The following is a 57,671-nucleotide window of genomic DNA, read 5'->3' on the forward strand; positions in this document are numbered from 1 at the left end:
ATCTAAACCTTGGTGTAAAGGGATTTGAGTTTAACTGTGGAGATAATATTGAAGAACAGGATTTTGCGAACTTTAATTATGTGATTAAAAAAAATATATACGATGAAATTGTGGATAAAGTAATTGACTATTGTATGCAGGATGTGTTGGCAACAGAAAAGATGTATAACTTGATAATTTCAAATAAAAGTAACTGGGATGAAAAGGAAAATCTTCTAAATATAATCACAGAAGGAAAATACAGTAATGGTATGAAGCTGAAAAAAAAAATAAAGTATTTAAATTATAATAATGATAAATTAGTAACATTGCTCTTAAATAATGAAATCCCAGTTTCAAGTCAATCTAAATCTAGCTATTCTAATGGCAGTATAGAATTAGGTGATTACAATAATCAGCTTCAAAGTAAAGTATATAAATTGTCAATAAAAAAGGATTATCTGTATGACTGGCTAATAAATAGCAGAGCCTTTTGGGGAAAAGACAAAAAAATAATAGAAGAAATACCAAAGGAACTCCTTTTGAAATCTACATTTGCAAAAGAATTTTTAAATCGATACCGTATAAATATAGTAAGATATTTAAAAAAAGTTTTTGCCAGAGAAAATATAGAAATAGTTGCAGTCGCAGGAAATGATATTTTTATAACTAACGTAAATGATAGAATTTTAAATAAAATAAGAAAAAAAATAAATGAACAATATAAAAATATTTTTAACTTAAAAGATATAAATAATTTTTTAAAAAATAAAAATTCAATTTTATATAAAACAAATGATGAAACTGTGGGAACAAATGAATATTACTACAATGACCTTGTTATGCCAAAAAATCCTGCTTGGATAGCCGAAGTGCTAAAAATGTATTTTTGGGAAAAAAAGGATGTGGAGACTTCCGTTAAGGAAATTTTTGATGAAAATCCGAATATATTCTTTATGTATGCTTCTGTTTATGAAGATATTTATGCTTGTGATGAAAATGGGAAAATACTTTTTGAAAGTAAGGATGTATTAGATAAATTTAGAAAATATAGATTATATTTTTCAAAAACAGGCTTGCACAAAGTAGTTATTCAGAAGCAGGAAAAATATTATGAAAAATTTGGTTTTGGAGATATTAACAGCAATTTGTACAAAGTTAAGAAAGTTGAAACAAACGTGGAAAAATTTAAAGATTATGAGGATATTGATTTAGAAAGCTATATAGATTTTGCTAAAAGCTATATAGAAAAAAATTTAATATGACTTATGGAAAAAAGACAGTAGGTGTGATATAATAAAAAACACAGATAAAATAAATGAAGTAAAATAAATTTTATTATAATTTTAAAGGAGTTTAAGTACGTAAGGAGAAATATGAGAATTTTGGGAATAGATCCTGGTACGGCAATCGTAGGGTATGCTGTTGTAGATTATGAAAATGGGAAATATAAGCCGCTTGATTATGGTTGTATTTTTACGGATAAAGATGAAGATATGCCAGTTAGGCTTGAAAAAATTTATGATGGCATAGAAAATATCATACAACTTTGGAAACCAGTGGATATGGCGATTGAAGATCTATTTTTCTTCAAAAATCAGAAAACAGTAATAAAAGTTGGACAGGCTCGTGGAGTAATAACTTTGGCAGGTCAAAAAAACAAGCTAAATTTATATAGCTATACTCCACTTCAAGTAAAAATGGGAATTGCAAGTTATGGAAGAGCTGATAAGAAGCAAATTCAGGAAATGGTAAAATTAATGCTGAAATTAGATGAAATTCCGAAGCCTGATGATGCTGCAGATGCCCTTGCCATCGCAATTACTCATATTAATTCCAAAATAGGATTTGGTGGATTTGAGAGGGGAGACAATATTACGAAAAAATTAAGTAAAATTACTTCCAACAGAATAAAATTGGAAGATTATAAAAAATTAATGAAATAAATTTTGTATGAAAAATTTTTAGAAAATCGGGAAATTTAAAAGTTTAAAAAATTGAAAATTAGAAATAGAAAGAATGGTAAATAAGATGAACATAGTTTTATTAAATCCAGAAATTCACGTAAACACAGGAAATATCGGAAGAACCTGTGTTTTAACAAACACAAAGTTACATTTAATAAAACCTCTCGGATTTGAGCTGGATGACAAAAAAATCAGACGTGCAGGATTGGACTACTGGAAAGATGTAAAACTTTTTGTATGGGAAAACTGGGAACACTTCTGGCGAGAAAACATTGAAAACGGTAATGCAAAAATCTATTTTGCAACAACAAAAACAAAACAAAGGTACACAGATGTGAAATTTAATGATAACGATTATATAATGTTTGGGCCTGAATCACGTGGAATACCTGAAGAAATATTAAATAGATACAAGGAAAGCAACATCACGATTCCAATGCTTCCACTTGGACGTTCGCTAAATTTGTCCAACGCTGTGGCGATTGTGCTGTTTGAGGCTTTGAGGCAGAATAATTTTGAATATTAATTTAAATAAATTTAGGAGAGAAAATGAAACAATATCTGGATATGGTTAAGTATGTACTTGACAATGGAGTAAAAAAAGAAAATAGGACAGGAGTTGATACAATTTCTACTTTTGCTTATTCGTATAAAGTTGACTTGAGTGAAGGTTATCCGCTTTTGACAACGAAAAAAATGTATTTTAATTCGATGCTGCACGAGCTGTTTTGGTATTTGTCAGGAGAAGAGCATATTAAAAATTTAAGAAAAAAAACAAAAATATGGGATGCTTGGGCAGATGAGGAAGGAAGGCTCCAAACGGCTTATGGAAGATTTTGGAGAAGATATCCTGTACCTGAAATTTCGTTAGATGGAGAAGTTTTTGCTGATGAAGACAATCCTTGGGTGACTAGAGAAGAAAATGGACAGCTTGTATTTGACCAGATTCAGTATATTATTGATACTTTGAAAGAGATGAAAACAAATCCTAATCACAAAAACGGAAGAAGAATGATAGTTTTGGCTTGGAATCCTGGAAATGCAACAATCAGTAAATTGCCGCCATGCCATTATACTTTTGCATTTAATGTGCTTGGAAATAAACTTAACTGTCATTTGACTCAAAGAAGCGGAGATATTGCACTTGGAATACCGTTTAATCTGGCTTGCTATTCATTGCTTACAATGATGATTGCAAAAGAATGTGGATATGAAGTCGGAGAGTTTGCTCACACAATAATTGATGCTCATATTTATGAAAATCATATTGAAGGGTTAAAGGAGCAATTGACAAGAGAGCCATTAAAACTTGCAAAAATTAAGATTGTAGACAAGCCGTTTAATGAACTTACATTTGAAGATATTATGCTGGAGGATTATGAAAGTCATCCGGTTATTAAATTTGAAGTTGCGGTTTAAAAATTAAAAAAGTAAGGAGCTTTGATGTTTAGTTTAATAGTTGCCGTTGGGGAAAATAATGAAATTGGAAAAAATAATCAACTTCTTTGGCATATTCCTGAGGATTTGAAAAATTTTAAGAAGATAACTATGGGAAAGACAGTCATAATGGGGAAAAATACCTATAAAAGCATAGGAAAACCTTTGCCAAACAGAAAAAATATTGTGCTTTCAAGGAATCCGTTAGAAATAGAAGAAAAAATAAAAGAAGATAGAAAAAAATATGAAAATGAAAATACAAAATTAGAACTTTGTGATAATTTGCAAAAAATTATTGATAAATATAAAAATTCTGAAGAAGAAATTTTTATTATTGGTGGAGGAGAGATTTATAAAAAAGCTTTTGAAATGAAAATTGTAAAAAGAATTTATATGAGCCACGTTAATTTTTCTGATAAAAATGCAGATACTTATTTTCCAAAAATTGATTTAAAAAAATGGGTAGTTATAACAAAAGAAAATTATGATGGCTGGAGATTTTGTATTTATGAAAAAATTAGTGGATAAAACAGATGAAAATCTGAAAAGGAGAAAAAGATGCCTAAGCTTAAGTTTACAAAAGAAGTGGTGGTTGAAGCTGGATATGAGTTAATGAAAAAAGAAGGTTTTCAAAATGTAAGTGTCAGGAAAATAGCCAATTATCTGAAATGTTCTACAGCGCCAATTTATTTTAATTTTAAAACAGTAGATGAATTAAAGGAAGAAATCATAAATATGTGCAAAGAAAAATTAAAAAAATACTTGTATGGAAATTATTCTGAACGAAAAATATTAAGTGGCGCAATTGGTTTTGTAATATTTGCACGTGAAGAAAAAGAACTTTTCCGGACGATTTTTCTGGATACAACAGAAAGATTTGAAAAACTTTATGAAGAAACTCTTAATGCACTTTTGACAAAGGAAAATTTATTGGAAAGTTTTCCAGCATTAGAAGAAGAAGAAGCTAAAAAAGCTGTAAATAAAATATGGTATTTTCTATTTGGATATGCAACTATGCTTTGTACAAGGATTGACGGTAATTATAGAAAAAATGAAACAAATGAAGTAATAGAACATAAAATAACAGAAATAGTGAATTATTTTAAAATATAAATTTTAAAATATTGGAAAAATAATGGGAGAAAAGATGAATAAATATAAATTTTTAGGTGGAATTTTGCATTTTATATATAGATTTCTCAGTTTTCTGACACGAAAAGAATATTTTTATGCAGATGGAGTCCAAATGAATAATCCAAATATCATAGTTTTCTGGCATAGAAAAATTTTTACAGTTTGTAATGCTACAAGAATTGTTAAAAAAAAGGCTTCTATGGTAAGTGCTTCAAAAGATGGAGAAATATTATCTGAAGTACTTAGAAGAGAAGGAAATGAACTTATTAGAGGTTCATCCAACAAAGATAATATAAAAAGTTTGAAAGAAGCTATGAAATATGCAAAAAAAAAATATGGTCTAGGAATCGCAATAGATGGTCCAAACGGCCCCATTTTTGAGCCAAAGTCAGGTGCAATTTTTATAGCACAAAGAACAGGAATGCCAATTGTTCCAGTTAGTTCTTATTGTAGTAGAAAATGGATTTTTAAAAAAATGTGGGATAAACTCGAAATACCAATGCCGTTTGCCAAATGTGTTCATTATGTTGCAGAGCCATTTTATTTATCAAAGGAAACTTCTTTGGAAGAATCGACAGAACTAGTAAAAAAAAGAATACATGATGCAGGATACAAAGCATTTGAAATTTATAATAAAAAATATAATAAAGGAAAAAATATCGAATTTAATGAAGAAAATTTTAAATAAATAATAATTTATGAAATCGAGATACGAGTATAAATAAATTATAAAATCAGAAGGAGGAAATAAAATATGTCAAAACCATTTTACATAACAACACCAATTTATTATCCCAACGCGGCACCACACGTCGGAACAGCCTACACAACTATAATCTGTGATGTTGTAGCTAGATACAAAAGATTAGCTGGGGAAGAAGTTGGCTTTATGACTGGAGTCGATGAACATGGACAGAAAATTCAGGAAGCAGCTGAAAAAAATGGATTCACACCACAGCAATGGGTAGATAAAATGTCTCTTAATTTTACAACTTTATGGGGGAAATTAAATATTTCAAATACAGATTTTTTAAGAACGACGCAGGAAAGACATTTGAAAACTGTAAGGGAAATAATAAAAAAAGTGCATGACAAGGGAGATATTTACAGAGGAGAGTATGTTGGTAAATACAGCGTTTCTGAAGAAACTTTTGTTCCTGAAAATCAGCTTGTTGATGGAAAATATATGGGAAAAGAAGTCATTGATGTAAAAGAAACTTCGTATTTTTTTAAATTATCCAAATATGAAAATGCGTTATTGGAACATATTGAAAAAAATCCTGATTTTATAAAGCCTGAAGGAAAGAAAAATGAAGTAATTGCCTTTATAAAGCAAGGACTTCAAGATTTATCAATTTCAAGAACTACATTTGACTGGGGAATACCATTAGAACTTGAAGAAGGACACATAATTTATGTGTGGTTTGATGCTTTGAATATTTATTTAACTGGAGCAGGATTTTCAACTGATACAGAGAAATTTGATAAATTCTGGACAAATGGAACAGTGAATCACGTTGTTGGAAAAGATATTTTGAGATTTCATGCGATTATCTGGCCTGCGATGTTAATGTCGGCTGGAATAAAATTGCCTGACACGATTGCAGCACACGGATGGTGGACTGTGGAAGGTGAAAAAATGTCAAAATCTCTTGGAAATGTTGTTAATCCAGAGGAAGAAGTTGAAAAATACGGTCTTGATGCTTTTAGATATTATCTGATGAGAGAGGCGACTTTTGGGCAGGATGCCGATTATTCTAAAAAAGCAATGGTTCAGAGAATAAATGCCGATTTGGCAAACGATTTGGGAAATCTTTTAAACAGAACGATTGGAATGCAAAAGAAATATTTTAATTCAGAAGTTGTGTTAAATGAAGTTGAAGAAAGTTTTGATATTGAAGTTAAGGAATTATGGAAAATTACGTTGACTGATTTGGATAAACATATAAATAATTATCAATTTTCTGAAGCACTAAAAGACATTTGGAAATTTATTTCAAGAATGAATAAATATATTGATGAATGTGAGCCTTGGAAACTTTCAAAGGATGAGAGCCAGAAGGATAGATTATCGACTGTTATGTACAATTTAGTTGATTCTCTTTATAAAATTGCAGTGCTGATTTCACCGTTTATGCCTGAAACTGCACAAAAAATGATAAATCAATTAGGACTTGACAAAGATGTTGCAAAATTACATATAAGTGATATAAAGGACTGGAAAAGTTATCCTGTTGGAAATAAATTAAATGAGGCAGTTCCGTTGTTCCCAAGAATTGAGCTGGAAGAAGAGCCTAAAAAAGAATACAACGAGAACTTGAAAATCGAAAATCCGATTACGATAGATGATTTTAATAAAATTGAAATAAAAGTCGTTCAAATTGAAAAGGTAGAGAAAATTGAAAATGCGGATAAATTGTTAAAATTCATTGTAAATACAGGGAAAGAGAAGAGACAGATTATTTCTGGGATTGCAAAATGGTATCCAAATGAACAGGAATTAGTTGGGAAAAAAGTACAGGCTGTGCTAAATTTAAATCCAGTTGAGTTAAAAGGTGAACTGTCACAAGGAATGCTTTTAACAACAGTAGAAAAGAAAAAAACAAAATTAGTAGTTGTAAATGATGAAGTAAAAATTGGAGCTACTGTAAAATAAAATTATAAAAAATATTTGAGTAAAAAGACAAAAGTGGGGAGAATTTTTAAAAGATAGGAAATGTGATAAAAGTATGAAAAAATCTATATATATATTATTTGTATTATTACTTTTAGTATCTTGCTCAAAAAATAACAATGGTTATGATGCACTTGAAAAAAGTCTTATTGGGATTTTAGAAAAAAAAGATTACGGATATATAATGAAAAATTTGAATGAATCAGCAAAGGCAGGAAATGAAGATGTTTACGGGCTTGCCTACACTTATTTAGCTGAAAATGGAACAGCGTTTTTTAATGAATATATGAAAAAAAGTAAAGGAATTGCTGAATATTATGAAGCACTTCGATTACAGGAGACAAATGGAGATGAAACTCGAATTTTAGATTTGCTGGAAAGTGCGGCAAAGCAGGGAAACATAAAAGCTTACTATATGATTGGAAATATTTATGAAAATAAATTAGAATTTACAAAAGCTCAGGAATATTTAAAAAAAGGTAGAGATGCTGGAGAGATTTACTCACTTTATTCTTATGAGTACAATAAAAATTTAACGAATTTCTATAAGAAAATTGAAGAATTAAATAAAAAATTAAATGATGGAAATATTTCGACGGAAGAAAAAAAGGAATTGGGGACACTAGTTTTAGAAAAAGTTTCTAATTATGAAAAAGCGTACGATATCTTAAAAGACTTTTTATCAGAAAATTATTCACCAGCACTTTATGCAAAAGCAAAATTGCTAGAAAAGGATGATAAAGAGGAAGAAGCAGTTCAAATTTATAATCAGATATTTTTACAAAATAAGTATTATCTGGCAGCATTCGAGCTGGCTTCAAGACTTGTAAAAAATGAAAAAAACTATGATTTAGCACTAAAAGTGCTGGATGATACAAAATCAGATGAAGTTCTTATTTTAGGATACAAAGGATTTATTTTTGAAAATCTAAAAGATTTTACTAAAGCTGAAGATTTTTATCAAAAAGCCGCAAGTAAAAACGATATTGACTCAATGAATTATTTGGGACGTTTATACGAAACTAAAAAAGAAATGAAAAAGGCTAAGGATATTTATAATAGAGCATATTTGTTAGGGTCAATTTCAGCTGGCTACAAACTTGCCTATATTTTGGAAGATGAAGAAAAGGAAAAAAATCCAGAAAAAACAGAAGACGGCGTAAAACAAAGTAAAGAAGCCAAAAAAATATTAGAAAGATTATCAAATAGTGGCGATGATTATTCAATGGTTGATTTAAGCCTCTATTATCCTGAAACTGACAAAATGGTAAGAATTCTAAATTTAGCAGCAGCAGCAAAATTAAATACAACAGCTTTTTACAATTTAGGAGTTTACTATTATAATCAAAAAAATAAAGATAAATCAAAATTCTATTTTAGAGTTGCAAAAGAAAACGGATATGATATTGGTGAAGTTTTTAATGCATATATTACAGAATAAAAAAATATTAAAATATTTTATTTGTTTTAATATGAAATTCTAATAATAGTAATGTATAATTGTACAGTAAATTATTTAAAAATTAAGTTTTATTCTTTTAATTACGAATTTGATTTAAACAATAAAAATTTAGAAAAGGAGAGAAAATGAAAAAAATAATTTTAATAATGTCATTACTCTTACTATTTGTAGTATCTTGTGGAGCATCCAAAGTATTTAGCGTTGATGTGGAAGGAAAAGGAGAAATTCCAAATTTTGAATTGAAGGATTTGAATGGGAAAAAAACTGAAAGTAAGAAAATATTTCAAAATGGTAAAAAAACATTATTTATCATAGCTGCAGAATGGTGTCCACATTGCAAACAAGAAATGCCTGAAGTGCAAAAATTCTATGATGCAAATAAGGATAAAGTAAATGTTGTTGTAGTATATTCAAATGCTCAGTCTAATTTGGGAAAAGTACAGAGGTATGTAAAGGATAATGGTTATACATTTCCTATATACTATGATGAAGAAGGATATATTACCAGTGGATTTGGTCTTGATGCATTTCCATTTAACTTAAAGATAAATAATAATAAAATTGAAGAAAAACTTGAATTACCAATTGATTTAGAATCATTAACAGCTGCATTTGCAAAATAAAATCTTTACAAATAAAAAAATATGTGTTAGAATAACACTTGAATTTATACTATGAACATAAGTTTGCCGTTATGTTCTTGGTTTAAATAATAAATATCAGGAGGAAATAAAATGGCATTAAAACCAAAAAAAGAAATTGTTGAAGCATTCGGAAAAAATGCTCAAGATACAGGGTCTGCTGAAGTTCAAGTAGCATTACTTACAGACAGAATCAGTCATTTAACAGCTCACTTGAAAGTACATCCTAAAGATGTTCACTCAAGAGTGGGATTATTAAAAATGGTTGGTAAAAGAAGAAGATTATTAAACTATATTAAAAATAGAAATGTTGATGATTACAGATCATTAATTGAAAAATTAGGAATCAGAAAATAGTAAGTAAAAAGAAAAGAGCGTATTTATGTATGCTCTTTTTTTAAAAATTTTAAGGAGTTAGAATAAATAAAATGGGATATAAGACAAGCGAGAAAATATCAGGATTTTTTGTAATTTTATTAAAAAAATTTTTGTCAATTTTTTCTCTTAAAGTTAGATATAAAATTTTTGAAAATCTTGGAGTAATTGTCTATCATCTTATAAAAAAAAGACGGTTGCTTGCGATAGATAATATAAAAAATGCTTTTCCTGAAAAAAATAAAAAGGAAGTTGAGAGAATTGCAAAAGAATCCTATAAAACTATGGGAAAAATGATTATGACTTCGATTTTTCTGGAGGAAATTACAAAGGATGGAAATACTATTGTGGAAAATGAGGAACTTATGAGACAGGCTTGTGAAAATAATGAAAAGGCTGTTTTAATTGTATCACTTCATCTTGGTGGATTTGAAGCTGGAAGTAAAATGAGAGATATTAGAAAATTTTATGCTGTTTTCAGAAATCAGAAAAATAAAAAAATAAATGATTTAATGACAAAATGGCGTGAAAAAGGTGGACTTAATTCATTGCCGCTACATGATAGCGATGCACTGCGAGAAGCAATAAATGAAGAGTCAATTATTGCATTAGCTTCGGATCATTATGGAAAAGATGTAAATGTAACGTTTTTTGGACGTGAAACAACAGGAGTGGCAGGTCCTGTACTGCTTTCAATAAAACATAAAATTCCGATAGTATTGGCCTATGCGGTGTTTGACGGGGATGTAATTCGTGTAAAAAATAAGAAAATTATCGAAATTGAGAAACAGGAAAAATTAAAGGAAACAATGAGATTTAATATGCAAAAAATTTATCATGAATTTGAAGAAATTATTAGAGAATATCCAGAGCAGTATATGTGGCAGCATAAAAGATGGAGAAATAAGAAAAAATAGAGTAGAAAAAGTAAAAATTTATTTTTTCTAACTTGAATATGTGAAAAATTTATGATAAAATTAAATGACGAAGTTTTTGGAGGAAAATATGAAAAAATATTTATGTCTATTTATTTTGTTAATTCTTATGAGCTGTACCAGTTTAACAGCTTCTACTAACAAACCGTCTTATACTGAGACAAATATTATCAGTACCGAGATAATGAAAGTTACAGAAGATTTGAAAAAAGCTGCCAGTTCAAATGAATATGATAAATTAAAAGAAATTTTTTTACCTACATTTAAAAATAATATTATTGTAAAAAAAATGCAAGAATACGATCTTTCAGGATTGACATTTGTTTTTTCTGATGTGAATGTCGTATCGAGAAATAAGGCAAATAGTGTAATGGTAATTAATTTTGCCACGGCAAGTAACTATTATAAAATAACTTGGAAAAAAACGGATGACAATAAATGGAAGATTTCAAATGTAGCTGAAAAAAAATAAGAAGGGAGAAAAATGAGCATATCAATAGCGATTTTGTTGATTGTTATTTTTTCTTTTTTAACTTTTTTTATAGCTTATTTTTTTGGGAGTTCAATTTTTAAGAAAAAATACGGAGACTTGAACGAACTGGAATTAAAAATCGTTGATGCTAAAAGAAGACTTGAAACATCAAAAAAAGAAGTTGAAAGAGAAATTGAATCGTTTAGAAAAGAAGAAACATTAAAAGTAAAAGAAGAATTGTTAAATGAGAAAAAAATAGCAGATGACGAAATAAAGAAAATGAAATCAGAACTTGCTACAAAAGAAGAAAGAATTGCCAAAAAAGAAGAAACATTAGAAACAAAAATGGAACGTTTGGAAGAAAGAGAAGCTAAAAATGAGAAATACCGTGAAAAATTGTTCCGAAGAGAAAAAGAACTGGAAGAAATGATTGCAAATGAAGAAAAAGAGCTAGAAAGAATTTCAGAACTGACACAGGAAGATGCAAGAAAAATCATTTTAACCAAGCTGGAAAATGAACTGGATCATGATAAAGCTGTATTGATAAGAGACTATGAACATAATTTGGACAGGGAGAAAGATAGGATTTCCAAAAGAATTATTTCAACTGCAATTGGAAAAGCAGCTTCAGATTATGTTGTAGATTCTACAATTTCAGTTATTCAGCTGCCAAGTGAAGAAATGAAAGGTAGAATTATTGGACGTGAAGGAAGAAATATAAGAGCCATTGAAGCTGCAACAGGAGTTGATTTAATAATTGACGATACACCTGAAGCGGTTGTACTGTCTTCATTTGATGGTGTAAGAAGAGAAGTAGCCAAAATCGCTCTTGAAAAATTAATTTCAGATGGACGTATTCACCCAACAAAAATAGAAGAAGTCGTAGCAAAGGCACAGCATGAAGTAGATGAAAGTATATTGGATGCAGCAGAACAGGCTATTTTGGAAGTAGGCATTCCGACATTGCCACGTGAAGTTTTAAAAGTATTTGGACGTTTGAAATTTAGAACATCTTTTGGACAAAATATTTTACAGCACTCAATAGAAGTTGCACATATAGCTTCAGCTTTGGCTGCAGAAATTGGTGCAAATGTGGATATAGCCAAAAGAGCGGCATTATTACACGATATAGGAAAAGCTTTTTCACATGAACAGGAAGGTTCTCATGCTTTAAACGGTGGGGAATTTTTAAGAAAATTTTCAAAAGAAAGTGAAATAGTAATAAATGCAGTGGAAGCTCATCATAATGAAGTTGAGCAGTTAAGTATAGAAGCTGTACTAGTACAAGCGGCAGACTCTATTTCAGCATCAAGACCAGGAGCAAGACGTGAAACATTGTCAAATTACTTGAAACGTCTTGAACAATTGGAAGAAATCGCTAATAGCCATGAAGGAATTGAAAGTTCATATGCAATTCAGGCTGGTAGAGAATTAAGATTAATTGTTCATCCAGATAATATTGATGATGACAGAGCTACAATACTAGCTAGAGAAGTAGCAAAAGAAATCGAAGAAAAAATGCAATATCCAGGACAGATAAAAGTTACTGTTATTAGAGAAACTAGAGCTGTGGAATATGCAAAATAATTTTATAAAATAAAAATAAGAGTTTATTTGGATTAAATGTTTTTTCAAAAAGAAAATTTTTTAATCAGTAAACTCTTTTTTCTTTGTTTTATTTCAAAATAATTTTATTATCAAAAAATAAATTAAGAAAAACTATAAAAAAACAATAATATGTAGTATAATAAATATCATAAATAAAAATACAGTAAAATCATTTTAAAACTGAATTCGAAAATTCTATAGTTGTTTTATCCAAATTTTAGATTTATATAGTTTTTGTCAGTTCAAATTTAAAAAGGTTTGCGTATATTAGATAAAATAAAATGTAAAGGGATGATTTTAAATGAAATTTTTGATAATTGGTGATATTGTCGGTAGGCCGGGTAGAAATACGTTATTTAAATATTTGGAAAAACGAAAACAGAATTATGATTTTATTATTGTAAATGGCGAAAATTCTGCTGGTGGATTTGGAATAAATGTGAAAATTGCAAAGGAAATGTTTGAGCGAGGAGCAGATGTTATTACTCTTGGAAATCATAGCTGGGATAAAAGGGAAATTTACACTTATATTAATGAACAGAAAAATTTAATTAGACCAATAAATTTTACAAAAGAAGCACCGGGAAACGGATATACAATTGTAGAAAAAAATGGAGTAAAAGTGGCAGTTATAAATGCCCAATGTAAAGTATTTATGCCACCAATCGCATGTCCATTTTTGGCAATAGAGGAAGTTTTGCCTAAAATAAAAGAGGAAACTGATATTATTATTCTTGATTTTCATGGGGAAGCGACTTCTGAAAAGCAGGCTATGGGATGGAATTTGACTGGGAAAGTATCGGCTGTTTATGGAACACATACACATACACAGACTGCAGATGAGAGAATTTTGCCAGGAGGTACAGCGTATATTTCAGATATAGGAATGACTGGAGGACATGACGGTATTTTAGGAATGAACAGAAGGGAAAGCATCCAAAGGTTTAAGGACGGAATGCCAACAAGATATTCTGTATGTGAAGAAAATCTGAGAATTAATGGTATTGAACTGGAAGTAAATGAAAAAACTGGAAAAGCTGTTTCTATAAAACGTGTAAATATGGGATATGATGAAATATAAAAAATAGGGGAAAATTTTAAAAATGAACTGGATAAAAGTAAAAGTAGATTATGTTTCAGATAATTTAGAGGAAACTAAAGTAAAATTGATAAATATGTTTGATGAAATTGGGATTAAACAAATCGAAGTAATTGATTATTTTTCTGAAAATGAACTTGATTACAATGCAAATTTTTCTATTAAAAACGATGTTTGGAGCATAATTGGATACATTGTTGACAATAGATTTGCAAATACAAAATTAAATATTATTTTTAATAACTTGAAAGAATTTCAAAATGAAAATACAGAATTTATGTACGAAATTTATACAGCTAAATGCAATGACGAGGACTGGCAAGATGAATGGAAAAAATATTTTCATACTGTGAATATAACTGACAACATTGTAATAAAACCGAGCTGGGATGAATACGAGCCAGAAAGCAATGAAATTGTGATAGAAATTGATCCAGGACTTGCTTTTGGGACAGGAACACATGAAACGACTTCGCTTTGTGTAGAGTTTTTAGAAAAGTATGTGAAAGGCAAGGAAAAATTGCTGGATATAGGATGTGGCTCGGGTATTTTGATGTTAATTGGGAAAAAATTAGGGGTAAAAAAAGTTGTTGGAATTGACATTGATGAAAAAGTTCGAGATGTAGTTTTGGAAAACTTTTCTAAAAATGGTATAAATGATGATTTTGAAGTAATAATCGGGAATCTTGTGGACGATGTGAATGGGAAATATGACTTGGTTGTGTCAAATATTCTGGTGGATGTTCTGGAAAAATTGCTTGAAGATATAGAAAAGATTTTGGAAAAAGGTGCAACAGTTATTTTTTCTGGAATTTTGAATGAAAAGGAAGAGGCATTTGTGAAAAAGGCTGAAAATTATAATTTGAAGCAAATTGACAGGAGAGAGAAAAATAACTGGGTGTCACTTGTTTTTAAATATGAAAATTACTTGATTTAAAGTAAAAAAATGTTGTTATTTTTATGTAAAATAATTTAAGTGGTATAATTAAACTTTTTAGTCTTAAATTTTAAAATATACTCGAACCCTTTTAAAATCAAACTATTGAAAATTATATAAATTTAGGGTTTGAGTAAAATAGTCATAGCTTTTGAGTTCGGCTTTAAAGCAGTTTTACTATAATTTAACTGTGAAAAAGAAAAAAGAATAAAATTAATAAAATAGAAAGTAGGGGAAAATGATAATTGCTATTGATGGTCCTGCTGGAAGTGGGAAAAGTACCATCGCAAAATTGATTGCAGAGGATTTGGGGCTTGTTTATCTTGATACAGGGGCAATGTATAGGCTTGTTACATTAAAGGCTTTAAATGAAGGGATTTTAGGTGATTTTGAAAAAATTAAGAAAATGCTGGATAATTTAAATATTGATATTAAAGAAAACGGATTTTATTTGGATAATGTTGATGTTAGTGATGAAATTAGAAAACCAATTGTTTCAGAAAATGTTTCTGATATTGCGGCAATACGTGAGGTTCGAGAAAAAATGGTGGATTTACAGAGAAAGTTTTCAGAATCGAAAAATGTTATTCTGGATGGACGTGATATTGGAACAGTTGTTTTTCCAAATGCAAATGTAAAAATATTTTTGGTTGCAGATGCGAAGGAAAGAGCAAATAGACGGTATAAGGAACTTGTTAAAAAAGGGGAAAATGTAAAAATTGAGGAAATTTATGAAAATATTTTGAAAAGGGATGAAATTGATTCCACAAGAAAGGAAAGTCCCCTGAAAAAAGCCGAAGATGCAATTGAAGTGGATACAACTTCTAAAAATATTGAAGAAGTAAAAAATGAAATTTTGAATATATATTCAAAATATTTTATTTGTGTTTGAACTTATTTTATACGTATATGAATTTTAAAAATATCGTAATTTATATTATTTTTTTATTAGAAAATATATAGTTATACGAAAAATTACGAAAAAAAACAGGAAATTTGAAAAAAATACTGGACAAATATTGAAAATAGTGTATAATAGTCTAGTAAATTTAAATTATGAAATTAAATCGGAGGTTTTGATAAAATGTCAAAAAAAGAATTTGTAGATGCTTATGCAAAAGCTACAGGAGAAACTAAAAAGAGAGCTGAAGAATTGGTAAACCAATTTTTAGATACAGTTGAAGAATCATTATTGAAAGGAGATTCAGTTCAATTTGTTGGATGGGGAACATTTGAAGTAAAAGAAAGAGCAGCAAGAACTGGAATTAATCCACAAACTAAAGAAGAAATTCAAATACCTGAAAAAAAAGTTGTTAAATTTAAAGTAGGTAAAAAATTAGCTGATAATGTAGCAGAAGGTAAATAATTTTACTACAAAATTATTAAAAGGCTATTTCTAAATGGAAAATCATTGAGAGATAGTCTTTTTACTTAAAAAAATAAAATTAAGAAGATAAAGAAAAGACAGGTAAAATATGATTTTGTATAATTTATTAAGAATATTGCTTTATTTTGTAATAATGATTCTGGCAATATTCAATGGGAAATTATTAAAATTTTTTAAATCACGTTTATTTCAGAAAATAGGAAACGATAATTTTCTAAATGAAGAAGAAGAGGCAACACTTATTCATTTTTCGTCAGTTGGAGAATTTAATTTGTCGCAGGAATTAATTGAAAAAATATTGAAAAGTGGAGAAAATAGAAAAAAAGAAAAAGTAATTCTTTCGGTTATGACGGACACAGGATTTTCAGCAGTAAATAAAAAATATTCTGAAAATGACAATGTAAAAGTTTTTTATTTTCCGCTCGATGATTTTTTTGTACTTCGTAAAATTTATAAAAAATATAAAATAAAAAAAACTATAATAATAGAAACAGAAATTTGGCCAAATTTGTATTATTTTGCCGCTAAAAATGGAAAATTGTTTATTGTAAATGGAAGATTGACTGAAAGAAAACTAAAATCCTATTTAAAATTTAACTGGTTTATAAAAAATACGATAAATCGCGCAGAAAAAATAATGGTGCAAAGCGATTTTGACAAAAAAAGATACGAAAAATTGGGAATTAGTGAAAATAAGATAAAAGTGTATAAAAATCTGAAATATTCAATAAAATATAATGAAATATCTGACGAAAAGAAAAAATATTATTTTGACACAGTTTTGGATAAAAATAAAAAAATAATTGTATGTGGAAGTACACGTCCTGATGAAGAAAAAATTTGGCTGGAAGTTTTGAAAAAAATAAATCAGAATAATGAATATCAATTAGTTCTTGTTCCAAGACATTTGGAAAGAATTGGTGAAATTGAAAAAATAATTTTGGAAAAATTTTCTAAAAAAGATTATTTATTATTGACTGCGATTGAAAAAAATAAAATAAATTTGGAAGCAGAAAATAAAAAAGAAATCGTGATAATTGATAAAATGGGGATTTTAACTGATTTTTATCAACTGGCTGATTTTGTTTTTGTAGGCGGGACACTTGTAAATATTGGGGGACATTCAATTTTGGAGCCGTTGTTTTATGGAAAAAAGCCGATTATTGGGAAATATTTTCAAAATATTGAAGAAATTGTGAGGGATGCGCAGGAACTTGGGTTTATTGAAGTTGTGGAAAATGAAAATGAAATTATCGAATATTTGAAAAAATCTGAAAATGTTAATACGAAAAGATTTTTTGAAAAAAATAATGAAATTGATAAAATCTTAAACGAAATTTGTTAAATAAAATTGGAAAAATAAAGATTAAGGAAAATAATAAAAAATGGAAAATAAAATTGAAAGTATTGGAAAAAATGGTCAGAAGATAGAAATTACTGAAGCTGAAAAAGAAAAAAGGGAAAAAATTAAAAAAGTAAATGATGAATTTAAAAAAATAAATGCGGAAAAAAGTAAAATTATAAATGAGCAGGAAATTTGGAAATATTTTTTTGAAAAACCTAAAAAAAATTATAATAAATATATGTACGAAATGCTTGAATTTCCTGAGTATTTGATGTATAATAATAAAAGTGTTGATAAATATCGTGAAAAATGGAATGAATTTTTCAGAAATGACAATGATATTTATTTAGAAATTGGCTGTGGAAGCGGTAATTTTACTGTCGGAAATGCCGAAAAATTTAAAGATCGAAATTATATTGCTCTAGAATTAAGATTTAAAAGGCTTGTTTTAGGAGCAAGAAAGTCCAAAAAAAGAAATTTACATAATATTTTGTTTGTGAGAAAAAGAGGAGAGACAATATTAGATTTTTTAGGTGTAAATGAAATTTCAGGAGTATATATTAATTTTCCAGATCCTTGGGAAGGAGAAGAAAGGAAAAGAGTTATAACAGAAAGTTTATTTTCAAAATTAGATATTGTATTAAAAACTGATGGAAAATTATTTTTCAAGACAGATCACGAACAATACTATAAAGATGTTTTAGAATTAGTAGATAAACTTGATAACTATAAAATTATTTACCATACAAGCGATTTGCACAATTCAGAAAAAGCAAGTGAAAATATTGAAACTGAATTTGAACAAATGTTTTTAAGTAAACATAATATGAATATCAAGTATATCGAAATTAAAAAAATTAAGTAAATTTTAAATCAATAAAAATATTGAAAGGAGAAAATATAAGAATAAATTTTGAAGATACAATTAGATTTAATGTTTAGTAAAAAATTGTTTATCAAAATTTCTTATAAAAAATTATGGAAAATAAAAATACATACAATGAGTTACTTTATAAATCTAATCCATTTACTTATACAGTTCCAGCTTTATTAGAAGCTCAAGGAAAATTATTTGGATTAACACCGAAAGATTCAAGAAAAGCTAGAATATTAGAATTAGGATCATCATTTGGAGGAAATATAATAACACAGGCGCTTTATAATCCTGAAGCTGAATTTGTTGGTGTAGATTTGACGGCAGAACAAGTAAAAAAAGGAAATGAAGTTATTGAAAAAATAGGTTTAAAAAATATAAAATTAATTGAAAAGAATATTTTGGATATAAATGAAGATTTTGGGAAATTTGATTATATTATTGTTCATGGTGTATTTTCTTGGGTTCCTGATATTGTAAAGGAAAAAATCATTAAAATTTGTAATGAAAATTTGACAGAAGAAGGAATTGCCTATATTTCATACAATACATATCCAGGATGGAAAGAAGCTGATAAAATACGTGAAATGATGCTTTATGCAAATAAATATTTTCCGGAAGTTTCACAAGGAGACAAAGTTCAACGTGGAAAAGCATTTATTTCAATTGTAGCAGAACAAATGAAAATTTATACTGATGTTGCTGAGAAAAAAGGAGATTTCATTAAACAAATCGAAGGGATTTTAAATATGCAGGATTATTATGTTGGACATGAACAACTTGAAAATATTAATGATCCGATGTATTTACATGAATTTGTAGATATGTTAAGAAAAGAAAATTTACAATATATATCTGATGTTGGTTTAAGATTATCAATTGCAAGTGTATATAACGATAGTACAATAGAAAAATTACAGCAATTATCGCAAGGAGATCCTGTAATAAAAGAACAATGTCTTGATTACATACTAGACACTAAATTTAGAAGATCCTTGATTTGTAAAAGTAGTCAAGCTGAAAAACTTAATTTCAGTGAAACTTTCCCTAATGATGTATTAGATTCATTCTTATTAACATTGAAATATACAAAAGAAGAATTAGAAACTTTGAATGAAGAAAATGTAAAAAGAATTATGCTTCATTTATTCGAAACTCCACATAAGAGTTTTACTATTCCAGATGCTTTTAAATATTGGGAAGAAAATGCTAAAGATGAAGATAAGAACGAAGAAAAAAATAATGAAGTTCTTGCAAATTTAAGAAAATTTGTTTTAAATAGCATGATCAATGCTAAAATTAAATTCTATTGTTCTGAAAATGAAATGGTTCCTTATGAAGAAAATCAAGTTTATATTCCAGAAATATTTAGAAATTATATAAGAACTCTGATTGTTGGGGAAGGTGCCGGAATAATTGGAATAGGAAATTCCAGAAATGAAATTATCAATGATATGAATAATGTAGATGTAATTGTGGCAGATATTTTGTCGGAACCAAAAACAGAAGAAGAAGCCATAAAAGAACTTTCTAAAACAAATATATATAGAACAATGCAAGATGGAGAAGGCGTTCAAATAACAGCTAATGAATATTTTCCTGAAAGTATAAAAAAATTAGAATTTTTGGGATATTTTGCTAAAAAGTAAGATATTTGCATAAGTTTGATTTAAAAATAATAAAAAGGTCTATTTTCTAAACTTAAATTTAGAGTATAAAAAATGTGATAGGTAATTACTTAGCACATTTTTTTTCGACCAAAATAAGTTTTGAGTTTAATTCTAAAATGTTATGGATATAGTTTGTTATACATTATAAATATTACTAATTTCATTTTTGCACTAAAAACATTTCAATAGACATAATAAAAAAAACATGTTATAATGAAAATCGCCAAAAATCAGAGAATATATTTAAGTTTTTAAGTAATTCTACTGTTTAATCAAAGTATTTTAAAAAATAGATAGGTTAAAATGAAATAACATTTGAAAAGATTTAGAGATTTTGATTTTCTAAATAAAAAGGAGAAAAAAGTGAAAACATTACAAAAATTTTTAGAACTTTTAGAACTTGATAATATAATCAAATTTCTGAAAACAAATATTTTTAAATTATTTATAATTTACCTTATTATTAAATTAGGAAAAGTACTTAAAACAAGAATAGAAAAAATATTAAAAATTATACTGGAAAAATCAAATGTTGATAAAAGCGTGTCTTCTTTTTTACTTTCAATATATTCTATTTTATATTATTGTATTTTAGTTTATATTTCGATTGAGATACTTGGAATAAATACCACTTCGATTACAACATTTTTAGGAGCAACGGGGATTGTTTTAGGGATCGCATTTAAAGAGACATTGGGGAATTTTTGCGGTGGGCTCATAATTCTTACTTTTAAGCCGTTTCGAGTTGGAGATACGATAGAGTACAATAATTATATTGGAACTGTTAAAAAAATAGAGCTATTTTATACAAAAATGTTAAATCCACAAAATGAGCTTGTAATTATACCAAATGGAATTGTTACTAATACTGAAATTCGTAATATTAAAGAAAATGGTGAACGTAGGCTCGACCTAACAATAGGAGTTTCATACAAAAGTGATATTCAGAAAGTAAAAAATATTTTGAATAAAATTGTTCAGGAAGAAACAATGAATGAAGTTGAAGAAACGGAAATTAAAAATAATTTACTGATTAAACTTCAAAATACTATTCTTGAAAATAAAAATAAAAGTAAAATTAATATTTTTTCGATGATTTTTTCAGGAAAAAAAATGAGGGAAATGGAAGAAGAAGCTAATAAAAATAGTCATAATATTAATGATGAAGAGCTGGAAGAAAATAAAACTGAGATAGCTGAAAAAAAAGCTGCTGATGAGAACAAAAAGTTGATTTTAGCTTCAAAAGCTCCTGTTATTGGGGTAGGAGAACTATCTGATTCTGCAATAATGTTTTATGTTTATGTTTATACACGTTCAGAAAACTATTTAACTCTTAAACTAAAGTTAAATGAAAAAATAAAAATCGAATTTGATAAGGAAGGTATTGAAATACCTTATCCACAAATGGATGTGCATATGATAAATAAAACGGATATATGTTAAAAAAATTTAAATTAGATATATAAATTTAATAGACAAAAAGGAGAAAAAAATGAAAATAAAGAGATTTTTGAATGACAATGCAGCACAAAGCAATTGTTATGTGATTTCTTATGAAAATGACTGTTATGTTATAGATCCTGGTCAGGAAGAAATGGATGAAGTTATTGCCTATATTAGAGAAAATAATTTGAATTTATTAGCAATTTTATTGACTCATGGACATTGGGATCATATTTTGGGGATTCCATCTATATTAGAATATAAAGAAGTGCCGATTTATATAAGTGAAAAAGGATATGATTTTTTATTTAATCCTGAATTGTCGCTTTTTGCCTGGCGAGAAGGAAAATTTGAATTAAGCAGTAATGCTCAGATTATAACTTTGAAAGAAAATGATAAATTGGGGAAAAATGGGAAACTAAGCGAAGATACTAGCACTAATGAGATTTTTAATTTTGAGATAATTGAAACGCCGGGGCACAGCAGAGGAGATATTTGTTATTATGACAAAGCTAATAAAATGTTAATTTCAGGAGATACGTTATTTGCTGGAAGTTATGGAAGAGTGGATTTACCGACGAGTGATCCGATTCAAATGGGAAAATCTTTGAAAAAATTGATGGCATTGGATGCCGATGTAAAGGTTTATCCTGGACATAGTTTTGATACGACTATTGGTCAGGAAAAAAGATATTATTAAAAAAGGTAAAAAAATATGAAAATTATAATTCAAAAAGTAAATTTTGCAAAAATATTTGTGAATGAAAAATTTAAAGGAGAAATTGGTACAGGAATAGTTGCATATGTTGGGATTTCTAATGAAGATACTGAAAAAGATATTAATTTTTGTATTGATAAATTGATTAATTTACGAATTTTTAATGATGAAAATAACAAAATGAATTTGTCGTTGAAAGATGTAAATGGAGAATTGCTTGTTGTCAGCAATTTTACTATTTATGGAAATACAAAAAAAGGAAGACGTCCAAGTTATACTGATTCAGCACCTGCAGAAAAAGCATACAAAATTTATGATTTATTCCTAAAAAAATTGGAAGAAGTGGATACTAGGGTAGAAACGGGAGAATTTGGAGAATACATGAAAATTGTTTCAGAAAACGATGGACCTGTAAATTTAATAATTGATTCACAGTAAAAATAGAAAGGAGAAAAAATAAAATGATGAGAAAATCAACTTTTACAATGGCTTGCATGTTATTGACTGTAGGTTGTACAGGATTACAGACAAATGGAAATAAAAATGAGAGTAAAAAAAAGGATAATTTTTCAAATAATAATAATGGAAATGAAAATATTACTATTGAAATAGTGGGAAATAATGGGAAAGAAGAAAAAGTAATTAATACTCAAATAGAAAATTCTACTAACGAAAGAGGAGATACAGAAAATATTGAAATTTCGGCAACAGAGGATTTAGAAAACAGTAATAATGAATTAAATCAAAAAATAGATAATTTAAAAGTTACAAAATTATTTGATGAAAATATGATGGTTGATCGTTCAATGCCAAATTCTCAATTAGTATTACAGAAGTTATCTGGACTAAAAAGAAAACATCAAGAAATATTAAAAAATGGAACGGAAAGTCAAAAGAAAACTGTAGCATTACAAAATCAGTTATTAAAGTCGTATAGTCACTGGAAAGGAACAAAATATGCACTTGGAGGAGATTCTGCAACTGGAATTGATTGTTCAGCATTAACACGTAGAGTTTATCGTGAAGTATATGGATATGAATTGCCAAGAAAAACTGATCAGCAAATAAAAATTGGTTCACATGTTTCAAAAGAAAATTTGAAACCTGGAGATATTGTGTTTTTTAGACCAGATGAAAAAAATAATCATACAGCAGTTTATTTAGGAGATACACTTTTTATTAATGCATCAACATCTAAAGGAGTTGTAATTTCTACATTAGAAAATACATATTGGAATAAATATTTTAAATATGGAGTAAGAGTTAGAACAGTTTAGTAAAAAATTTAAGAATATGTATTAAGTTTTAGTTTGATACATATTTTTTTATTTATTAATTTTATTTAGTCAAAAAGATTAGGTCTAAATCAAAAAAACATTTTTATATTGAAAAAGAATTGAGAATAGTGTATTATATATACATTAGATTTAGGGTAATTAATAATAAAAATAACAAAATCTTAGGTAAGAAACCTTAATCAAAAAAAGTTTTTAGGAGGAAAAATAATGAAAAATTACAAAGTGGCAATCATTGGAGCGACTGGACTTGTTGGAAGAATGTTTTTAAAAGTATTAAAAGAAAGAAACTTTCCTGTGGAGAAATTATATCTTTATGCTTCACCAAGTTCGGCAGGAAAAAAAATTGAGTTTAATGGAACAGAATACACTGTTATGGAATTAAAAGATGAAACAATAGCAGATGATATTGATGTGGCTTTATTTTCGGCTGGTGGAGGAGTATCACTTGAATATGCTCCAAAATTTAAGGCAAAAGGTGCAGTTGTTATAGATAACAGCAGTGCTTGGAGAATGGATGAAAATATTCCGTTAATAGTTCCTGAAGCAAATCCTGAGGCACTGGAAAATCATCCAGGAATTATTGCGAATCCAAACTGTTCTACAATTCAGGTAATGCCTGTATTAAAAGTTTTACAAGAAAAATATGGATTGAAAAGAGTAATTTATTCAACTTATCAGGCTGTGGCAGGTTCTGGACAAAAAGGAATTGAGGATTTGGAAGCTAACTTGAAGGGAGAGCCATCAAAAGGGTATCCACATCAAATTGCATTTAATGCATTGCCGCACATTGACGTTTTCTTGGATAATGGATATACAAAAGAAGAAGAAAAAATGATTAATGAAACTAGAAAAATATTAAACTTACCAGACTTAAAAGTAACTGCGACTTGTGTAAGAGTGCCAGTTAGATATGGGCATGCAGTGTCAGTAAATGTGGAATTGGAAAAACCGTTTGAATTAGAAGATGTAATTCGTGCATTTGAGGAAAAAGAAGGAATTATAGTGCAGAATGACGGTAAGAACAATGTTTATCCAATGCCAATAAATGCTCAAGGTACTGATGAAGTTTATGTCGGAAGAATTAGAAAAGACTTTTCGGCAGATAATGCTTTAAATTTATGGGTTGTAGCAGATAACATAAGAAAAGGTGCAGCTACAAATACAGTTCAAATTGCTGAAACTTTAATAAAAAAAGGAGCATTATAATAAAATATGAAATTTAGTACAATAAAAAATAAAATATTAACATTATTAGTTTTTATTGCAACTTTCGTAACAGGTTATAGTGATGACATAAAAGTTGGAATGGAGTGTGGATATGCTCCTTTCAACTGGTTTCAAAATGATGCTAAACGTGGTGCTGTGAAAGTGGATGGAGGTTATTGTGGCGGATATGACGTTGAAATAGCCAAAGTTATTGCGAAAAAGCTAAATAAAAATCTAGTAATTGTAAAAACGGAATGGGATGCTTTGCTTGGACCTGCAATTAATTCGGGAAAAGTTGACTTGGTTATAGCGGGAATGTCTGCAACACCAGAAAGACGTCAAAGCCTAGCTTTTTCAAAATCGTATTATGAATCAGATTTGGTAGTAGTTGTGAAAAAAAATGGAAAATATGCAAACGCTAAGTCGATTAATGATTTTGCGGGAGCGAAAATCACAGGACAGTTAAATACTCTTCATTATGATGTTATTGATCAGATGAAGGGGGTACAAAAGCAAACTGCAATGGAAAATTTTCCAGCGATGATAGTTGCCTTAAATTCCGGGAAAATTGATGGATATATATCGGAAAGACCAGGAGCAATGGCAGCGCAATTTTCAAATCCAGATTTAAAATTTATTTCATTTGATAAAAATACAGGATTTAAGTACGATACAGCAGAAGTAAATGTTGCAGTCGGAATGAAATTGGGAAATACAGAGCTAGAAGAGAAAGTTAATAAAATTTTGGATGAGGATTTGACTCCAAAAGTGCGACAGGAAATAATGGAAAAGGCTATACAAAATCAGCCAGGTGGAAATTCGCGTTCATTTACTGGATGGGTAACTTACTTTATTCAAAAAAACTGGAAAGAATTTGTAAAAGGGACACTTGTAACTTTATTTATTTCGATTACAGGTACAGTAGTTGGATTTTTGATTGGTCTAGTAGTTGCGTTATTTAGACATTCGGAATCTGAAACTGATGAGCAGACACAAAAATATAAAAAATATGGACTTAAATTTATAAATACACTTTCATCAGTTTATATTGCCGTATTTAGAGGAACCCCGATGATAGTACAGTCAATGGTAATTTACTATGGACTATCTCAGGTATTCAATATAAATTTATCGCCAATGGTAGCGGCATTATTTATTGTATCAATAAATACAGGTGCATATATGAGTGAAATTATCCGTGGAGGAATTGATTCAATTGACAATGGACAGTTTGAAGCGGCAAAAGCTATTGGAATGACAAATTTTCAGTTAATGCAAAGTATTATTTTTCCACAGATGTTTAGAAATATTTTACCAATGATTGGAAATGAGCTTATTGTAAATATTAAAGATACATCTGTATTAAATGTGATAAGTGTGACAGAGTTGTTCTTTATTTCAAAATCTGTTGCAGGAACTTACTCACGTTATTATGAAGTATTTATTATAACAAGTGTGATTTATTTCTTCCTGACATTTACATTATCATTGATTTTAAAACAAATCGAAAAACGAATTGACGGGCCTCAACATTTTGAGTTTTTGGATGATACTGATGGGGAGGAGAAATAATGAGTAAAAAGGTTATTGAAATAAAAAATATTAGAAAAGATTTTGGAAAGAGAACAGTTTTAAGGGATGTAAACTTTGATGTTCATGAAAAGGAAGTTGTAAGTATAATCGGTTCGTCTGGAAGTGGAAAATCAACGTTGTTAAGATGTATAAACTTGCTTGAAAAGCCTACAAGTGGACAAGTTTTAATTCATGGAAAAGATGCGATGGCAGGAGATGTATCGCTTGTGACATTGCGGGAAAAAGTAGGAATGGTGTTTCAGCAGTTTAATTTGTTTAATAATTTAAGTGTTTTGGAAAACTGTGTAATTGGACAAATGAAAGTTCTGAAAAAATCACGTGAAGAAGCTGAAAAAATAGCAAAGGAATTTTTGGCAAAAGTAGGAATGGAACGTTTTATTCACGCAAAGCCAAATCAAATTTCGGGTGGACAAAAGCAAAGGGTGGCAATAGCAAGAGCATTGGCAATGCAGCCAGAAGTTTTATTGTTTGACGAGCCGACATCGGCACTAGATCCTGAAATGGTTGGAGAAGTTCTGAAAGTAATGAAAGACTTGGCAAACAGTGGACTTACAATGATTGTTGTAACACATGAAATGGATTTTGCACACGATGTTTCGAGTCGAGTTGTATTTATGGATCAAGGTATAATTGTCGAAGATGACAAACCTGAAAATATTTTTGGAAATCCGAAACATGAGAGAACTAAAGAATTTTTGAGTAGAATGTTAAATAAGTAATTATAGAAAAATTAAAAGAATTTTAGCTATTTAAAATTAGGAAATTAATCTATAAAAAATATAATTTATGCTAAAAAAATGATAAAAAAATAAGAAATTCCTTGAAATTTTTTAAAAAATAGTGTAAAATAGTAAGAGTTAGAAAAATTAAAAGAAAAAATTATTAAAATTAAAGGAGAAAAAATGGCAAAAAAGAAAGCTGAAGATATTAAATTAACTTTAACGGATGAAGAAAGAGAAGGATTGGATAACGAAGGAATAAAAAGGGTTTTAACTAACAAAGCTGTTTTAGAAGCGGCTAAAAGATATGAATTTTCTAAGGAAGAAAAAGAAGAATTTGATTATTTCTTCAATAATGAAAGACACAAATTTTTTATTGCAAAATTAATTGAAAATAAAATTTCTGTAAATGAAAATGATGTTACAAAAGTGTATACTGATAACAAACCTAATTTTGATGCACAAAATATTCCTTTTTCTCAAGCAAGAGAAATTATCCAAAGAGATTTATTAAATCAACAAGTTGCTACATTAGAAGCTGAAGAATTAAATAAATTAGTTGAAGAAATGGGAGATGCAGTAAGTATTACTAAAGAAGAATTATTATTCTCGAAAGGTGATGCTGAAGTATTAAAAACTTTAATAGTTGGTAAAGTAATTGAAAGAAAAATGAATGACGAAAAATTTGAAGAACAAGAACAAAATCAAAAAGATCTTGAGATAATCAAAGATAATGTATACATCAATTATTATTTAGATTTAGAAGTAAGAAAAAATGTAAAAGTAACTCAAGAAGAAATTGCTCAAATTTATGAAAATGAAAAAGCTAAATTAGGAAATGTAACTCCAAATAGTGCTTACCAACAAATTGCTAATGGACTATTAAACAATAAAGCAATTGAAGAAAGAAATAACTTAATCAACAAAATTTCTGAAGAATATAAAGTTGACGAAGTTGCAAAAGAATATACTGAAAATGAAGAAAATTAATAAAAAATAAATTATGATAAAAACTTGAAAAGTAGTAAATTTACGAAATTCAAGTTTTTTTATTTTATAATTATTTCTTTATTATTTATAATGCTATTACCTGTTTAAATAGCGAATGTTTAATAAATTTTGAACTACATACTATTTAGTAAGGAACTAAAACTTTTTGTCCTTAATATAGTTTCTATTTTATAATGAGATTTAGTATTAGATTATTTTATTTAATATTAGTTTTTACTATTTTTAAATTATCTTTTTTATATTTTTCCCTCATTCAATCTCCAAAATCGCCATATACGGCAAATGATCCGACAGCTTTGTCCATTCCTGCAAATCATCATTTATAAAAAAACTTTGCTTAGTTCTGTAATTCGAATCTTTTTTAGCCATTATATAATCAATTCTCTGTGTTTCAAGATTTCTGTTTTCAAGATTTGATTTATTTTCCAAGTCCTTGCCTTCAAAATAAGTGTCATTCCAGTTTTCAGCAATTTTTTGGTAAAATTCTGTTGTTGGCAAAAGGTTAAAATCACCGCATAAAAATTTTATATCGCCCTTAAATTCTTCAATTGCAGCAAATAAATCAGCCAATTCCTCATTTTTATTGTCCAAACTGTTATCAAGATGTGTATTTACGACCAAGATTTTCTTTTTAAATTTTTCTATTTTCAATCTTGCTGCTAAAACCTGTCTTTTTTCCTTGCTGTTTCCAGGCAGTTGATGAATATAAATATTTTTTACATCATATTTTGAAATAAAAGCAATTCCATATTCTCCACTGTCAAAGTCCATCGCTTTTTGAAAATAATAATAACTATATCCTAATTCTTGTGCCATTTCTTGCACTACATCCCGAAATTTGCTTCTTTTCGTATTTCTATCAACTTCTTGAAGCCCGATAAAATCTGGCTTATACTTTTTCAAACTCTGAGCAAGTTCCTTTCCATTAGTAAGCCTTGCCCCAAAAATATTGTATGTTATAAGTCTAAATTCCATTTTTATTTCCTATCCTTTTTATTTTATTTGTATAAATAATTAATTTTTTCTTGATTAAAACCATTTCAATTCATCTTTAGTCAAATATTCATAACTTCGATTTTTATCTTTTCCATCTCCATTTGGAAGCACTTCAAATGTATTATAATCTACACCTTCTAAAATTTTTCCCTTAAAATAAATATTTTTATCATCCTTTATAAACCATTTATTCAAAACTTCTACTTTATCTTTATTAATTCCTTTTACTTCATGAATAAAATAGTATGAATCAAAACAGTTTGACATTGTACTGCTTATATAATATACATTGTATTTATCTTTTCCATATAATATTCCATTTGGCAAAAATTCAAATGTTTCAGGATTTTTAATTTTTCCCAATAATGGAGAAGGATCTATTACTTCATTCCCGCAATAAACATGATTTTTATCCTTTGCATAATCTTCATTTAAAACTTTAAAACTCATAATATCAGCATTTTCTATTTTTTTATCCCGATAATAAATTTTATTATCATTTTTCCAATAATTTTTTCCTAACTTCTCAAAATTTTTAATTTTTACATCTTTTATTTTTTCACCCACATAATAAACATTCTTATCATCTTTTAAAAGAGAAAATCCTATCAATTCAGCAGTTTTTGGATTCGCTCCTTCCAAAATTTTGTTTCTATAATAAACCTTTCCTTTGTCTATCGAATAATAATCTCCTAAAATTTGAGCAGCATCTCCAAATCCCACATTTCCCAAAACTAGAAATAACAATATTTTCAAGATATTTTTCTTCACATATTCTCCTTTCGATTCAAACCCAAAATTTTATAAATTTCTTTTCAAACAAAAATTACAATTTTATTTTATTTTTATAAATAATTAATTTCTGTTATTTAAAACCATTTCCATTCATCTTTAGTCAAATATTCATAACTTCGATTTTTATCTTTTCCTTCTCCATTTGGAAGCACTTCAAATGTATTATAATCTACACCTTCTAAAATTTTTCCCTTAAAATAAATATTCTTATCATCTTTTATAAACCAATCATTCAGAACTTCTACTTTATCTTTATTAATTCCTTTTACTTCATAAATAGAATAGTATGTATCAAAACAGTTTATCATTTTATTTTCAATATAATACACATTATATTTATCTTTTCCGTACAATGTACCATATATTATTCCATTTGGCAAAAATTCAAATGTTTTAGGATCTTTAATTCCTCTACCTATTGATTCATTTCCATCATAAACATTATATTTATCTTTCGCAAAATCTTCATTTAAAACTTTAAAACTCATAATATCAGCATTTTCTATTTTTTTATCCCGATAATAAATTTTATTATCATTTTTCCAATAATTTTTACCTAATTTTTCAAAATTTTTAATTTTTATATCTTTTATTTTTTCACCCATGTAATAAACATTCTTATCATCTTTTAAAAGAGAAAATCCTATCAACTCAACAGTTTTCGGATTCGCTCCTTCTAAAATTTCATTTCCATAATAAACCTTGCCTCTATCTATCGAATAATAATCTCCTAAAATTTGAATATCATCTCCAAATCCTACATTTGCCAAAACTAAAAATACTAATCCTTTCAAGATATTTTTCTTCACACATTTTCCTTTCTATTCAAATCCAAAATTCTATAAATTTCTTTTCAAGCAAAAATTACAACGAAAAATTAGCTGACTTTTCTATATTTTCTCCCTTTTCTTTTCCCCAAACCGCCCCTTTTTTTACCAATTTACTCAAAAATCTTCTACTTGCTCATTTTTTTATTAATGAACAACTTTTTTTAGTTGGCTCTTATGTACAAATCCCCTAAATTCAGTAACCTTATAATTTTCATCAGGATTTGTCGAATGCTCATCTATATAAACATAATACCAGTCACCATTTGCCATAATATACTTCACAGTTTCCTTATTTTCCAGTTTTGTAACAATTTTTGAATTTGTACTTGGTTTTTCACGCATATTCGCATATCCATCCTTTGAATTTACTTCATACCACTTTATATCATTTTCATCTAAAATTGCATCATCATCCAAATCATGGAATTCATCTAATTTTTTCACTTTAAGTTTTGTAATTTTTGATTTCGCACCGTCAATTTTCTTTATGTCAGTAACTTGAGCATAAACTGTTGTAAAATCACATTCTGTATAAGGTGTTACTTTTTTTATTATAACTTTTACTGGAGACTGCATTTCCCCTTTTTTAATTTTTTCCATTTTCTCAAATTCTTCTGGAAAAGTTTTTTTTAATATTTCAACTTTAGCTTTTTCTTCTTCATCGAATTCCTTATCATAATCCTTATTCTTATCCCAATTATAAAAATCAAAATCCCTAGGTAGTAAGATTATCGCTTTTCCATTCACAATAGCCTTATTATTAGGATAAAATAGCATTTGTCCATATCCTGGTGATGAACAAGGCACATTCGGATCACTTCTGTCCCAACTAATTTTAAAGGTACCCTTTAAATTCAAAATTACTCCGTCATCAGTCAAAATCATCTCATCAGATTTTTTACTTTGTCCAAAAGAAAATACAGAAATTAAGAGAAAAAAACAACAAAAAAACAAATTTCTAAATTTAAAATTTTTAGGTTTCATAAAATGCTCACCTCTACTTTTTATTTAATAAAATTAATATCCAGTTTTTTCACTTTCCAGTCCAGTTACAATCGCAATTCCAGAACTTGTTCCCAGTCTTGTTGCTCCCAGTTCAATATATTTTTTCGCAGTTTCAAAGTCCTTTACTCCTCCGCTGGCTTTTACTTGTGCCTTATCTCCCATAGTTTTTTTCATAAGTGCCACATCTTCAAATGTCGCTCCTCCTACTCCAAATCCTGTCGAAGTTTTTACAAAATCTGCATTTGCATTAACTGACAATTCACACGCTTTCACTTTTTCCTCATCAGTCAAATAGCAAGTTTCAATTATTACCTTTAAAACATTGCTTCCAATCGCCTCTTTTATTTTTCTAATTTCGTTTTCCACTAAATCATAGTCTTTGTCCTTCAATGCTCCAATATTAATAACCATGTCAATTTCCGAAGCACCGTCTTCAATAGCCTTTTTCGCTTCAAATACCTTCACATCAGTCGCCATCGCTCCCAAAGGAAACCCAACTACTGCCGCAACCTTCACATTACTATCCTTAACTTGACTAAAAGCATATTTCACATTCGCTCCATTTACACAAACTGAATAAAACCCGTATTCTTTTGCTTCATCACATAGTTTTTTTACATTTTCCTTTGTAGCTGTTGCTTTCAAAATTGTATGATCAATAAATTTGTTTATTTTCATCATTACCATTCCCTTCCTTGATTTATTGTTTATTATTTTTATTCTACTATAAGTATACCGAGTTTTTTCCCTTTTAGCAACTATCTTTTAGCAATTGCAGTAAAAGTAAATTTATCAGGATGATAAGTTATTGTTTCGTATTGGAAAAGATTTCCGTTAGATAAGTAGGCGTAAGTTTCAATAACTACAACTCTGTCAATATTTTCCAGATTTATATACCGTCTTTCCTCATCTGTTGCATTTCTGAACTTTATTTCCCGTCTTGAATACGATATTTTTAAGTTTAGTTCATTTTCCAGATATTCATAAATAGACTTGCTGGCTATTTCATCATTCAGATAAGTTACTATTTTTCTATCAAAATATGATGTAGCATACTGCACAACTTCGCCATCCAAAGAATAAGTACGGACAACCTTGTAAAAATCAGCCGTTTTAGAAACATTAAATTTTTCCATCAGTTCCTCGAGACCTTGTACTATATATAGACTAACTAAATTTGCCTTGACATCTATATTTTTTATCTTATTCAGTTCCTGAAATGTCTGTATTGAAGTAAGCGAAATATTTTTCAAATCCCCTTTTTCCAGCACAATCGACTTTTTCCCCTTTATTTTTTGAATATATCCCTCAGACTCCAATAATGCAAGTGCCTTTCTCACAGTAAGTACCGAACAGGAATAATCTATTGCCAAATCAGCCTCACTTTTTAGATAGTCTTTTGACTTTAATTTTCCATCTTTTATTTGTTTTTTTATATTTTTATAAACTTCCTTATATTTACTCATTTCACAATACCTTTCCATAGTAATTAATATATTATACTTTAATTTATTTAAAATAACAACCACAATATATCTTTTTTATTTTCCAAAACATCTATATATATGTATTGACTTTTTAAAAAGATATGTTATAATAAGTTTGTAAGAAAAATTAATTACTTAAAGGAGATGATTTAAAATGGCTGTTAAAAACAAAGTCGTTATCGTTACAGGAGCTTCTTCAGGAATCGGAAAAGCTACTGCAAAATTATTAGGGGAAAGTGGAGCAAAAGTCGTACTTGCTGCAAGAGATGAGGAAAAATTACAGCAAGTTGTTGCTGAAATAAAGGAAAAAGGAGGAGAAGCCACTTACAAAGTGACAGATGTGTCAAAAAGAGAGGAAGTAAAAGCATTGGTTGATTTTACAATTTCTAAATATGGAAAAATAGATGTTATTTTCAATAATGCAGGATTAATGCCAAATGCACCATTGTCTGAACTAAAGAATAGCGAATGGGACGAGATGATTGATGTAAATTTAAAAGGTGTCCTAAACGGCATAGAAGCTGTACTTCCACATTTTATCAAGCAAAAATCTGGACATGTTATTAGCACATCTTCTGTTGCTGGACTAAACACATATCTTGGAGCAGGAGTATACTGTGCCACAAAACACGGTGTAAAAGCACTAATGGAAGTACTAAGAAAAGAAAGTGCCAATGAAAAAATGAATGTCCGTACAACAACTTTATATTTAGGAGCATTCAGAACTGAACTTGCAACACGTATCACAAATAAAGCAATTAAGGAAAGAATTGAATCTCTTTACGACACAATTGGAGCAGATCCTATAATAGTTGCCGAAGCTGTAAAATTTGCCATTGATTTGCCTGAAGAAGTGAGTATGAATGAAATTACGCTTTATCCGACAGCGCAATTATAAATTTATTTAAACTTTCCTAAAAAGATACTTTGATTGACAAAGTTATTTGTTTCGATTTAATTTAAAATATTTCTTAAAAATATGCTGTAAAATATGTTATCATTTTATTTAAATGTACAGTTTTTAAAAAAATTAGACTATCTTGGTTTAAAATGAATATTATTCTTTGAACTGCACCTCTAATCTTGTTTGTGTCCAAAATTTTGGGTGCAGTTTATTTTTGTCAACATTTTATTTAATTTTACAATAAGATTTTCCTTACAGATTTTTCCTATAAGTAAACAAATTATATAACAAAATTTTAAAATTGTGAGAAAAATTTTCTTGGTTTTACACTACATTTAGATTCTACAAAAATTTATCTTTCAAATATTTCCATAAAACTACCATCAACACCACCATTATTACAAAAATTATTCCCAAAGCAGAAAATCCTGTTTCTTGAAGTGGTAATTTCACATTCATTCCATAAAATCCAAAAATCATATTTGGAACGGTAATCAATATCGTTACTGCCGCCAAAAGTTTCATTGTTATATTCATATTATTGCCAATATATGATGAATATGTTTCTCTCGTTGTCTTACAGATTTCACAGTACGAAGAAGATAAATCAAGTGTAAAGTTTATTTCTTGCAAAATTCTTGTCATATATTCTTCATATTGCTCAAATTGTTCATCCTCCTTTAAATTTTCAACAACATAATCCAAGTTTCTCAATGCAATATTATAAACATAAAAGCCTTGCTCCACTTCTGAAAGCGAAATCAATTTCTCATTACTTTGTTTCTCTCTTAAAACCGTTTCTATCTTATCGTGCTCTCCAATCAGAATCCGAACATATTTATACAGACTTTGAGAAATTTTATGAAGCATATTTAGAAAAAAACGATTTTCCTCAAGAACTTCATTTCTTAACTTGACATATTCTTCAACAAATTCATAAAAATCGTTGTAATAATCATCGTCTAAAATAACAATCTTGTCTTCTTTCAAAAAAATTACAATTGGATTAATTTCATAAGATGTAAATTCTTTATCTTTTGTAGATTTTTTTACAGTTGGATAATATAATTTATAAATTTCCCAATCCGATTTTGAAATTCTTGGAGTAAAAATTTCCTCATCAATAACATTCTTTATTTTGTCCTCTTCAATTTCCAATCTTTCAGATAAGACTTTATAATCTTCATCTTTCAAATTGTATACATAAGAAATAGTTTTCCCGCTTTTCGTATTTATTCTTTTTATCATAATTACCTTTCCTAAACGTCTATTTTCCCTCTAAAGTCAATAGTCATTCCCATTTTACTTACCTCCATTTTTCTTATCAACATTTTCTTTATTACTTAGTATTTCTTCTTCTTTTCCATCAGTACTCTTACTGTTAATATTATCCAGAACTTTTCCACCTAAAAATCCTGCGAGTAACGATTTTATATCAATTCCCGCTCCATCAGAAATTCCATCGTTAATTTTTCCAATACTTTGAGTAATGTCAGAAATTAATTTGTTCGTATTTCCATCTCCATACATTGTTATTTTGTCAATATTGTGTAATGGTGCCGCCACATTTTTTGCAACTTCAGGGAGTGCTTTAAAATACATTTCTGCAACAGCCGCTTCTCCGTATTTTTTCATTGCTTCTGCCTTTTTGTCAAGTCCTTCCGCTTCCGCAAGCAATGTTTCTTTTTTACCTCTGGCTTCTGCTAGTAGCATTTTTTCTTTTGCTTGTGCTTCTGCATTTCCTCTAGCTTCAATTCCTTCTGCCTCTGCAAGCATTTTTAATTTTATCGCATTTGCTTCTGCCTCTGCCTGTATTTTCTGAGCCTCTGCTTCTGCCAAAGCCTGCAATTTTATTCCTTCGGCTTGTTTCTGTCTTTTATAGAGTTCAGCATCTGCATGCTTTTGCTCTTCAACCAGTCTTGCTTCCGCTTCTTTTGTCATATTGTACAATTTTGCATCAGCTTTAATTTGCTGGTCAATTTTAATTTCAGATTCTAATTTTGCTTTATTTGCACGAATTGCCTGGTCTTGCTGAGTAAAATTCGCATCTCCAATTACTTCTTCGTATTCTTTACGATTTTTTTCCTTTTGAATATCATAAGTTATATCTGCAAGAGCCTGTTTCGTATCACTTTCAATTTTTAAATCTGCTTGCTTAATTTTTAAGGCATTTTGTTTTTCAGCAATTTCTTCTTCAGTTTTTATTTCAATGTCTTGTGCTTCTTTATAAGCCTGCGCTTTTGCAATCGCAACTTCTTTTTCTGAATTTGCCTTCGCAATGCTTGCATCTTTTGATATTCTACTTGTATTTTCAATTCCCAGATTATCAATAACTCCCTTTTCATCAGTAAAAGACTGCACATTAAACGATTTTAGCTCAAGTCCCATTTTTCTCAAGTCATCAATTACATTTTCTTCAACTTTTTGATTAAAAACTTTCCGATTTTGAACCATATCCTTTAAATTCATTTGTCCAATAATTTCCCGAAGATTACCTTCCAGCACATCTTTTATCGCATTACTCATATACTCGTGATTCTTATTTAAAAAGTTTTTACTTGCAATTAGCATTATATCTTGTGTTGTTCCCACTTGTAATTTCACAATCGCATCTGCTTTTATATTAATAAAATCATTCGTTGGAACAAACTGTTTCGTATCAACATCAACCGAAAACACTGCCAAATCAAGATAATCAACCCTTTCAAATGCTCTCACATAAAATGCAAGCCGTCCACTGACCATCCTCTTTCTAAATCCCGAAATAAATGCCATTTTATCATTTGGTACTCTCACGTATGCAAATAATGACAAAATAATTCCTAAAACAACAATAACAATAATTCCATAAACTACAACTGCTGCCATTTTTCTACTCCTTCTCTAATTTTATTTCTATATTAATTTTACCACATAATTTTTTTTAATCAATATTTCCAAAATTACTTTGATTATCAAAATTATTTATTTTTATTTGATTTAAAATAATTCTTGAAAAAAAGACTTAAAATATGTTATCATTTTATGTATGTAATTTAAAAAAAATAAAACAATTATTAATATATAATTTTAGGAGGAAAAGAAAAAATGGTTATAAAACCTAGATTAAAAGGTGGTTTAGCACTTACGAATCATCCAATTGGAGCAAAAGAATTTGTAAAAAGGCAAATTGATTATGTAAAATCCCAAGACAAATATGAAGGACCAAAAAAAGTATTAATTATTGGATCTTCATCTGGTTATGGACTTGCAACAAGAATTTCACTGGCATTTGGTGCTGGAGCGGAAACTATTGGAGTTGCTTTTGAAAAAGGTGTGGAAGGAAAAAGAGTTGGTTCTGCTGGTTGGTGGAATACAATTGCCTTTAATGAAGCTGCTGAAAAAGAAGGCTTAGTTTCTAAAAATTTCATTGGGGATGCTTTTTCAATGGAAATGAAAGATGATGTAATAAAATTCATCAAAGAAGAATTTGGAGGAAAAATTGATTTATTAATTTACAGCTTGGCAAGTGGTGTAAGAACTGATCCTATTGATGGTATAACTTATCGTTCAGCACTAAAATCTACAACAAAAGAAATTACAGGACCAACTATTAATTTTGAAAAAGAAACTATGGAAGAAACAACAATGGGCGTTGCAACTCCAGAAGAAATTAAAAGTACTGTAAAAGTTATGGGTGGAGAAGACTGGAAATTATGGATTGAAGCACTTGACAAAGGTGGCGTTCTTTCTGAAGGATTCAAAACAGTAGCTTACTCATATTTAGGACCAAAAGTAACTTACGGAATTTACAAGGAAGGTACAATTGGAGCTGCAAAAAGAGATCTGGAACATACTTCTGATATTTTAAATGACTTTTTAAAAGAAAAATATAACGGAGAAGCATACGTTTCACTAAGTAAAGCCCTAATGACAAGAGCAAGTGCAGTTATCCCTATTTTCCCATTATATGCAGCATTGCTTTATAAAGTAATGAAGGAAAAAGGTATCCATGAAGGAACAATTGAGCAAAAACACAGATTATTAACTCAAATGGTTTATGGAAACAATCCTGTAATTGATGAGGAAAGAAGACTACGTCCAGACAACTGGGAAATGCGTGAAGATGTTCAGGAAGAAGTGGAAGCGCTTTGGGACAAGGTTACTCCTGAGAACTTTAAGCAAATTAGTGATTACGCTGGAGCAAGAGCAGAATTTATGCAATTAAATGGATTTGATTTTGACAATGTTGATTATGACGCTGATGTTGATTTAGATGAATTGGCAAAATTAGTACCTTAATTAACTAAATTTAAAAATTATAACTATTTACTCAAATTTTAAATATTTAACTTTTATTAGTTTAATTTTGAAAAAATTCGAGTATTTCACAAAATAAAAAGAACATACTTTTAAATTTTTTGATTACACAATTTAAATAGAATGTTCTTTTTTTATATTTTTAATTTTCTTCTACAATTTTATGAGTTTCAAAAATTCTGTTCATTTCCTTTTTAAATGTTGGCGAACCTACCAAATCAAATTCTTTATCTGTTGGCTGTCTACATACTGCTGCATAGTAAAATTCGTGTATTTTATCTGTACCGCCTTTTATATCTCTAAGTCCTGTTTTACCCAACATTCCATTAAAATTCTTAATTATTTCATGAATCTGATTAAGAGTATGTGGCATTTTTTTCCCGTCTTTTATATAGCTTTCTTCCATAATCAATGAACCAATTCCAGGACAAACTGCAACATTTTGCCCATCTTTATTATAAAACTTAATCCACTCTTCCTCACTCATAAACAGCACACCTCTTTCATCTTTATAAGGTTCCGCTACTCCAAAAACGGAAAATGCCAATAGTCCCAATAAAATAAGTTTTTTCATACCAATCTCTCCTTTTTTATTATTTTTAAACATAATTTAAATTCCCATTTCTAAACTAAGTATACCACATGTTATACAAAATTCAAAATAGTTAAAACCATCTTTTTTAATAATTTTTCTATTTCCAATATGAATTTGCTAACTTTAAAACAGGATCATCCCTATCTTCATTATAAACTATGTAATCAATAAATATCTGCTCTACTTCGGAATTATTCTTCATTTGAAATAAAATATTATAAATCATTAATTTTAAATCTTTATCAATTTTATGATTTAATGAATTTTTGGCATATTTTATAACAATTTTCTGTAATTTTTCCAGACTTTCTGTATACATCAAAATATAAATAATTTTTTTCATCATTTCCTGACTGTTTTCATCAAAAATATTCACATATTTTTTTATTAATTCATCTGTTATTTTAAATTCAAAATTAATTGAAGCATTTACAATATTTGCATATTTTTCAAGAGATGGAAAATTTTTTACAGAATCTAAATATTTGTTTTCCCATTTACGTTTATTCACTTTTCCATTTTCCAATTTTATTTCATTTAATTTTTCTATCTCCATTTCATTTTTTTTAAATGGCAGGTACTTTTTAGGAATATTTTTAAGTATTGCTTTTTCAAAAATTGAAAAGAAATATAATTTACTTATCCATTTTCCTTTTTCATAACTGCTAAAATAACCTGCTTTTTTTATTAAAATACATTTTAATGGTTTTCCAAGCAATGCGGCGGCACAGGCTTTATGATGTCCATCAATTATAAAATTTATAAATTGTCCAAAATTATAAACAATTGCTCTAGGCTCATTATTGTCATTCATTTTTTTTAATTTTTCAATATAATACTCAATTCTTTTGGGATTATAGACATCTGTTGTCTGTGTGGGATATAAATATGCTGGTTGTCCTGCTATATACGTAAAATCATTATCTATTAAACATTTTTCAGCTGTTGCAGGATTTAAAACCATATTATTTGGAACATTCCAGAAAAAATTTCCATTTCCATCGGTTGGATAACATTCGGCATCTGCAATCATATAAAATCCATTATCTAAGAGCTTTAGTAAAGGAATTATTGTCTTTATCGAATTTTCTAATGAAATAAAATCTGAATTTATTTTTCCCTGTATTTCTAAAATCTCTTTACAGTTAGCATTTTCTATTCCGTATCCCGTTGCAAGCAATGATTCTATTGTAGGAATGTACTCTTTATTCATTTGAATTAAAGGAACATTATTTAACCTTATTTGAGAAAGATATCCATTTTTTAAATTTTTGACTTCTTTGCGAACTTCCCTAAGCTTTCCAGCTCCATTTATATAAACTACTCTTGAATCTTTAATATTAATCATTTCAGATGTGTCAACTTCCATGTCTACTAACTCAACTGACAATTTTTCTTTATTTTTTCCAAAAAACATAATTTATTACCTTTTTTATTTCATGCTTAATTTATTATACCTTGAAATCATTTTACAGTAAACTCATTTTAAATTAAAAATTTACTTTTTCATAACATTATTTTTAAAAAAACTATTGCTAAAAATTCAAAAAAAATATACAATATAAACATTCTAATACAATAAAATTAAATATAGAAGGAGAAAATATGAGATTATCAAAAGCGTTTTTAAAAACATACAAGGAAGCACCAAAAGAGGCTCAAATTGTGAGCCATCAGCTTATGCTTAGAGCATTTATGATTAATCAGCTTACGAGAGGGGTTTATACTTATTTGCCATTTGGATATAGAGTTCTTAAAAAGATAGAAAATATTACAAGAGAAGAAATGGACAGAGCAGGGGCTCAAGAACTGCTTATGCCTGTACTACAGCCCGCTTCACTTTGGGAAGAATCTGGACGTTGGTTTGCCTATGGACCTGAACTTATGAGATTAAAAGATAGAAATGAGAGAGAATTTTCACTTGGGCCTACTCATGAAGAAGTTATTACAGATGTTGTAAGAGATTCAATTTCATCGTACAAGGAACTGCCTTTTAACGTTTATCAGATTCAGACAAAGTTTAGGGATGAAATGCGTCCAAGATTTGGGCTTATGCGTGGAAGGGAATTTGTGATGAAGGATGGCTACAGCTTCCATTTGACACAGGAGTCGCTTGATGAGGAATATTTGAACATGAAAGACACTTATTCAAGAATTTTTGAAAGAATGGGACTTAATTACAGGGCAGTCGAGGCTGATACTGGTTCTATTGGTGGAGATGCTTCACATGAATTTATGGTACTCGCAGAAAGTGGAGAAGATGATATTTTATACAGCGACTCTTCAGATTATGCAGCAAACGTTGAAAAAGCAACAAGTATTATTGAATTAAAAGAAAGCAATGAAGAAAAACTTCCAAAAGAATTAGTTGAAACTCCAAATGCAAAAACAATTGAGGATTTGGCTAATTTCTTGAATATTCCTAAAGAAAAAACTGTAAAGGCGGTAATGCTAAAGGAAATTCTTGAAGATGGGGAAAAATTTGTTCTGGCTCTTATAAGAGGAGACTTAGATGTAAATCCTATAAAAGTAAAAAATGCTATCGGAGCTTCTACAGAGCTTGAAATGATGACTGAGGAAGAATGTGAAAAATTTGGACTGGTTGCTGGATATGCAGGTTCTTATGAAAAAAAAGAAGGCTTATACGTTATAATTGACGAAACTGTAAAATATGTGCGAAACTTTGCTTTAGGTGCTAATAAAGTTGATTATCACTATGTGAATGTAAATCTTGAAGACTTGGCATACGACTTAGTTGCAGATATCAGAACTGCCAAAGCTGGAGACCTTTCCCCTGATGGAAAAGGAGTCCTAAAAATTGCACGTGGAATAGAAGTTGGGCATATTTTCAAACTTGGGGAAAAATATTCAAAAGCATTAAATGCTACTGTTCTTGATGAAAATGGAAAACAACAATTTATAAAAATGGGATGTTACGGAATGGGAATGTCTAGAATTATTTCAGCTGCAATCGAACAAAACCACGATGAATACGGTATAATCTGGCCAAAAGCAATAGCCCCTTACCATGTTGATGTAATAATCGCCAATATGAAAGATGAAACACAGGTAAATATAGGTGAAAAATTGTATAATGAACTAAATCAAAATAAAATTGAAACTGTATTAGATGACAGAAATGAAAGAGCAGGATTCAAATTCAAAGATGCCGACTTAATAGGTTTCCCACTAAAAATAGTTGTTGGAAAAGGTGCAGCTGATGGAATTGTGGAAGTGAAAGATAGAAAAACTGGAGAAAGTACGGATGTAAAAGTTGAGGAAGTTTTGAATTTTGTGAAGAATTTTATGGCAGAGTAAAAAACTTTGATATATAAATACTTGTTTTAAATAAAGGAGCCGATATTGTGTTTAATAGATTAAAAAACTTGTTTAAAAGGAAAAATGAAAAAAGTATTACCGATACTTCCACAGATAATAATATAGTAAAATATAAAATAAATTTGAAGGAAGGTTCTGAATTGGTAAAATGGAAAATTTTGGAAAATAATCCTGGAAATATCAGAGAACTTGAAGGTTTAGGTGATTCAGCTTTTTTAATTGCCTATGTTTTGTTTAGAATATTACAAAATAAAGGCTTTGATGTTGAAATTTTAAACGATGAAACAGAAAATAATAAATGGATATACGTAAAAGATAACGGTTACTACCTTCTCCCTTTGTTAATAAATTTCTATTATGATGAAAATAACGAATTAAAAATATCAGCTACAATTCAAATTCATCATGAGGAAATCTTTCCAAATGGTATTTTTGAGTATGTCTATCCACAACAGAAAGCTGAAAATGCTATAGACGGACTTTTTGAACTCTTTGAAACTTGGATTGATTTAGATTGGCTGACATTATGTGATTGCCTAAAATTTGAAAAATCAGAATATATGAGCATGAGAATTGATTTAGACAAGGAAAAAATACAATCAAGACATGTATTTTACGGATCTGTCCTTAGTTATCCAAATATTGATGTGAAAGACGCAAAAGCGAAAGGAATTGACATTGATTCTTATATTGATGAATTCTGCCCATGTTGCCTTTTTACAAATTCTATGGAAGCCTTTGATGAGCAAATTAAAGATACAAGCCAAAATTATGCAATAAGACTTTTTGCAATGAAAAATCCAGATGGAAAAATTGATGCTGATTGCAGAATTAATGGTGAAGAATATCCGCAAGCTGAGAAATATTTAAAAAATTATACAAAAACTTGGAAAAAGTGTGATATTATGAAGTTTAGGAAACAATATGTAATTATTAGAAACGTTGAAAATAAAAAAATTATTAATTAAAAAGAGAGACAAGTAGTCGGAGGTGCAAACAAAATGGAAAATATAAATTCTAAAAAAATAAAAAATATAGTATTTGATTTAGGAAATGTTTTAATAAAATTTGATAAAGACACGTATTTAGAAGAAAAATTACCTAAAGAAAAAAGAGAGGCATTTCATCAAAATGTAATTAATACAAAAGAATGGCAAATGCTTGACAGGGGAACGTTGACTTATCCTGAAGCTAAAAAAATTTTTAAGGAAAAAAGTCCACATTTGGCTACTGAGATTGATAATTTTTTTGATAAGGACTTTTTTAAATTGTTAAAGCCTATTAAAGAAAATATCGAACTTCTTTATAAATTGAAAGATTATTATGAGTATAAATTATACGTACTTTCAAATTTTCATAAGGATTCTTTTGAATATGTTTTTAAACACAATGATTTTTTTAGATTGTTTGAAGGCTGCCTAGTTTCTTGCTATTTCAAACTTTTAAAGCCAGAAGAAAAAATTTATGACACTCTTCTTTATGAATTTGGATTGATTCCAGAAGAAACATTGTTTATTGATGATATGAAGGAAAATATTGAAGCTGCTGAAAATAAGGGAATCAGAGGACTTCATTTGCCAGATTATACTAAATTAGAAGAGGAATTGAAAAACATTTTGAAAATTTAATAAATTTAAAAATCAGGAAGTTACTTCAAACATTATATTTGAATAATTTCTTGATTTTTTATTTTAGTTTTACTATTGACTTTGTGAAAAAATGCACTATAATATTATTAAAGAATTCTAAATTTTATAGGAGATGATTTTTTATGACAAAAATTATTAATTCACCATCGAAATACATTCAAGGGAAAGATGAAATTGCCAATTTGGCAACTTATTACAAGTTACGTGGTAACAGCGGAGCATATCTTTTAGTAGATAAATTTATTTTTGATAATTTTAAGGATAAAATTGTTGAAAGTTTTGAAAAAGAAGGTGTAAACTACCATATCGAAGTTTTTGGCGGAGAATGTTCGAAAAATGAAATTAATCGAAATATTGATATTTTAAAAGAAAAAAAATGTGATGCAGTATTTGGAATCGGTGGAGGGAAAACTCTTGATGCGGCAAAAGCAGTATCGTATTACGAAAATATTCCTGTCTTCATCGTTCCGACAATTGCTTCAACAGACGCACCATGCAGTGCCTTATCAGTAATCTACACTCCAAATGGAGAATTTAAAGAATACCTGTTCTTAAAGGCAAATCCTGATATGGTAATAATGGATACCGATGTAATCGTAAATGCACCTGCCAGACTTCTTGTCGCTGGAATTGGAGATGCACTTGCCACTTACTATGAAGCCAAAGCCTGTGTTGATTCAAATGCCTCTTCAATCGCTGGAGGAGGTATTACAAAAGCTGCTATTGCAATTGCAGAACTATGTAAAGATACATTATTCCAAGATGGTTTAAAAGCCAAAATTGCAGTGGAAAATAAAGTAGTTACGCAAGCTGTTGAAAATATAATCGAAGCAAATACTTATTTAAGTGGAATTGGATTTGAAAGTGGAGGACTTGCAGCAGCTCACGCTATTCATAATGGACTTACAATTCTGGAAGAAGGACATCACGTGTATCATGGAGAAAAAGTTGCATTCGGAACAATTACACAATTAGTTCTAGAAAACAGATGTCTATGTGAAATCAAAAAAGTTGTAGAGTTCTGTAAGAGTGTAGGACTTCCAACAACATTGGATGAATTGGGAATGGGAAGTGTTTCTAAAGAAAGACTGTATGAAGTGGCAAAAGCAAGTACAGCCGAAGGTGAAACAATTCATAATATGCCATTCAAAGTTACTGCCGATGATGTTTTTGCGGCTATTTTAGTAGCAGATGAACTTGGTAAAAATTAATAACTAACAATAAAATATTTGATTTTTAATTTTTAAATTCACTTTTTCGTACGGAGCGTCGTTATGGCGCTTCATTATTTTTGTTACTTATAAAAAAATAGGAAGTACCATTTCTGATACTTCCTTATTCTTCCAAAAAAACATTTTAAAGTTTTATTCAATCCCTAATTTATTTCTTCACATCATAAATTAATTTTTCCCCATCACTATCCAGCACAACCGTACTATTTTCAGGTACTTCGTTGCTCAAAATCATTTTTGATAAGTTAGTTTCTATATCTTTTTGAACAAAACGTTTTAGAGGTCTTGCTCCATAAGCTGGGTCATAAGCCTCGTTTACGATGTAGTCCAGAGCTTTGTCTGTAAATTCAATTTTTATGTATTGTTCCTTTAATTTATCGTTTATTTCATCAAGGATAAGTGATATAATATTTTTCACACTTTCTTTTCCTAATGCCTTAAATACGATAATATCGTCAATTCTGTTCAAGAATTCTGGCTTGAATCTATGTTTCATTTCATTTAAAACTGCTTCTTTTGTTGGCTCTGAAACTTGCGGATCTTCCAATATAATTTCACTTCCAATATTTGAAGTCATAATGATAATTGTATTCTTAAAGTCTATAACTTTTCCTTTTCCATCTGTAAGCCTTCCATCATCAAGTAGTTGCAACAGAATATTAAATACATCTGGATGAGCCTTTTCAATTTCGTCAAACAAAATTACTGAATAAGGTTTTCTTCTTACAGCTTCTGTCAATTGCCCACCTTCTTCATATCCTACATACCCTGGAGGTGCTCCGATTAATCTTGTGGTGCTGAATTTATCCATGTATTCACTCATATCAATTCTAATAATATTCCTTTCGTCGTCAAACAGGTTAAATGCAAGAGTTTTTGTCAAATAAGTCTTACCTACCCCTGTTGGTCCTAAGAAGATGAATGAACCAATTGGACGGTTTGGATCTTTTAATCCAGCACGTGAACGAATTATTGTGTCGCTTATTGTTGTGATTGCTTCATCTTGTCCGATTACTCTTTTCATCATTTGTTCTGCAAGATGCAAGATTTTTTCACGCTCTCCCTGTAACAATTTTGAAACTGGTATTCCAGTCCATTTTCCAACAATTTCTGCTATTTCTTCACTGTCAATTTCCTGTTTTAATAATTTATTTGCATCTGGATTTTGATTTTTGGCTTTTTCTTCTTCATCTGCTCTTTGTTTTTCTAGTTCCGGCAATTTACCGTATTGCAGTTCAGCCAATTTGTTATAGTCATTTTTTCTTTGTGCATCAGCAATTTGAAGTTTAACTTTTTCAATTTCTGTATTAATATTTTGTATTTTTTCAACTTCCTGCTTTTCACTTTCCCATTGTGCCTTAAATGCGGCTTTTTTCTCGTTAAGTTCTGCCAATTCTTTTTCTAATGTAACAAGCCTATCTTTAGAAGCCTGATCTTTTTCCTTCTCAAGTGCCACTTTTTCAATTTCAAGCTGCATAACACGTCTTGTCACTTCATCGAGTTCTGTAGGCATTGAATTAATTTCAGTCTTAACTTTTGCAGCCGCCTCGTCAATCAAGTCTATCGCTTTATCTGGTAAAAATCTGTCATTTATATATCTGTCACTCATTGTAGCCGCAGTAACTATAGCATTATCCGTAATTCTGATTCCATGGAAAATTTCAAATTTTTCTTTCAATCCACGTAAAATTGAAATAGTATCTTCCACAGTCGGCTCATCTACCATTACAGGCTGAAATCTACGCTCAAGTGCCGCATCCTTTTCGATATATTTTCTATATTCATCAATCGTAGTAGCTCCAATAACCTTTATTTCCCCACGTGCAAGCATTGGCTTCAAAAGGTTTCCAGCATCCATAGATCCTTCTGTTTTTCCTGCTCCTACAATATTATGTACTTCATCAATGAAAAGTATTATTCTTCCTTCACTTTTTTCAATTTCTTCCAATACCGCTTTTAATCTTTCCTCAAATTCCCCACGATATTTCGCCCCTGCAACCAAGGCACCCATATCAAGTGAGAAAATTGTTTTATCCTTCAAGTTTTCAGGCACATCGCCCTTCAATATTCTTTGTGCAATCCCTTCTGCAATGGCTGTTTTCCCAACTCCAGGCTCTCCAATCAGAATCGGATTGTTTTTATTTCTTCTTGATAAAATCTGTATAGCCCGTCGTATTTCATTATCTCTTCCAATAATTGGATCAAGTTTACCTTTTCGAGCCAGTTCAACCAGATCTTTTCCAAATTTATCTAATGCTTCGTATGTACTTTCTGGATTATCTGTCATAATTTTTCTACCTCCTCTTACATTTTCAAGTACAGTTTCAAACTGTTTCTTGTTTATTCCGTAATCTTTTAAAAAGCTGTTATTATCATAACTTGCCAAAAACAAATGTTCTGTACTAATATAGCTGTCTCCCATTTTCTTTGCAATATCTCTTGCTCCAACGAGAACTCTATTTAATTCACTATTCGCTCTTGGCTCACTATTTCCACCTTCAATCTTAGGAAAACTTTCTAGTTTGCTCTCAATCTTCCTAATCATATCAGTCGTATCAATTCCCATTTTCTTAAGTACGCTAGGAATCAAGCCATCCATCTGCCCCACAAGTGCAAGCAGTAAATGTTCCACCTTTATATCAGAATGTCTGTATCTAATCGCAAAGTTATTAGCCTCTGAAATAGCCTCAAAACTTTTTTGCGTAAAGTTCTGTTCCATATCCATCACCTTTTTCTTTTTAAATTTTTCTAATTAAAATTATTTTTATTTTATTAGCACTCTATCTTTATGATTGCTAATAAATATAATATATCACTATTTAATATTTTTGTCAACATTTTTTTGAATTTTTTTTACATTTTCCTCAAAAATTTATTTATATATTCAACAAAGGCTGTAATTTCAGTATTTAGAGAGTAAAATATATTTTTTAAAATTTATAATAATAAAAAAATCATAGCTAAATTAATAGTTATCTAAACTTTAATATTTTTATCAAATAATACACTCATAATCAATGAGTTGAAACATTGCCATCAATCTGATACAATAAAAGAAAAGCACGGGAGGCTCTTAAAAAAGAAATTTATGTTATGGATGATTTTTTTGAAATAGATAAAAAAGTAATAATTAAATATGGAAATACAAATTTTAATAGTGTAAAATTTAATTTCTATTATTTTCAAAATAATGTTATGCCTAAAAATTATAAAAAATATGATAATTAAAATTATAAAAATAATGATTTACAGGAATGAATAAAGTTATCAGATTATTTATCATACATGGTGGTTTTGGAGATTGGTTAAAAATAAAACGAAGAAAAGAAGGAGAAATTTATGAAATATGTAGCAATTGATGAGCAAGATGAAAAAGGGTTTGAGGAATATATTGAAAGTTTGAAAAAAAGTGGAATGGAGCTTTCAGAAGAAGAAATACAGGAAATAAAGAATGATATTAACGATCAAGTAGCCTTTTGTCTAATGAATAATGATAAAAAATTTGATGAAATTTTTGAAAAAGTATCTGAAATTAATGAAGAAGCCTATTTAAATGGCTATGGATGGGCAGCTTTAATTGAAAGTTATTTGGAGAATAATTATCCAGAACTTTATGAAGATTATGATTCTGATCCTGAAGCTGGGGGATATGTTGGACGCTATTTTGGAAATACTAAGGAAAACTGGGAAAAAATACAGAAAGTGACTGAAATAGTTGAGGATTTGATTGAAAATGAAGATAAAATTTATAAGTATATTGAAGAAAATGGAGATGACATTTTCTGGGATTCATTTTAGATGAAAATTGAAGTTAGGAAAACTGAAAATGGTATTTAATATAAATGATAATGGAGAAATTGAGGATTTTGAAGTTGATTGGCTTGGGAAAAAAGTGTATGTATCAATGGAAGAAGCTGAAATTTATGATAAGGAACTGGAAAAACAGATGTCTCTTATTCTTGATAATGTAGAAGAATGGGATGTCAAAATAAAAAATAGTATTGTAAAAAAATATTTAGGTATGGCAAACAGCCGTTTAAGAGAGGAGAAATTGTCTGTTCCATTGGAGAACGTTATTCAAAAGTTTGGAAATAGTCTAACTAAATACGATGTAGAAAATGCTAGAAATGGAATTATTACAGGAAACTTTTTCTTCCAAAATTTAACAATTGATGAAATAATGCCATATTCTATTAGTCAATTTAGTGTATGGGCTTATGATGAAGTATTTTTTGATGGATATATGTTTATAACTGATGCTGAGATTTACGAGAAAGTTGTTTTTGATGATTTGACAAATATTTATAAAAAATCATAATTTTGAAAAGGAATTATCATAATGAAGAATAGGGATTACATTGAAGGTTTTATTGAAGGTGTTTCAAAGTGTTGGAATAATGGAATGAAGGTTTGTCTTGAATATACGGCAATATATATTGATACATTTTTTAAAGAAATATCAGAATTAAAAAATAGAGAAATAGCAACAATTTTAAAAAATGACTTTAAAATTGTTATGGTTTATTTGAATACGGGGAAAATTTGGGAAGCATTTTTGAAAAAGGATGATAAAATATATTTGAATACAGGATTGGATGTAAGCATAGATATAACAGACATTGCAGAGAAGTATTATAAAAAATTTTAAAATCAATTGCTTTTAAAACAGATAAAAGATATAATTAAATAAAAAAAAGGAGAAAATATCGGAAGAAATAATAAAATATGGAGATAAATTGTATGGAAATAAAATATTCAAAATTTGAAATTAATATGTGGGATATATTTTTTCTAATACTGTTTTTAGGACATTTATTAGGAGGAATTGATATTTTACTTAATGAAAAAGAAAAGGCTGGAATATTTTTTTTAGCTATTGGGATAAGTTATTTTATATATAGATTTCTTTTGGTAATGATTATTAAAAGTAAGATGAAATTTGATTTTTCTGATTATGAAGTGAAAATAAAAGGTCTATTTTTTGAGAAAACTATTGTATATAATGATATAAAAACTTTGACAGTGAGAAAAAATATATTAGGTTCGTATGATATTTTTTTAAACTTTGACAGCTCAATGAATATTTATAAGTATTTCTGTAATTTAATAATTGATGTTTCAATAGAAAGTAATCATAAAAAAAGTTATATTTTTTGTGACATAAAAAATAAAGATGAAATTTTGGAATATTTGTTGGAAAAAATAGGTTATCCAAAAAAAGGAATTCGTGAAAAAATGAATGGAGAAAAATTATATGTGAAATATTCAATTTTTGAAAAATATCATATGATGTGTTTTGCAGTATTTAGTATAATGGCAATTTTTTCAGTTGGAATCGCTTGGGGGTATTTAGAATTAATGATTGAATTATTTGTAATAATAATATTATTACTAGTGATGACTATGATAAAATTTTTTAGAAAAGATTACATTATAAAAAGATATAGTAATTACAGTATATCAATATCTGAAAAGAAAAAAGAAATTTATATTATGGATGATTTTTTCGAAACAGATGAAAAAGTAGTGATTAATTATAGAAATTATTTTTATAAAGTAAACAATCGTTATTGTTTTCAAAATAGTATTATGCCTAGAGATTATAAAAAATATAATAAAAAAATGAAAAATTGATTTGCTTTTAAAATATATAAAAGATATTTTTAAATAAAAAGAAAGGAAAGATAAAAAAATGAAAAAAATAGAAAGAATTACATTAATTGTACTAGACAGTGTTGGGGCAGGGGAATTGCCTGATGCAAATTTATTTGATGACTGTGGGTCAAATACTTTAGGAAATATGGCAAAAGCTTATGGTGGAATGAGTTTACCTAATATGGGTAAATTGGGTCTTGGAAATATTACTGAGATTGAAGGAACACCTGCTGTTAAAAGTGCAGAAGGGGCATATGGAAGAGCTATTGAAGTATCACATGGAAAAGATTCCACAACTGGACACTGGGAAATTGCCGGAGTGCCATTGGAAAGACCATTTCCAAATTACCAAAATGGATTTTCAGATGAGGTTATAAAAGAATTTGAAAAAAAAACTGGAAGAAAAGTTATGTTAAATAAACCAATTTCAGGGACTGTCGCAATTGACCAATATGGAGAAGAGCAAATAAAAACTGGAAATTGGATAGTTTATGGTTCAGCAGATCCTGTATTCCAAGTTGCTGCAAATGAAGAAATTATACCATTGGAAGAACTTTACAAAGCATGTGAAATTGCACTTGAAATTTGTAACGAAAAATCACCTGTGGCAAGAGTAATTGCAAGACCTTATGTTGGTAAAAAAATAGGAGAATTTAAGAGAACTGCAAACAGACACGACTTCTCGATTGATCCGCCAAAAGAAAGTATGCTTGAAAGATTAGAAAAAGCTGGACTTGATGTAGTTGGAATTGGGAAAACAAGTGATTTATTCAACGGAAAGGGAATTACTGACAATAGAAAAGCTAACCAAGATAATTTAGATGGAATTAAGAAAACGATAGCTGCATTGAAGGAAGATACAAAAGGATTGATTTTTACTAACTTAGTTGATTTTGATGCTGTTTACGGACATAGAAGAAATGTAGAAGGATATGTAAAGGCTTTAATCGAATTTGATAACTGGCTCCCTGAAATCCAAAAAAACTTGAAAGATGATGAAATTCTGATTATCACAGCTGATCACGGAAATGATCCTACATACAAAGGAACAGACCATACGAGAGAATATATACCTATTATGATTTGTGGTAAAAATGTTAAGAAGAACGTAAATATTGGAACTAGAAAAACTTTTGCGGATATTGCGGCGACTGTTGAGGAAATTTTATTGGGAACTGAAAAAGAAGGAAGTTTTGCGAAAGAAATTTTGGAAGACTAGTAAATAGATAAATATAGGTTAATTGAGGTTAAAAATTAGATGAAACGAGAAAATTATGTTGAAAATACCTTTTGGAAATATACGAATGTTTTTGGATAAAAAAGAAGTTGAGTTTAATTTTTTTAAAATTCAAAATTCTAAATCTTTTTTGAAAACTGAAACATATTCATTGAAGTATGAATTTAAAAAGGAAAAAGTAGATAAAATAAACAAACATTTTTTAAAATGTATTTTAGAAATAGATTTTGAATGTAAAAGTTACGTTGAGAGTGGAGAGAGACTGGAAGCAATTTCTTTTGAAATTAATAATGAGAAATTGACGATAGGGACAACTTCTGGATTGTCTATGGCAGAGTCTGATGGGAATAATAATGATTTTGATATTGAATATTTGGAAAATGGAATTAAAATTGTAATTTTTGAAAAAACAAGGAATCAAATTTTTAGTTTTGGAGTTTCGTTTCTAGAAAATATAAATTTAGAAAATGAAGTTCAAACATGGCTTGCAGCTGATTATGCAATAAATTTAAAAGAAAGGGTAAATAAATGCCAAAATTAATAATAAACAACCTGAACATAAAAGAAAAAAATGCCGATAAAAATGGAACAACTGGTTACAGAGTAAAGATAGATGGTGGAAATCCGATAGAATTTAGGAAAAAATATTTGGAGATTCAAGTTTCAAAAGGGGAGCATGAAGTTACAATATTTAGGACTGGACTTAAAAAGGTTGTGAAGAAAATTAAGGTGGTGGGGAAGGAGTTAAAGATTTCTGTAAGGATAGATGTTAGTTTGCCGATAATGATGGTAATATTGCAACTAATAATAAATAATTTTATTTTTCCAAAACCGTCGCTTTTGAAAACAAGTTTTAGTGTGGTATTTTTATTATTGTTTTTGTATTTGCTGTTTATGAGGGAAGTAATAAAAGTAGATGTTGAGGAATAGACAGTAAAAAATTTTAGTATGGGGATGATAATTGATGAGAAATGAAGAAACAAAAGATAAGAAACAGGAAGAAGAAAAGTGGCTAAACTGGGCAATTGAACTGCAAAGTCTGGCTCAGGCGGGACTGGCTTATGGCAAGGATAAGTTTGATATTGAGCGATTTGAGAGAATAAGGGAGATTTCGGCGGAAATGATGGCTCATAAGACTGATATTTCAGTAGAAAAGGTAAAAAATTTGTTTTGCAATGAAGTTGGGTATCAGACTCCTAAGATTGATACTAGAGCTGCAATTTTTGAAAATGATAAAATTTTACTTGTTCAAGAAAGTAATGGAAAGTGGGCATTGCCAGGCGGATGGGCAGATGTACATCTTTCAGTTAAGGAAAATGTATTAAAGGAAGTTAAGGAGGAAGCTGGGATTGAAGCTAGTGCAGAAATGATTATAGCTTTGCTGGATGTAACGAAAAATCAGGGTAAGGAAATACCATATGGCATAACAAAAATTTTTGTATTATGTAAGTATGTAAGTGGAAACTTTGAGAAAAATATAGAAACAATTGACAGCCAATATTTTGGAATAGATGAATTGCCAGAGCTTGCAACTAATAAAACTACCGCTGAACAGATAAAGATGTGCTTTGAGGCAAATGAGAATAGGAATAATTGGAAAGTTATTTTTGATTAGAAAAATATAAAAAAGACTAATTCTAAAACTTATTAGTTCCAAAATAGTCTTTTTTTATATATTAAACTTCTTTTACTTTTAAAATCTTTATCTTAAAATTTACTTTATAAGGATTTATAATTAACGAGTACCTTTTTTATTATGATCCTTTTGTCTTTCTTTATATTTTCTAACTTGTCTTTCCAATCTGTCAGATAAGTCATCAATCGCTGCGTATAAGTCTTTATTTTCAGCTTCTATTTTTATTTTTGTACCACTTGCAAAAACTAATCCGTCAGCTTTGTGAACTGGACCTTCAGATTTTGTATCTTCGACTGTCAGAACAACATCGATTTCTGTGATAGCATCCGAATACTTAGAAATTCTGCTTATTTTTTCTTCAGTATAGTTTTTAATTGCATCTGTAATTTTAAGTTGTTTTCCGCTAATAATGATTTTCATAAATCACCACATCCTTTCATCTATGTCAATAATATTGTACCTTGAAAAAATAAAATGTCAATAGATGAAATAAAATAATTAAAATTTTTATACAATTAATGATTAAAAAAATATATATTATTTATTAAATTCAGTTTTATATAAAGCATACCAAATAACTAAAAAAGATTTTTATGAATATAAATTTTTTGTTACACTTGACTTGACAATACACCAAAAATAAAATATTATAAAATGTTATTGAGTAAAAATAAAAGTATAAAATGGAGAAACTTAAAATGAAAAGACAAAAAATAAAAGAATTTTTTAAGCAAGATACAATTTTACTTGCAAAAAATTTACTTGGGAAATTGATATTAATTAAAAAAGATGGAAAAATACTAGGAGGCTATATTGTGGAAACGGAAGCGTATTTAGGAACTGAAGATAAAGCTTGTCATAGTTTTGAGGGGAAAAGAACACCTAAAATTAAGGCTTTATTTGGAGAAGCAGGAACAGTTTATATCTATACAATGCACACTCATAAAATGCTAAATATTGTCAGTTGTGAAAAAGGTAATCCGCAAGCAGTGCTAATTAGAGGAATCGAGCCTGTAATTAATGTTGAAAAAATGATAGAAAATAGAGGAAAAGAAGGTGTTCTAGTAAGCAATGGACCAGGAAAATTGACAAAAGCTATGGGGATTAGTGACGGATTTAATATGAGCGAAATTTATGAAATCAAGAAAAATTTGGAAAAAGAATTGGGAAAATTAAACTACAATATTGAAAATATGAGAGAAAATACACTTTATATTGATTTTGAGAATAGTAAAGTTCCAAAACAGATTAAAATTTCAGAACGAATAGGTATTCCAAATAAAGGGATTTGGACAGAAAAGGAACTGAGGTATTTTGTAGCTGGAAACAAATATGTTTCGGGAATGAAAAAAGCAGAATATAATGATAATTGCTGGAAATAAAGTTAAATATATTTTAATTTTGATAAATTGGAAAATTTTTCTAAAAAATAATATGAACAATAAAAAAACTGTTTTAATACAGATAATGCTTAACTAAAACAGTTTTATTTAAAAATATAGCTCAATTTTTCAATGGAATTTCAATAAAATAGTCATAGTTTTCACTCTCGCTACCTGTTCCATATGTTCACATGAAACTGATACACACATCATTAATAAAAACGATATGAATTTTTTTATAATAATCATATCTTTTCTAGGGCGTGTCTGAAAACTTAAAATCTATATTATTTTTAATATTTTTTTGATTTTAGAAATTGTACAAAGCACCATAAAATCAGTATTTATTATTTCTAATTTTAGAAAAATTTGTTAAAAATTCATTATTTTAAGAGTTTTTAGACATGTCCTAATTCAAATCATTTTTAGTAAAAAATTTTCTTTTTTATAGTAAAAGTATACAATACAATTTTTTAGAAATTAGAACTATATTTATAAAAAAATAAAAGTAAATAAAAAATTGTTTTTTAGGTTTAGGTTTATTTATTAATTTTCAAAAATTTAAAGTTATCAAAAAATATTTGATTTGCAATTTAAAAAATGTGTGATATAATTAGTAAAAGCTGAAATATGCTTGAATTAACTTTAAAATTGAGTATAAATTTGAAAAAATTTAGGAAATAAAAGGTGAATGTTTTGAATAAAGAAAAATTCAATCAATATGGGAAATTAAAATTATATATTGCAGCCTGTTTTGGAGTATTTTCGTTGTTAATATCTGCGGAAGGCAATAAAAATTCACTTAACAAAAGAAGAGTTGGAGATGACGCAGTAAAGATTGATATTATTATTAATAAGGATGATATTGATGATTATGAAAATGACAATACGGAAGACAAGTATAAGGAAGAAGGAGATTTAATTTATTTGGATCAGCTTCCAGATGAGGAAGAAGATGAAATTCAGAAAAAAAATGAAAAAATAAGTAAGTTTGAACGATTTATTAGAAAAATTGATGAAAAGGTTAATCCAATATTAAAATTTCAAATTGAAAAAAGTTATGGAATCTGGTATTTGGTAAAAACAGAAGATATTTCGGAAATAAATTTGGAAAATATACGATACGACTTTATACAGGAGCAAAATGGCTATAAACTTATAAAAAGCTATTTTGATCCAGCAACTAATGTTTGGAGTGAAAAGGACCAAAGAGCCTGGATTGAAGAAAAAAAAGGAGATGTTTATTTAGAAGTTGAGAAAAAATATTTTAAAAATAATAAAAATAAAATATTATTTTTTGATAAAAATTATCAATATATGGTTATAAAGTTTAATGACGGATTTACAAGAGTGCTTTCACGTTATCCAAATAATGAAAAAATATCGCTGGAAGGGAACGAACTGTCAGAATTTAATCAAATCATAGGAGAAAGAACAAGTTTAAGAGATGTTTCCTATAATACGGATGTAAAAAGTATTAGAGAAATTCAATCTGAAAGAAAAAAAGAAGAATTAAAAAGAAAGACAGAAGAACTTGAAAGACAATTAAGCGAGAATCCTTCACTTGTATTTCAAATTGACACAATTGGTGCAAAAAGAGCACTTGAAAGAGAAATGAAAAAACAGAAAGAAAAAGATGTACAATTTAAAACAAAAGATGGTACTGAAAACGTCGAAGTTATTCAGCTTGATGATAAAGATTTAAAAAACGGAAATGAAATAGAAAATAATGGTAACAGTACAGAAATAAATAAGGAAAATTAAGTATAATGTCTAAATTAGTGAAATATTTATGATTAAAGTCAGAAGTTTCACAAAAATTGTAAAAACAAAATTGGATATTTAGGAGATGAAAATGAAAAATACGCTAAAAGTTTTTTACGTTATAATATTTTTGATATTACTTATGTTGTTATCGTTTTTTTATAATTTTTTTGTTGCAAAGAAAAATTATAAGGATGTTAATATCAATGTAAAAAAAGGAACAACTTTTGTACAAATTTACAAAGATTTAAAGTTACGATATGGAATTATAGACAGGGTATATTTAAAATTAAATGGCGGAAATGTAAAGTTGAAAGTTGGGACTTATAAATTTAATGGAAAACTTTCAAAATATGAAATTATCAGAAAAATTAAAAAAAGTGAAACCAATGGAGTTAGATTGACAATTCCAGAAGGATTTACTTCAAAGCAGGTATTTGCACGAATGGAAGCATTGGAACTGGGATCTAAGGAAGATATTGAAAAAGTATTAAAAGAGATGGATTTTCCATATCCACATCCAAATAATAACTTTGAAGGATATTTTTATCCAGAAACTTATATTTTTCCTGAAAATGTAAAAACAAAGCAAGTTGTTGAAACAATATTAAATGAATTTCTGAAAAAATTCCCACCAGAAAAATATCCTGATAAGCAGAAATTTTATGATAATTTAAAATTAGCTTCAATTGTAGAGGCAGAAGTGTCAGATATGGCAGATAAGCCAAAAGTTGCTGGAATATTTATAAAAAGACTGGAAATTGGAATGAGATTAGAATCTGATGCAACTTTAAAATATGAATTGGGAAGACAAGCTACAAGAAATGAATTAAAATCGCAAAATACAGTATATAATTCATATAAAGTAAAAGGATTACCACC

The 57,671-nt window shown here is 28.6% G+C and carries 58 protein-coding genes (2 of these 58 only partly in view); 46 read left to right on the forward strand and 12 right to left on the reverse strand.

Annotated elements, in window-relative coordinates; translation table 11 throughout:
• From LEBU_RS03420 to LEBU_RS03560, 29 genes are all read left to right on the forward strand, one after another.
• Positions 1-1,244: the 3' portion of a hypothetical protein gene (locus LEBU_RS03420; RefSeq protein WP_015768934.1), read on the forward strand. 343 nt of this gene lie to the left of the window's left edge; 1,244 of the gene's 1,587 nt are visible here — the last part of the coding sequence; its start codon lies beyond the left edge, outside the window; its stop codon occupies positions 1,242-1,244.
• A gap of 111 nt (positions 1,245-1,355) precedes the next feature.
• Positions 1,356-1,925 (forward strand): crossover junction endodeoxyribonuclease RuvC, encoded by a 570-nt coding sequence (ruvC, locus tag LEBU_RS03425; RefSeq protein ID WP_015768935.1) that lies wholly within the window; start codon positions 1,356-1,358, stop codon positions 1,923-1,925.
• Positions 1,926-2,010: 85 nt separating this feature from the next.
• Positions 2,011-2,472: a tRNA (cytidine(34)-2'-O)-methyltransferase gene (locus LEBU_RS03430; protein WP_041760802.1), complete on the forward strand. Its 462-nt coding sequence runs from the start codon at positions 2,011-2,013 to the stop codon at positions 2,470-2,472.
• A gap of 23 nt (positions 2,473-2,495) precedes the next feature.
• A complete protein-coding gene (gene thyA / locus LEBU_RS03435) occupies positions 2,496-3,365 on the forward strand; it encodes a thymidylate synthase (protein WP_015768937.1) in 870 nt (289 codons plus the stop codon).
• Between the two features lie 24 nt (positions 3,366-3,389).
• Positions 3,390-3,911, forward strand: a complete 522-nt coding sequence (locus tag LEBU_RS03440; RefSeq protein ID WP_015768938.1) for a dihydrofolate reductase — start codon at positions 3,390-3,392, stop codon at positions 3,909-3,911.
• Positions 3,912-3,941: 30 nt separating this feature from the next.
• Complete coding sequence (locus LEBU_RS03445) at positions 3,942-4,496, forward strand: TetR/AcrR family transcriptional regulator (RefSeq protein ID WP_015768939.1); 555 nt, start codon at positions 3,942-3,944, stop codon at positions 4,494-4,496.
• 34 nt (positions 4,497-4,530) lie between these two features.
• On the forward strand, positions 4,531-5,205 hold the full coding sequence (locus LEBU_RS03450; protein WP_015768940.1) for a lysophospholipid acyltransferase family protein: 675 nt from the start codon (positions 4,531-4,533) through the stop codon (positions 5,203-5,205).
• A gap of 66 nt (positions 5,206-5,271) precedes the next feature.
• Entirely contained in the window at positions 5,272-7,173 is a 1,902-nt protein-coding gene (gene metG, locus LEBU_RS03455; protein ID WP_015768941.1) for a methionine--tRNA ligase, read from the forward strand.
• Positions 7,174-7,246: 73 nt separating this feature from the next.
• Complete coding sequence (locus LEBU_RS03460) at positions 7,247-8,632, forward strand: SEL1-like repeat protein (RefSeq protein ID WP_015768942.1); 1,386 nt, start codon at positions 7,247-7,249, stop codon at positions 8,630-8,632.
• Positions 8,633-8,778: 146 nt separating this feature from the next.
• Positions 8,779-9,276 (forward strand): TlpA family protein disulfide reductase, encoded by a 498-nt coding sequence (locus LEBU_RS03465; RefSeq protein WP_015768943.1) that lies wholly within the window; start codon positions 8,779-8,781, stop codon positions 9,274-9,276.
• A 111-nt stretch (positions 9,277-9,387) separates the two neighbouring features.
• Positions 9,388-9,651 (forward strand): 30S ribosomal protein S15, encoded by a 264-nt coding sequence (gene rpsO / locus LEBU_RS03470; protein ID WP_015768944.1) that lies wholly within the window; start codon positions 9,388-9,390, stop codon positions 9,649-9,651.
• Positions 9,652-9,722: 71 nt separating this feature from the next.
• Positions 9,723-10,586 carry a lysophospholipid acyltransferase family protein gene (locus tag LEBU_RS03475; protein WP_015768945.1) on the forward strand — a complete coding sequence of 288 codons (864 nt, stop codon included), beginning with the start codon at positions 9,723-9,725 and terminating at the stop codon, positions 10,584-10,586.
• An 88-nt stretch (positions 10,587-10,674) separates the two neighbouring features.
• Complete coding sequence (locus LEBU_RS03480; protein WP_015768946.1) at positions 10,675-11,076, forward strand: hypothetical protein; 402 nt, start codon at positions 10,675-10,677, stop codon at positions 11,074-11,076.
• A gap of 12 nt (positions 11,077-11,088) precedes the next feature.
• On the forward strand, positions 11,089-12,663 hold the full coding sequence (rny, locus tag LEBU_RS03485) for a ribonuclease Y (protein ID WP_015768947.1): 1,575 nt from the start codon (positions 11,089-11,091) through the stop codon (positions 12,661-12,663).
• 322 nt (positions 12,664-12,985) lie between these two features.
• Positions 12,986-13,765 (forward strand): TIGR00282 family metallophosphoesterase, encoded by a 780-nt coding sequence (locus LEBU_RS03490; protein WP_015768948.1) that lies wholly within the window; start codon positions 12,986-12,988, stop codon positions 13,763-13,765.
• A gap of 22 nt (positions 13,766-13,787) precedes the next feature.
• Positions 13,788-14,720, forward strand: coding sequence for a 50S ribosomal protein L11 methyltransferase (gene prmA / locus LEBU_RS03495; RefSeq protein WP_015768949.1), 933 nt, complete (start codon positions 13,788-13,790; stop codon positions 14,718-14,720).
• Between the two features lie 238 nt (positions 14,721-14,958).
• Entirely contained in the window at positions 14,959-15,612 is a 654-nt protein-coding gene (gene cmk, locus LEBU_RS03500; RefSeq protein WP_015768950.1) for a (d)CMP kinase, read from the forward strand.
• A gap of 192 nt (positions 15,613-15,804) precedes the next feature.
• On the forward strand, positions 15,805-16,086 hold the full coding sequence (locus LEBU_RS03505) for an HU family DNA-binding protein (protein WP_015768951.1): 282 nt from the start codon (positions 15,805-15,807) through the stop codon (positions 16,084-16,086).
• A 109-nt stretch (positions 16,087-16,195) separates the two neighbouring features.
• Positions 16,196-17,452, forward strand: coding sequence for a 3-deoxy-D-manno-octulosonic acid transferase (locus tag LEBU_RS03510; RefSeq protein ID WP_015768952.1), 1,257 nt, complete (start codon positions 16,196-16,198; stop codon positions 17,450-17,452).
• Positions 17,453-17,492: 40 nt separating this feature from the next.
• Positions 17,493-18,317 carry a tRNA (guanosine(46)-N7)-methyltransferase TrmB gene (gene trmB, locus LEBU_RS03515; protein ID WP_015768953.1) on the forward strand — a complete coding sequence of 275 codons (825 nt, stop codon included), beginning with the start codon at positions 17,493-17,495 and terminating at the stop codon, positions 18,315-18,317.
• Between the two features lie 113 nt (positions 18,318-18,430).
• Entirely contained in the window at positions 18,431-19,975 is a 1,545-nt protein-coding gene (locus tag LEBU_RS03520) for a methyltransferase regulatory domain-containing protein (RefSeq protein ID WP_015768954.1), read from the forward strand.
• A gap of 384 nt (positions 19,976-20,359) precedes the next feature.
• Entirely contained in the window at positions 20,360-21,439 is a 1,080-nt protein-coding gene (locus tag LEBU_RS03525; protein WP_015768955.1) for a mechanosensitive ion channel domain-containing protein, read from the forward strand.
• A 49-nt stretch (positions 21,440-21,488) separates the two neighbouring features.
• Positions 21,489-22,139 carry an MBL fold metallo-hydrolase gene (locus LEBU_RS03530; RefSeq protein WP_015768956.1) on the forward strand — a complete coding sequence of 217 codons (651 nt, stop codon included), beginning with the start codon at positions 21,489-21,491 and terminating at the stop codon, positions 22,137-22,139.
• A gap of 15 nt (positions 22,140-22,154) precedes the next feature.
• On the forward strand, positions 22,155-22,595 hold the full coding sequence (gene dtd / locus LEBU_RS03535) for a D-aminoacyl-tRNA deacylase (protein WP_015768957.1): 441 nt from the start codon (positions 22,155-22,157) through the stop codon (positions 22,593-22,595).
• 23 nt (positions 22,596-22,618) lie between these two features.
• A complete protein-coding gene (locus LEBU_RS03540; protein WP_015768958.1) occupies positions 22,619-23,434 on the forward strand; it encodes an NlpC/P60 family protein in 816 nt (271 codons plus the stop codon).
• Between the two features lie 228 nt (positions 23,435-23,662).
• The gene (locus LEBU_RS03545) at positions 23,663-24,661 is read left to right on the forward strand and encodes an aspartate-semialdehyde dehydrogenase (protein ID WP_015768959.1); all 999 of its coding nucleotides are present in this window, start codon (positions 23,663-23,665) and stop codon (positions 24,659-24,661) included.
• A gap of 6 nt (positions 24,662-24,667) precedes the next feature.
• Positions 24,668-26,233: an ABC transporter substrate-binding protein/permease gene (locus tag LEBU_RS03550; RefSeq protein ID WP_015768960.1), complete on the forward strand. Its 1,566-nt coding sequence runs from the start codon at positions 24,668-24,670 to the stop codon at positions 26,231-26,233.
• Positions 26,233-26,973, forward strand: coding sequence for an amino acid ABC transporter ATP-binding protein (locus LEBU_RS03555; RefSeq protein WP_015768961.1), 741 nt, complete (start codon positions 26,233-26,235; stop codon positions 26,971-26,973). The genes LEBU_RS03550 and LEBU_RS03555 overlap by 1 nt, the downstream gene beginning before the upstream one ends.
• A gap of 183 nt (positions 26,974-27,156) precedes the next feature.
• On the forward strand, positions 27,157-27,963 hold the full coding sequence (locus LEBU_RS03560) for a hypothetical protein (protein ID WP_015768962.1): 807 nt from the start codon (positions 27,157-27,159) through the stop codon (positions 27,961-27,963).
• Between the two features lie 270 nt (positions 27,964-28,233).
• Here the strand turns inward: LEBU_RS03560 and LEBU_RS03565 are convergent, their stop codons facing one another.
• The 6 genes from LEBU_RS03565 to LEBU_RS03590 form a co-directional block, all read right to left on the reverse strand.
• Positions 28,234-28,959, reverse strand: coding sequence for an endonuclease/exonuclease/phosphatase family protein (locus LEBU_RS03565; protein ID WP_015768963.1), 726 nt, complete (start codon positions 28,957-28,959; stop codon positions 28,234-28,236).
• A 54-nt stretch (positions 28,960-29,013) separates the two neighbouring features.
• On the reverse strand, positions 29,014-29,751 hold the full coding sequence (locus tag LEBU_RS03570) for a DKNYY domain-containing protein (protein WP_015768964.1): 738 nt from the start codon (positions 29,749-29,751) through the stop codon (positions 29,014-29,016).
• Positions 29,752-29,849: 98 nt separating this feature from the next.
• Complete coding sequence (locus LEBU_RS03575; protein ID WP_015768965.1) at positions 29,850-30,584, reverse strand: DKNYY domain-containing protein; 735 nt, start codon at positions 30,582-30,584, stop codon at positions 29,850-29,852.
• A gap of 165 nt (positions 30,585-30,749) precedes the next feature.
• The gene (locus LEBU_RS03580; protein WP_015768966.1) at positions 30,750-31,589 is read right to left on the reverse strand and encodes an SH3 domain-containing protein; all 840 of its coding nucleotides are present in this window, start codon (positions 31,587-31,589) and stop codon (positions 30,750-30,752) included.
• A gap of 33 nt (positions 31,590-31,622) precedes the next feature.
• On the reverse strand, positions 31,623-32,288 hold the full coding sequence (deoC, locus tag LEBU_RS03585; RefSeq protein WP_041760806.1) for a deoxyribose-phosphate aldolase: 666 nt from the start codon (positions 32,286-32,288) through the stop codon (positions 31,623-31,625).
• An 80-nt stretch (positions 32,289-32,368) separates the two neighbouring features.
• Complete coding sequence (locus LEBU_RS03590) at positions 32,369-33,076, reverse strand: GntR family transcriptional regulator (RefSeq protein ID WP_015768968.1); 708 nt, start codon at positions 33,074-33,076, stop codon at positions 32,369-32,371.
• Between the two features lie 175 nt (positions 33,077-33,251).
• On the opposite strand from LEBU_RS03590, the gene LEBU_RS03595 reads away from it, so the two are divergent.
• Entirely contained in the window at positions 33,252-33,995 is a 744-nt protein-coding gene (locus tag LEBU_RS03595) for an SDR family oxidoreductase (RefSeq protein WP_015768969.1), read from the forward strand.
• A gap of 348 nt (positions 33,996-34,343) precedes the next feature.
• On the opposite strand, the gene LEBU_RS03600 is transcribed toward LEBU_RS03595, so the two are convergent.
• Positions 34,344-35,249 (reverse strand): CorA family divalent cation transporter, encoded by a 906-nt coding sequence (locus tag LEBU_RS03600; protein ID WP_015768970.1) that lies wholly within the window; start codon positions 35,247-35,249, stop codon positions 34,344-34,346.
• 54 nt (positions 35,250-35,303) lie between these two features.
• Positions 35,304-36,869, reverse strand: coding sequence for a flotillin family protein (locus LEBU_RS03605; protein ID WP_015768971.1), 1,566 nt, complete (start codon positions 36,867-36,869; stop codon positions 35,304-35,306).
• A 219-nt stretch (positions 36,870-37,088) separates the two neighbouring features.
• Here LEBU_RS03605 and fabV point away from each other — a divergent pair, with 219 nt between their 5' ends.
• A complete protein-coding gene (fabV, locus tag LEBU_RS03610; protein WP_015768972.1) occupies positions 37,089-38,282 on the forward strand; it encodes an enoyl-ACP reductase FabV in 1,194 nt (397 codons plus the stop codon).
• A 160-nt stretch (positions 38,283-38,442) separates the two neighbouring features.
• Here the strand turns inward: fabV and LEBU_RS03615 are convergent, their stop codons facing one another.
• Together LEBU_RS03615 and LEBU_RS03620 are read right to left on the reverse strand one after the other, a co-directional pair.
• A complete protein-coding gene (locus LEBU_RS03615) occupies positions 38,443-38,874 on the reverse strand; it encodes a hypothetical protein (RefSeq protein WP_041760808.1) in 432 nt (143 codons plus the stop codon).
• 118 nt (positions 38,875-38,992) lie between these two features.
• A complete protein-coding gene (locus LEBU_RS03620; RefSeq protein WP_015768974.1) occupies positions 38,993-40,312 on the reverse strand; it encodes a hypothetical protein in 1,320 nt (439 codons plus the stop codon).
• Between the two features lie 188 nt (positions 40,313-40,500).
• On the opposite strand from LEBU_RS03620, the gene LEBU_RS03625 reads away from it, so the two are divergent.
• The 4 genes from LEBU_RS03625 to LEBU_RS03640 all read left to right on the forward strand — a co-directional run bounded on the left by LEBU_RS03625 (position 40,501) and on the right by LEBU_RS03640 (position 45,094).
• Positions 40,501-42,213 (forward strand): proline--tRNA ligase, encoded by a 1,713-nt coding sequence (locus LEBU_RS03625; RefSeq protein WP_015768975.1) that lies wholly within the window; start codon positions 40,501-40,503, stop codon positions 42,211-42,213.
• Between the two features lie 47 nt (positions 42,214-42,260).
• Positions 42,261-43,202: a DUF6348 family protein gene (locus LEBU_RS11570; RefSeq protein ID WP_015768976.1), complete on the forward strand. Its 942-nt coding sequence runs from the start codon at positions 42,261-42,263 to the stop codon at positions 43,200-43,202.
• 33 nt (positions 43,203-43,235) lie between these two features.
• On the forward strand, positions 43,236-43,862 hold the full coding sequence (locus tag LEBU_RS03635; RefSeq protein ID WP_015768977.1) for an HAD family hydrolase: 627 nt from the start codon (positions 43,236-43,238) through the stop codon (positions 43,860-43,862).
• 143 nt (positions 43,863-44,005) lie between these two features.
• Positions 44,006-45,094, forward strand: a complete 1,089-nt coding sequence (locus LEBU_RS03640) for a glycerol dehydrogenase (RefSeq protein ID WP_015768978.1) — start codon at positions 44,006-44,008, stop codon at positions 45,092-45,094.
• A gap of 169 nt (positions 45,095-45,263) precedes the next feature.
• On the opposite strand, the gene clpB is transcribed toward LEBU_RS03640, so the two are convergent.
• Positions 45,264-47,834 (reverse strand): ATP-dependent chaperone ClpB, encoded by a 2,571-nt coding sequence (gene clpB, locus LEBU_RS03645; RefSeq protein ID WP_015768979.1) that lies wholly within the window; start codon positions 47,832-47,834, stop codon positions 45,264-45,266.
• A 620-nt stretch (positions 47,835-48,454) separates the two neighbouring features.
• On the opposite strand from clpB, the gene LEBU_RS03650 reads away from it, so the two are divergent.
• From LEBU_RS03650 to LEBU_RS03685, 8 genes are all read left to right on the forward strand, one after another.
• Positions 48,455-48,913, forward strand: coding sequence for an immunity 51 family protein (locus LEBU_RS03650; RefSeq protein WP_015768980.1), 459 nt, complete (start codon positions 48,455-48,457; stop codon positions 48,911-48,913).
• A 28-nt stretch (positions 48,914-48,941) separates the two neighbouring features.
• Positions 48,942-49,433, forward strand: a complete 492-nt coding sequence (locus tag LEBU_RS03655) for a DUF2262 domain-containing protein (RefSeq protein WP_015768981.1) — start codon at positions 48,942-48,944, stop codon at positions 49,431-49,433.
• A 21-nt stretch (positions 49,434-49,454) separates the two neighbouring features.
• Complete coding sequence (locus LEBU_RS03660) at positions 49,455-49,763, forward strand: hypothetical protein (RefSeq protein WP_015768982.1); 309 nt, start codon at positions 49,455-49,457, stop codon at positions 49,761-49,763.
• 92 nt (positions 49,764-49,855) lie between these two features.
• A complete protein-coding gene (locus LEBU_RS03665; RefSeq protein WP_015768983.1) occupies positions 49,856-50,749 on the forward strand; it encodes a hypothetical protein in 894 nt (297 codons plus the stop codon).
• 58 nt (positions 50,750-50,807) lie between these two features.
• Positions 50,808-51,989, forward strand: coding sequence for a phosphopentomutase (locus tag LEBU_RS03670; RefSeq protein ID WP_015768984.1), 1,182 nt, complete (start codon positions 50,808-50,810; stop codon positions 51,987-51,989).
• A gap of 55 nt (positions 51,990-52,044) precedes the next feature.
• Complete coding sequence (locus LEBU_RS03675) at positions 52,045-52,548, forward strand: hypothetical protein (RefSeq protein WP_015768985.1); 504 nt, start codon at positions 52,045-52,047, stop codon at positions 52,546-52,548.
• Positions 52,536-52,937, forward strand: coding sequence for a hypothetical protein (locus LEBU_RS03680; protein ID WP_015768986.1), 402 nt, complete (start codon positions 52,536-52,538; stop codon positions 52,935-52,937). The genes LEBU_RS03675 and LEBU_RS03680 overlap by 13 nt, the downstream gene beginning before the upstream one ends.
• Before the next feature lie 34 nt (positions 52,938-52,971).
• Positions 52,972-53,622, forward strand: coding sequence for an NUDIX hydrolase N-terminal domain-containing protein (locus LEBU_RS03685; protein ID WP_015768987.1), 651 nt, complete (start codon positions 52,972-52,974; stop codon positions 53,620-53,622).
• Positions 53,623-53,742: 120 nt separating this feature from the next.
• Here LEBU_RS03685 and hpf read toward each other — a convergent pair whose 3' ends face one another.
• The gene (gene hpf, locus LEBU_RS03690) at positions 53,743-54,063 is read right to left on the reverse strand and encodes a ribosome hibernation-promoting factor, HPF/YfiA family (RefSeq protein ID WP_015768988.1); all 321 of its coding nucleotides are present in this window, start codon (positions 54,061-54,063) and stop codon (positions 53,743-53,745) included.
• Positions 54,064-54,341: 278 nt separating this feature from the next.
• Here hpf and LEBU_RS03695 point away from each other — a divergent pair, with 278 nt between their 5' ends.
• The 3 genes from LEBU_RS03695 to mltG form a co-directional block, all read left to right on the forward strand.
• Positions 54,342-55,025, forward strand: a complete 684-nt coding sequence (locus tag LEBU_RS03695) for a DNA-3-methyladenine glycosylase (RefSeq protein WP_015768989.1) — start codon at positions 54,342-54,344, stop codon at positions 55,023-55,025.
• Between the two features lie 687 nt (positions 55,026-55,712).
• Positions 55,713-56,789 (forward strand): hypothetical protein, encoded by a 1,077-nt coding sequence (locus LEBU_RS03700; protein ID WP_015768990.1) that lies wholly within the window; start codon positions 55,713-55,715, stop codon positions 56,787-56,789.
• A gap of 91 nt (positions 56,790-56,880) precedes the next feature.
• Positions 56,881-57,671, forward strand: partial view of an endolytic transglycosylase MltG gene (gene mltG, locus LEBU_RS03705; RefSeq protein WP_015768991.1) — the 5' portion only. The gene runs 160 nt beyond the window's last position; 791 of the gene's 951 nt are visible here — the first part of the coding sequence; its start codon is at positions 56,881-56,883; its stop codon lies off the right edge, out of view.

This window comes from Leptotrichia buccalis C-1013-b, assembly GCF_000023905.1.
GTDB classification, from domain to species: Bacteria; Fusobacteriota; Fusobacteriia; order Fusobacteriales; family Leptotrichiaceae; genus Leptotrichia; species Leptotrichia buccalis.

What these genes read in the sequence shown, in the direction of transcription:
- LEBU_RS03665 (WP_015768983.1), top strand. Translation starts at nt 49,856, where the DNA reads ATGGAAATAAAATATTCAAAATTTGAAATTAATATGTGGGATATATTT.
- LEBU_RS03595 (WP_015768969.1), top strand. Translation starts at nt 33,252, where the DNA reads ATGGCTGTTAAAAACAAAGTCGTTATCGTTACAGGAGCTTCTTCAGGA.
- ruvC (WP_015768935.1), top strand. Translation starts at nt 1,356, where the DNA reads ATGAGAATTTTGGGAATAGATCCTGGTACGGCAATCGTAGGGTATGCT.
- LEBU_RS03600 (WP_015768970.1), bottom strand. Translation starts at nt 35,249, where the DNA reads ATGATAAAAAGAATAAATACGAAAAGCGGGAAAACTATTTCTTATGTA.
- clpB (WP_015768979.1), bottom strand. Translation starts at nt 47,834, where the DNA reads ATGGAACAGAACTTTACGCAAAAAAGTTTTGAGGCTATTTCAGAGGCT.
- trmB (WP_015768953.1), top strand. Translation starts at nt 17,493, where the DNA reads ATGGAAAATAAAATTGAAAGTATTGGAAAAAATGGTCAGAAGATAGAA.
- LEBU_RS03625 (WP_015768975.1), top strand. Translation starts at nt 40,501, where the DNA reads ATGAGATTATCAAAAGCGTTTTTAAAAACATACAAGGAAGCACCAAAA.
- thyA (WP_015768937.1), top strand. Translation starts at nt 2,496, where the DNA reads ATGAAACAATATCTGGATATGGTTAAGTATGTACTTGACAATGGAGTA.
- rny (WP_015768947.1), top strand. Translation starts at nt 11,089, where the DNA reads ATGAGCATATCAATAGCGATTTTGTTGATTGTTATTTTTTCTTTTTTA.
- LEBU_RS03450 (WP_015768940.1), top strand. Translation starts at nt 4,531, where the DNA reads ATGAATAAATATAAATTTTTAGGTGGAATTTTGCATTTTATATATAGA.
- fabV (WP_015768972.1), top strand. Translation starts at nt 37,089, where the DNA reads ATGGTTATAAAACCTAGATTAAAAGGTGGTTTAGCACTTACGAATCAT.
- LEBU_RS03430 (WP_041760802.1), top strand. Translation starts at nt 2,011, where the DNA reads ATGAACATAGTTTTATTAAATCCAGAAATTCACGTAAACACAGGAAAT.
- LEBU_RS03530 (WP_015768956.1), top strand. Translation starts at nt 21,489, where the DNA reads ATGAAAATAAAGAGATTTTTGAATGACAATGCAGCACAAAGCAATTGT.
- LEBU_RS03635 (WP_015768977.1), top strand. Translation starts at nt 43,236, where the DNA reads ATGGAAAATATAAATTCTAAAAAAATAAAAAATATAGTATTTGATTTA.
- LEBU_RS03695 (WP_015768989.1), top strand. Translation starts at nt 54,342, where the DNA reads ATGAAAAGACAAAAAATAAAAGAATTTTTTAAGCAAGATACAATTTTA.
- LEBU_RS03605 (WP_015768971.1), bottom strand. Translation starts at nt 36,869, where the DNA reads ATGGCAGCAGTTGTAGTTTATGGAATTATTGTTATTGTTGTTTTAGGA.
- LEBU_RS03460 (WP_015768942.1), top strand. Translation starts at nt 7,247, where the DNA reads ATGAAAAAATCTATATATATATTATTTGTATTATTACTTTTAGTATCT.
- LEBU_RS03480 (WP_015768946.1), top strand. Translation starts at nt 10,675, where the DNA reads ATGAAAAAATATTTATGTCTATTTATTTTGTTAATTCTTATGAGCTGT.
- LEBU_RS03670 (WP_015768984.1), top strand. Translation starts at nt 50,808, where the DNA reads ATGAAAAAAATAGAAAGAATTACATTAATTGTACTAGACAGTGTTGGG.
- metG (WP_015768941.1), top strand. Translation starts at nt 5,272, where the DNA reads ATGTCAAAACCATTTTACATAACAACACCAATTTATTATCCCAACGCG.
- LEBU_RS03550 (WP_015768960.1), top strand. Translation starts at nt 24,668, where the DNA reads ATGAAATTTAGTACAATAAAAAATAAAATATTAACATTATTAGTTTTT.
- LEBU_RS03545 (WP_015768959.1), top strand. Translation starts at nt 23,663, where the DNA reads ATGAAAAATTACAAAGTGGCAATCATTGGAGCGACTGGACTTGTTGGA.
- LEBU_RS03615 (WP_041760808.1), bottom strand. Translation starts at nt 38,874, where the DNA reads ATGAAAAAACTTATTTTATTGGGACTATTGGCATTTTCCGTTTTTGGA.
- deoC (WP_041760806.1), bottom strand. Translation starts at nt 32,288, where the DNA reads ATGAAAATAAACAAATTTATTGATCATACAATTTTGAAAGCAACAGCT.
- LEBU_RS03580 (WP_015768966.1), bottom strand. Translation starts at nt 31,589, where the DNA reads ATGAAACCTAAAAATTTTAAATTTAGAAATTTGTTTTTTTGTTGTTTT.
- LEBU_RS03510 (WP_015768952.1), top strand. Translation starts at nt 16,196, where the DNA reads ATGATTTTGTATAATTTATTAAGAATATTGCTTTATTTTGTAATAATG.
- LEBU_RS03660 (WP_015768982.1), top strand. Translation starts at nt 49,455, where the DNA reads ATGAAGAATAGGGATTACATTGAAGGTTTTATTGAAGGTGTTTCAAAG.
- prmA (WP_015768949.1), top strand. Translation starts at nt 13,788, where the DNA reads ATGAACTGGATAAAAGTAAAAGTAGATTATGTTTCAGATAATTTAGAG.
- LEBU_RS03520 (WP_015768954.1), top strand. Translation starts at nt 18,431, where the DNA reads ATGGAAAATAAAAATACATACAATGAGTTACTTTATAAATCTAATCCA.
- LEBU_RS03675 (WP_015768985.1), top strand. Translation starts at nt 52,045, where the DNA reads ATGTTGAAAATACCTTTTGGAAATATACGAATGTTTTTGGATAAAAAA.
- cmk (WP_015768950.1), top strand. Translation starts at nt 14,959, where the DNA reads ATGATAATTGCTATTGATGGTCCTGCTGGAAGTGGGAAAAGTACCATC.
- LEBU_RS03590 (WP_015768968.1), bottom strand. Translation starts at nt 33,076, where the DNA reads ATGAGTAAATATAAGGAAGTTTATAAAAATATAAAAAAACAAATAAAA.
- LEBU_RS03475 (WP_015768945.1), top strand. Translation starts at nt 9,723, where the DNA reads ATGGGATATAAGACAAGCGAGAAAATATCAGGATTTTTTGTAATTTTA.
- LEBU_RS03685 (WP_015768987.1), top strand. Translation starts at nt 52,972, where the DNA reads ATGAGAAATGAAGAAACAAAAGATAAGAAACAGGAAGAAGAAAAGTGG.
- LEBU_RS03555 (WP_015768961.1), top strand. Translation starts at nt 26,233, where the DNA reads ATGAGTAAAAAGGTTATTGAAATAAAAAATATTAGAAAAGATTTTGGA.
- LEBU_RS03505 (WP_015768951.1), top strand. Translation starts at nt 15,805, where the DNA reads ATGTCAAAAAAAGAATTTGTAGATGCTTATGCAAAAGCTACAGGAGAA.
- LEBU_RS03680 (WP_015768986.1), top strand. Translation starts at nt 52,536, where the DNA reads ATGCCAAAATTAATAATAAACAACCTGAACATAAAAGAAAAAAATGCC.
- LEBU_RS03465 (WP_015768943.1), top strand. Translation starts at nt 8,779, where the DNA reads ATGAAAAAAATAATTTTAATAATGTCATTACTCTTACTATTTGTAGTA.
- LEBU_RS03560 (WP_015768962.1), top strand. Translation starts at nt 27,157, where the DNA reads ATGGCAAAAAAGAAAGCTGAAGATATTAAATTAACTTTAACGGATGAA.
- LEBU_RS03440 (WP_015768938.1), top strand. Translation starts at nt 3,390, where the DNA reads ATGTTTAGTTTAATAGTTGCCGTTGGGGAAAATAATGAAATTGGAAAA.
- LEBU_RS03565 (WP_015768963.1), bottom strand. Translation starts at nt 28,959, where the DNA reads ATGGAATTTAGACTTATAACATACAATATTTTTGGGGCAAGGCTTACT.
- hpf (WP_015768988.1), bottom strand. Translation starts at nt 54,063, where the DNA reads ATGAAAATCATTATTAGCGGAAAACAACTTAAAATTACAGATGCAATT.
- rpsO (WP_015768944.1), top strand. Translation starts at nt 9,388, where the DNA reads ATGGCATTAAAACCAAAAAAAGAAATTGTTGAAGCATTCGGAAAAAAT.
- dtd (WP_015768957.1), top strand. Translation starts at nt 22,155, where the DNA reads ATGAAAATTATAATTCAAAAAGTAAATTTTGCAAAAATATTTGTGAAT.
- LEBU_RS03655 (WP_015768981.1), top strand. Translation starts at nt 48,942, where the DNA reads ATGGTATTTAATATAAATGATAATGGAGAAATTGAGGATTTTGAAGTT.
- LEBU_RS03445 (WP_015768939.1), top strand. Translation starts at nt 3,942, where the DNA reads ATGCCTAAGCTTAAGTTTACAAAAGAAGTGGTGGTTGAAGCTGGATAT.
- LEBU_RS03490 (WP_015768948.1), top strand. Translation starts at nt 12,986, where the DNA reads ATGAAATTTTTGATAATTGGTGATATTGTCGGTAGGCCGGGTAGAAAT.
- LEBU_RS03540 (WP_015768958.1), top strand. Translation starts at nt 22,619, where the DNA reads ATGATGAGAAAATCAACTTTTACAATGGCTTGCATGTTATTGACTGTA.
- LEBU_RS03650 (WP_015768980.1), top strand. Translation starts at nt 48,455, where the DNA reads ATGAAATATGTAGCAATTGATGAGCAAGATGAAAAAGGGTTTGAGGAA.
- LEBU_RS03640 (WP_015768978.1), top strand. Translation starts at nt 44,006, where the DNA reads ATGACAAAAATTATTAATTCACCATCGAAATACATTCAAGGGAAAGAT.
- LEBU_RS03620 (WP_015768974.1), bottom strand. Translation starts at nt 40,312, where the DNA reads ATGTTTTTTGGAAAAAATAAAGAAAAATTGTCAGTTGAGTTAGTAGAC.